51 protein-coding genes and 2 pseudogenes (1 of these 53 running past the window's edge) are annotated in these 56,495 nt (G+C 63.0%); 26 read left to right on the top strand and 27 right to left on the bottom strand.

Going from position 1 to position 56,495, the window contains the following annotated elements; translation table 11 throughout:
- Positions 1 to 206, top strand: partial view of a mannitol dehydrogenase family protein gene (locus AYK65_RS25200; RefSeq protein WP_081161757.1) — the final stretch only. 1,258 nt of this gene lie to the left of the window's left edge; the window shows 206 of its 1,464 coding nt (coding positions 1,259-1,464); the start codon falls outside the window, past its left edge; it ends in the stop codon at positions 204 to 206.
- A gap of 41 nt (positions 207 to 247) precedes the next feature.
- On the opposite strand, the gene AYK65_RS25195 is transcribed toward AYK65_RS25200, so the two are convergent.
- The 4 genes from AYK65_RS25195 to AYK65_RS25180 all read right to left on the bottom strand — a co-directional run bounded on the left by AYK65_RS25195 (position 248) and on the right by AYK65_RS25180 (position 5,574).
- A complete protein-coding gene (locus AYK65_RS25195) occupies positions 248 to 1,207 on the bottom strand; it encodes a S1C family serine protease (protein ID WP_081161756.1) in 960 nt (319 codons plus the stop codon).
- A 172-nt stretch (positions 1,208 to 1,379) separates the two neighbouring features.
- Entirely contained in the window at positions 1,380 to 2,165 is a 786-nt protein-coding gene (locus AYK65_RS25190; protein ID WP_046117239.1) for an ATP-binding cassette domain-containing protein, read from the bottom strand.
- A complete protein-coding gene (locus tag AYK65_RS25185) occupies positions 2,158 to 4,413 on the bottom strand; it encodes an ABC transporter permease (RefSeq protein ID WP_081161753.1) in 2,256 nt (751 codons plus the stop codon). Before AYK65_RS25185 ends, AYK65_RS25190 begins: the two co-directional genes overlap by 8 nt.
- A gap of 78 nt (positions 4,414 to 4,491) precedes the next feature.
- Complete coding sequence (locus AYK65_RS25180) at positions 4,492 to 5,574, bottom strand: substrate-binding domain-containing protein (protein ID WP_026616495.1); 1,083 nt, start codon at positions 5,572 to 5,574, stop codon at positions 4,492 to 4,494.
- A 408-nt stretch (positions 5,575 to 5,982) separates the two neighbouring features.
- Here AYK65_RS25180 and AYK65_RS25175 point away from each other — a divergent pair, with 408 nt between their 5' ends.
- Together AYK65_RS25175 and AYK65_RS25170 are read left to right on the top strand one after the other, a co-directional pair.
- A complete protein-coding gene (locus AYK65_RS25175) occupies positions 5,983 to 6,735 on the top strand; it encodes a carbonic anhydrase (protein WP_026616494.1) in 753 nt (250 codons plus the stop codon).
- Between the two features lie 409 nt (positions 6,736 to 7,144).
- Positions 7,145 to 7,894 (top strand): SDR family oxidoreductase, encoded by a 750-nt coding sequence (locus AYK65_RS25170; RefSeq protein ID WP_046117240.1) that lies wholly within the window; start codon positions 7,145 to 7,147, stop codon positions 7,892 to 7,894.
- 179 nt (positions 7,895 to 8,073) lie between these two features.
- Here AYK65_RS25170 and AYK65_RS32625 read toward each other — a convergent pair whose 3' ends face one another.
- The 5 genes from AYK65_RS32625 to AYK65_RS25145 form a co-directional block, all read right to left on the bottom strand.
- Positions 8,074 to 8,721, bottom strand: coding sequence for a hypothetical protein (locus AYK65_RS32625; protein WP_172402070.1), 648 nt, complete (start codon positions 8,719 to 8,721; stop codon positions 8,074 to 8,076).
- A 413-nt stretch (positions 8,722 to 9,134) separates the two neighbouring features.
- Positions 9,135 to 10,031: a 3-hydroxyisobutyrate dehydrogenase gene (mmsB, locus tag AYK65_RS25160; protein WP_081161751.1), complete on the bottom strand. Its 897-nt coding sequence runs from the start codon at positions 10,029 to 10,031 to the stop codon at positions 9,135 to 9,137.
- Positions 10,032 to 10,059: 28 nt separating this feature from the next.
- Positions 10,060 to 11,163, bottom strand: a complete 1,104-nt coding sequence (locus tag AYK65_RS25155; protein ID WP_081161749.1) for an enoyl-CoA hydratase/isomerase family protein — start codon at positions 11,161 to 11,163, stop codon at positions 10,060 to 10,062.
- A 12-nt stretch (positions 11,164 to 11,175) separates the two neighbouring features.
- Complete coding sequence (locus AYK65_RS25150) at positions 11,176 to 12,318, bottom strand: isobutyryl-CoA dehydrogenase (protein ID WP_081161747.1); 1,143 nt, start codon at positions 12,316 to 12,318, stop codon at positions 11,176 to 11,178.
- A gap of 126 nt (positions 12,319 to 12,444) precedes the next feature.
- Positions 12,445 to 13,863 (bottom strand): helix-turn-helix domain-containing protein, encoded by a 1,419-nt coding sequence (locus AYK65_RS25145; RefSeq protein ID WP_046117244.1) that lies wholly within the window; start codon positions 13,861 to 13,863, stop codon positions 12,445 to 12,447.
- Between the two features lie 140 nt (positions 13,864 to 14,003).
- Between AYK65_RS25145 and AYK65_RS25140 the strand changes: the two genes are divergently transcribed.
- The 6 genes from AYK65_RS25140 to AYK65_RS25115 all read left to right on the top strand — a co-directional run bounded on the left by AYK65_RS25140 (position 14,004) and on the right by AYK65_RS25115 (position 21,683).
- A complete protein-coding gene (locus tag AYK65_RS25140) occupies positions 14,004 to 15,536 on the top strand; it encodes an acyl-CoA carboxylase subunit beta (RefSeq protein ID WP_046117245.1) in 1,533 nt (510 codons plus the stop codon).
- A gap of 35 nt (positions 15,537 to 15,571) precedes the next feature.
- On the top strand, positions 15,572 to 15,838 hold the full coding sequence (locus tag AYK65_RS25135; RefSeq protein WP_046117246.1) for a hypothetical protein: 267 nt from the start codon (positions 15,572 to 15,574) through the stop codon (positions 15,836 to 15,838).
- A gap of 29 nt (positions 15,839 to 15,867) precedes the next feature.
- Complete coding sequence (locus AYK65_RS25130) at positions 15,868 to 17,871, top strand: acetyl-CoA carboxylase biotin carboxylase subunit (protein WP_046117247.1); 2,004 nt, start codon at positions 15,868 to 15,870, stop codon at positions 17,869 to 17,871.
- 180 nt (positions 17,872 to 18,051) lie between these two features.
- On the top strand, positions 18,052 to 20,190 hold the full coding sequence (gene scpA, locus AYK65_RS25125; protein ID WP_081161744.1) for a methylmalonyl-CoA mutase: 2,139 nt from the start codon (positions 18,052 to 18,054) through the stop codon (positions 20,188 to 20,190).
- Between the two features lie 136 nt (positions 20,191 to 20,326).
- Positions 20,327 to 20,917, top strand: a complete 591-nt coding sequence (locus tag AYK65_RS25120; RefSeq protein WP_081161742.1) for a VOC family protein — start codon at positions 20,327 to 20,329, stop codon at positions 20,915 to 20,917.
- 52 nt (positions 20,918 to 20,969) lie between these two features.
- A complete protein-coding gene (locus tag AYK65_RS25115) occupies positions 20,970 to 21,683 on the top strand; it encodes a glutathione S-transferase family protein (RefSeq protein ID WP_046117250.1) in 714 nt (237 codons plus the stop codon).
- Between the two features lie 10 nt (positions 21,684 to 21,693).
- On the opposite strand, the gene AYK65_RS25110 is transcribed toward AYK65_RS25115, so the two are convergent.
- Together AYK65_RS25110 and AYK65_RS25105 are read right to left on the bottom strand one after the other, a co-directional pair.
- Complete coding sequence (locus AYK65_RS25110) at positions 21,694 to 22,320, bottom strand: hypothetical protein (RefSeq protein WP_046117251.1); 627 nt, start codon at positions 22,318 to 22,320, stop codon at positions 21,694 to 21,696.
- A gap of 32 nt (positions 22,321 to 22,352) precedes the next feature.
- A complete protein-coding gene (locus tag AYK65_RS25105) occupies positions 22,353 to 23,747 on the bottom strand; it encodes a selenium-binding family protein (RefSeq protein ID WP_081161740.1) in 1,395 nt (464 codons plus the stop codon).
- Positions 23,748 to 23,961: 214 nt separating this feature from the next.
- On the opposite strand from AYK65_RS25105, the gene AYK65_RS33350 reads away from it, so the two are divergent.
- Entirely contained in the window at positions 23,962 to 24,165 is a 204-nt protein-coding gene (locus AYK65_RS33350) for a DUF1905 domain-containing protein (protein WP_338031510.1), read from the top strand.
- Between the two features lie 201 nt (positions 24,166 to 24,366).
- A complete protein-coding gene (locus tag AYK65_RS25095; protein ID WP_081161737.1) occupies positions 24,367 to 24,906 on the top strand; it encodes a hypothetical protein in 540 nt (179 codons plus the stop codon).
- 198 nt (positions 24,907 to 25,104) lie between these two features.
- Here the strand turns inward: AYK65_RS25095 and AYK65_RS25090 are convergent, their stop codons facing one another.
- Positions 25,105 to 26,070: a GlxA family transcriptional regulator gene (locus AYK65_RS25090; RefSeq protein ID WP_081161734.1), complete on the bottom strand. Its 966-nt coding sequence runs from the start codon at positions 26,068 to 26,070 to the stop codon at positions 25,105 to 25,107.
- A gap of 101 nt (positions 26,071 to 26,171) precedes the next feature.
- On the opposite strand from AYK65_RS25090, the gene AYK65_RS25085 reads away from it, so the two are divergent.
- From AYK65_RS25085 to AYK65_RS25075, 3 genes are all read left to right on the top strand, one after another.
- Positions 26,172 to 26,714 (top strand): cysteine hydrolase family protein, encoded by a 543-nt coding sequence (locus tag AYK65_RS25085; RefSeq protein ID WP_081161731.1) that lies wholly within the window; start codon positions 26,172 to 26,174, stop codon positions 26,712 to 26,714.
- A gap of 25 nt (positions 26,715 to 26,739) precedes the next feature.
- Complete coding sequence (locus AYK65_RS25080) at positions 26,740 to 27,612, top strand: MBL fold metallo-hydrolase (RefSeq protein ID WP_081161728.1); 873 nt, start codon at positions 26,740 to 26,742, stop codon at positions 27,610 to 27,612.
- Between the two features lie 517 nt (positions 27,613 to 28,129).
- Positions 28,130 to 28,687 carry a putative glycolipid-binding domain-containing protein gene (locus AYK65_RS25075; protein ID WP_026617024.1) on the top strand — a complete coding sequence of 186 codons (558 nt, stop codon included), beginning with the start codon at positions 28,130 to 28,132 and terminating at the stop codon, positions 28,685 to 28,687.
- A 135-nt stretch (positions 28,688 to 28,822) separates the two neighbouring features.
- Here AYK65_RS25075 and AYK65_RS25070 read toward each other — a convergent pair whose 3' ends face one another.
- Entirely contained in the window at positions 28,823 to 29,056 is a 234-nt protein-coding gene (locus AYK65_RS25070) for a hypothetical protein (RefSeq protein ID WP_081161725.1), read from the bottom strand.
- Positions 29,057 to 29,208: 152 nt separating this feature from the next.
- On the bottom strand, positions 29,209 to 29,769 hold the full coding sequence (locus AYK65_RS25065; RefSeq protein ID WP_139015831.1) for a hypothetical protein: 561 nt from the start codon (positions 29,767 to 29,769) through the stop codon (positions 29,209 to 29,211).
- A gap of 730 nt (positions 29,770 to 30,499) precedes the next feature.
- On the opposite strand from AYK65_RS25065, the gene AYK65_RS25060 reads away from it, so the two are divergent.
- Positions 30,500 to 30,805, top strand: coding sequence for a hypothetical protein (locus tag AYK65_RS25060; protein WP_081161719.1), 306 nt, complete (start codon positions 30,500 to 30,502; stop codon positions 30,803 to 30,805).
- 56 nt (positions 30,806 to 30,861) lie between these two features.
- Here AYK65_RS25060 and phnF read toward each other — a convergent pair whose 3' ends face one another.
- A complete protein-coding gene (gene phnF, locus AYK65_RS25055) occupies positions 30,862 to 31,599 on the bottom strand; it encodes a phosphonate metabolism transcriptional regulator PhnF (RefSeq protein ID WP_081161717.1) in 738 nt (245 codons plus the stop codon).
- A 96-nt stretch (positions 31,600 to 31,695) separates the two neighbouring features.
- Between phnF and phnG the strand changes: the two genes are divergently transcribed.
- The 7 genes from phnG (at position 31,696) to AYK65_RS25020 (ending at position 36,926) form a co-directional block, all read left to right on the top strand.
- Positions 31,696 to 32,166: a phosphonate C-P lyase system protein PhnG gene (gene phnG, locus AYK65_RS25050; RefSeq protein WP_081161715.1), complete on the top strand. Its 471-nt coding sequence runs from the start codon at positions 31,696 to 31,698 to the stop codon at positions 32,164 to 32,166.
- Complete coding sequence (gene phnH, locus AYK65_RS25045; RefSeq protein WP_046117259.1) at positions 32,166 to 32,771, top strand: phosphonate C-P lyase system protein PhnH; 606 nt, start codon at positions 32,166 to 32,168, stop codon at positions 32,769 to 32,771. Before phnG ends, phnH begins: the two co-directional genes overlap by 1 nt.
- Before the next feature lie 4 nt (positions 32,772 to 32,775).
- A complete protein-coding gene (locus tag AYK65_RS25040) occupies positions 32,776 to 33,879 on the top strand; it encodes a carbon-phosphorus lyase complex subunit (RefSeq protein WP_081161712.1) in 1,104 nt (367 codons plus the stop codon).
- Positions 33,876 to 34,769 (top strand): alpha-D-ribose 1-methylphosphonate 5-phosphate C-P-lyase PhnJ, encoded by an 894-nt coding sequence (locus AYK65_RS25035; protein ID WP_081161709.1) that lies wholly within the window; start codon positions 33,876 to 33,878, stop codon positions 34,767 to 34,769. The genes AYK65_RS25040 and AYK65_RS25035 overlap by 4 nt, the downstream gene beginning before the upstream one ends.
- The gene (gene phnK, locus AYK65_RS25030; protein ID WP_046117262.1) at positions 34,766 to 35,542 is read left to right on the top strand and encodes a phosphonate C-P lyase system protein PhnK; all 777 of its coding nucleotides are present in this window, start codon (positions 34,766 to 34,768) and stop codon (positions 35,540 to 35,542) included. Before AYK65_RS25035 ends, phnK begins: the two co-directional genes overlap by 4 nt.
- 65 nt (positions 35,543 to 35,607) lie before the next feature.
- Positions 35,608 to 36,315, top strand: coding sequence for a phosphonate C-P lyase system protein PhnL (phnL, locus tag AYK65_RS25025; RefSeq protein WP_046117263.1), 708 nt, complete (start codon positions 35,608 to 35,610; stop codon positions 36,313 to 36,315).
- On the top strand, positions 36,312 to 36,926 hold the full coding sequence (locus tag AYK65_RS25020) for a DapH/DapD/GlmU-related protein (RefSeq protein ID WP_081161706.1): 615 nt from the start codon (positions 36,312 to 36,314) through the stop codon (positions 36,924 to 36,926). The genes phnL and AYK65_RS25020 overlap by 4 nt, the downstream gene beginning before the upstream one ends.
- A 228-nt stretch (positions 36,927 to 37,154) precedes the next feature.
- Here the strand turns inward: AYK65_RS25020 and AYK65_RS25015 are convergent, their stop codons facing one another.
- The 6 genes from AYK65_RS25015 to AYK65_RS24990 all read right to left on the bottom strand — a co-directional run bounded on the left by AYK65_RS25015 (position 37,155) and on the right by AYK65_RS24990 (position 44,179).
- Entirely contained in the window at positions 37,155 to 38,873 is a 1,719-nt protein-coding gene (locus tag AYK65_RS25015; protein ID WP_081161703.1) for a dihydroxyacetone kinase family protein, read from the bottom strand.
- Positions 38,874 to 38,890: 17 nt separating this feature from the next.
- On the bottom strand, positions 38,891 to 39,784 hold the full coding sequence (locus AYK65_RS25010; protein WP_139793344.1) for a sugar phosphate isomerase/epimerase family protein: 894 nt from the start codon (positions 39,782 to 39,784) through the stop codon (positions 38,891 to 38,893).
- Positions 39,785 to 39,888: 104 nt separating this feature from the next.
- On the bottom strand, positions 39,889 to 41,427 hold the full coding sequence (locus tag AYK65_RS25005; protein ID WP_046117267.1) for a tripartite tricarboxylate transporter permease: 1,539 nt from the start codon (positions 41,425 to 41,427) through the stop codon (positions 39,889 to 39,891).
- Between the two features lie 34 nt (positions 41,428 to 41,461).
- Positions 41,462 to 41,962, bottom strand: a complete 501-nt coding sequence (locus tag AYK65_RS25000) for a tripartite tricarboxylate transporter TctB family protein (RefSeq protein WP_046117760.1) — start codon at positions 41,960 to 41,962, stop codon at positions 41,462 to 41,464.
- A 112-nt stretch (positions 41,963 to 42,074) separates the two neighbouring features.
- Positions 42,075 to 43,061, bottom strand: coding sequence for a tripartite tricarboxylate transporter substrate binding protein (locus AYK65_RS24995; protein WP_081161697.1), 987 nt, complete (start codon positions 43,059 to 43,061; stop codon positions 42,075 to 42,077).
- A 74-nt stretch (positions 43,062 to 43,135) separates the two neighbouring features.
- Complete coding sequence (locus AYK65_RS24990) at positions 43,136 to 44,179, bottom strand: 4-hydroxythreonine-4-phosphate dehydrogenase PdxA (protein ID WP_046117269.1); 1,044 nt, start codon at positions 44,177 to 44,179, stop codon at positions 43,136 to 43,138.
- A 200-nt stretch (positions 44,180 to 44,379) separates the two neighbouring features.
- Between AYK65_RS24990 and AYK65_RS24985 the strand changes: the two genes are divergently transcribed.
- Positions 44,380 to 45,063: a GntR family transcriptional regulator gene (locus AYK65_RS24985; RefSeq protein ID WP_046117270.1), complete on the top strand. Its 684-nt coding sequence runs from the start codon at positions 44,380 to 44,382 to the stop codon at positions 45,061 to 45,063.
- 68 nt (positions 45,064 to 45,131) lie between these two features.
- Here AYK65_RS24985 and AYK65_RS24980 read toward each other — a convergent pair whose 3' ends face one another.
- Positions 45,132 to 45,416, bottom strand: a complete 285-nt coding sequence (locus AYK65_RS24980; RefSeq protein ID WP_046117271.1) for a hypothetical protein — start codon at positions 45,414 to 45,416, stop codon at positions 45,132 to 45,134.
- Positions 45,417 to 45,547: 131 nt separating this feature from the next.
- Complete coding sequence (locus tag AYK65_RS24975) at positions 45,548 to 46,102, bottom strand: Pycsar system effector family protein (protein ID WP_081161694.1); 555 nt, start codon at positions 46,100 to 46,102, stop codon at positions 45,548 to 45,550.
- A 130-nt stretch (positions 46,103 to 46,232) separates the two neighbouring features.
- Between AYK65_RS24975 and AYK65_RS24970 the strand changes: the two genes are divergently transcribed.
- Positions 46,233 to 49,847, top strand: coding sequence for a FecR domain-containing protein (locus AYK65_RS24970; RefSeq protein WP_081161692.1), 3,615 nt, complete (start codon positions 46,233 to 46,235; stop codon positions 49,845 to 49,847).
- Positions 49,847 to 51,838, top strand: coding sequence for a CHASE2 domain-containing protein (locus AYK65_RS24965; protein ID WP_081161689.1), 1,992 nt, complete (start codon positions 49,847 to 49,849; stop codon positions 51,836 to 51,838). The genes AYK65_RS24970 and AYK65_RS24965 overlap by 1 nt, the downstream gene beginning before the upstream one ends.
- A gap of 69 nt (positions 51,839 to 51,907) precedes the next feature.
- Here AYK65_RS24965 and AYK65_RS24960 read toward each other — a convergent pair whose 3' ends face one another.
- Positions 51,908 to 52,120, bottom strand: a complete 213-nt coding sequence (locus AYK65_RS24960) for a hypothetical protein (RefSeq protein WP_046117275.1) — start codon at positions 52,118 to 52,120, stop codon at positions 51,908 to 51,910.
- 433 nt (positions 52,121 to 52,553) lie between these two features.
- On the opposite strand from AYK65_RS24960, the gene AYK65_RS24955 reads away from it, so the two are divergent.
- The gene (locus tag AYK65_RS24955) at positions 52,554 to 55,169 is read left to right on the top strand and encodes a malto-oligosyltrehalose synthase (RefSeq protein ID WP_081161686.1); all 2,616 of its coding nucleotides are present in this window, start codon (positions 52,554 to 52,556) and stop codon (positions 55,167 to 55,169) included.
- Between the two features lie 20 nt (positions 55,170 to 55,189).
- On the opposite strand, the gene AYK65_RS24950 is transcribed toward AYK65_RS24955, so the two are convergent.
- From AYK65_RS24950 to AYK65_RS33345, 3 genes and pseudogenes are all read right to left on the bottom strand, one after another.
- The gene (locus AYK65_RS24950; protein WP_046117277.1) at positions 55,190 to 56,245 is read right to left on the bottom strand and encodes a 3-carboxy-cis,cis-muconate cycloisomerase; all 1,056 of its coding nucleotides are present in this window, start codon (positions 56,243 to 56,245) and stop codon (positions 55,190 to 55,192) included.
- A gap of 85 nt (positions 56,246 to 56,330) precedes the next feature.
- Positions 56,331 to 56,426 (bottom strand): annotated as a pseudogene (locus tag AYK65_RS33760) (protocatechuate 3,4-dioxygenase subunit alpha); the annotation flags it as partial.
- Positions 56,417 to 56,495, bottom strand: a pseudogene (locus AYK65_RS33345) (4-carboxymuconolactone decarboxylase); the annotation flags it as partial. The pseudogenes AYK65_RS33760 and AYK65_RS33345, both read right to left, overlap by 10 nt.

Raw genomic sequence — 56,495 nt, 5'->3', positions numbered from 1 at the left:
ACGTACGGGATCCCCATGCCGCCCGCATCGCCGAGCTTACGCAGGGGATGGGCGCTCCGGAAGGAATCGTCGCGGCCTTTCTGACGATGACGGACGTCTTCGGCACGGATCTTTCAGAAAGTGCTCCGTTCCGGCTCACACTCATCAACGCTCTGACGAGGCTCTTCGAAAAGGGGTCAGCAGCGACTCTTCGCGACTACGTGTGACGGGCGAATCTCTCCAAGGAAGACGCCCCGAGATGAACCCGTCATGAGCTTCGCGCGACCGGCAGCACGGTCTTGCGTTCAACCTCGTTCGCCACCGAATAGATCAGAAACTCGGTCGCCCTTCCGATACGTTCGCCATCCAGCAGCCGGACCATATCGTCGACGCCGAGAACCGGGCTACCGTCGATGGCGAGCACGAAGTCGCCTTCGCGGAGACCGGCTTGATCGGCCGGGCCGCCAGCCTCCACCCGGCGCAGCCTGACCGAGGTTTCCGCGCTGACGCCGGCGCGTAGCGCCGCGCGCCGCGGCAAGGCGATCGTGTCGACGGCGACCCCGACGAAGGCCCGGCGCACGCGGCCAAACCGCAGGATTTCCGAGATCACGAAATTGGCGGTGTTCGCAGCGACGGCGAAGGCAATGCCCTGCGCGCCCTGGATCACAGCCGTGTTGACGCCGACGACCTCACCTGCCGAGGACACGAGGGGACCGCCGGAATTGCCGGGGTTGAGCGCCGCATCGGTCTGGATCACGTCGTCGAGCAGGCGTCCGGTTGCCGCCCGGACGGACCGACCGAGCGCCGAGACGACACCGGCCGTCACCGTCCACTCGAAGCCGAGAGGGTTGCCGATGGCAATCGCGATCTGCCCTCGCCTCAGATTCTTCGAATCGCCGAGCGGCGCCGAGGCGCTGAGGCTCGCATCGGCCCTGATCAGCGCCAGGTCCGTGTCCGGGTCGCGCCCGAGAATCCGCCCCTCGCCGACATAGCCGTCCGGCATCTTGAGGCGAATGCCGCGCGCGCCTTCGACGACGTGGTTGTTAGTGACGATCAGCCCGTCCGGCGAAATCGCGAAGCCGGACCCCTGGCCGCCGCGCCCGCCGATCCGTTCGATCCGGCTCACCGCCGGTCCCACACGATCGACGACATCCGTCACCGTCTGGGAATAGGCGTCGAGGAGGTCGGCATCGGATGCTGCGTGAATGTTCTTGTCAATGTAGCCCATGACCTATCCCTCCGAACTTGTGTGCATGGAAGGTGCAGCAGCGTGCGAAGGTGACGGTCACCGGCGTGCGCAGGCACTTTCATGATGGCCAGCCGGGTAGCTTAAGACCGGACCGGCATCACCGTCTTCCAGGAAGGAGATATGAACGCGCTGCCTGGCGTTCAAGCCACGCTCACGCCCGACTCTGCCTTGCCTCGTCGGCGGTCAGCGCCGTCTCGCGGGTGCCGGAAACGATGATCTCCAGCACCTCGTGTTCATCGGTGTTCCTGATGTAGCGGTCGCCGACATATTCGCCGCGTTTGAGCACCATCACACGATCACCCACGGCGAAGATGTCGACCAGCCGGTGCGAGATGATGATCTGGGCGACCCCCTGGCGCTTGAGTTCGAGCATGGTTTCGAGCAGCCGCTCCGTCGCCATGGCGGAAAGATTGGCGGTCGGCTCATCGAGGATCACGACACGCGGCTCGAAGGAAATGGCGCGGGCGATCGCAACGGATTGCTGGCGCCCGCCCGACAGGCTCTCGACCTTCTGATAGACGGAGTTCACGTCCACCTTCAGGCGCTTCAGCACGCGATCGGCCTCCTGATACATCGCCCGCCGATCGACGAAGGGACCTTTGAGCGGCCAGCGGCCGAGGAAGATGTTCTGGCCGACATCCATGTTCCCGCAGAGCGCGAAATCCTGGTAGATCATCTCGATGCCGGCGTCGCGGCTCTCATGCGGGCTCTTGAACTGCACCGGCGTGCCCGCGACGAGGATCTCGCCGGCATCACGCTGGTAGGCACCCGTCAAGATTTTCATCAGCGTCGATTTGCCAGCCGAATTGTCGCCGACAAGGCCGAGGATCTCGCCTGGATAAAGGATGAGATCGACGTTGCGCAGCGCCTGCACGGCGCCGAAAGCCTTCTCGATGCCTCGCATTTCGACGATCGGTTCGGATGTCGCCTCAGCCATACGTGCCTGCTCCCGTTGGTGCGCGTTTTGCGATCCGCGCTCTAAGCCTGCCGAGTATGTTTGCCTGGCGCACCCAGATGTCGATCAGCACCGCGACGATGAGGATGACGCCGATGAAGACGTTGATCCAGTGCTGCGGCATGCTGAAGCCCTGCACGTTCAACTGCAACAGCGCCCGCACAAGCGTGATGACGGCGGCGCCCGCAAGCGAACCGATCATGCTGCCGTGGCCGCCGAAGATAGAGCCGCCGCCGATGATCACCGAGGCGATCGCATCGAGTTCGCGGAACTGGCCGGCGACCGGGTTGAAGCTGCGGAAATAGGCGATGTTGATGATGCCGGCCATTGTCGCACAGAGCGCCGCCAGCATGAGCGATAGGAAGCGCACGCGGTTGGTGTCGATGCCGGCGTAGGCCGCGGCGCGCAAGTTTCCGCCAGTAGCGCAGACCTTGAGCCCGAAGGGCGTATAGGCGAGCACGATGCCGGCAACGACGGCGACGAGGAACATCCAAAGCGTTTGGACGCTGACGACCTCGGCGATCGCGCGGAGAAGTCCGGGCGACAGCGACATGCCGAAATAGAGGAGAACATCGTTCACCTTGCGGCCGATGAGATTGTACGTCTCGCTCCAGCCGGTCAGTTGCCGGCCGGCAACGAGCCAGGCGGCGAGACCGCGGGCGATGTAGAACATGCCGAGCGTAGCGATGAAGGAGGGCAGCTTGAAACCGATCGCGAGCGTGGCGTTGACAAGCCCGGCGATCATCCCCGCCGTAAGGCCCATCGCGATCGCCGTCATGGGATCGGCGCCCAGCACCTTCAGGAAATAGGCCGCCGTGCTACCGGCAAGCGCAAGCACGGCCCCGACCGACAGATCGATGTCGCCGGCTGCGATCACATAGGTCAGGCCGACCGCGATCAGCGCCAGCTCGGTATAGTTGAGCAGAATGGCGAAGGTGTTCGAGAGCGTCCACCAGTAGTCCGGACGAAGCGCAAGCCCCGTAAGCCAGAGCACGGCGGTCAGAATAATGGCAAGCGCATCGCGACGGGCGAGGAATGTGCCGAGCCCCTTGGCCGAAAACTCCATGTCGGCCGCCATCGCCCCCTTGGTCTGGACAGCTTCTAACGCCACTCCGCCCGTTTCGAGCGCCGCCGGCGGCGGGCGTCGACGCAGCCAAGCCCAGAAACGGCCGGCCCATTGCCGACGTATGAGGTAAGGTTCGATGAGGACGGCGAGTACGAGAAGGAGGCCGAGGAAAACCAGGACAGCGCCGGCGGGCAGGGTGTATCTGGCGCTGACCTCGATGACCTCACCTTCGATGACGACGCTGCGCGTGATTGGCCAACCTTCGCGCAGCACCTTGTCGATCAGCACGACCAGTGCGGCGCCGAGGCACGAGCCGATGACCTTCCCGCGGCCGCCAACGATTGACGCGCCGCCGATGATGACGGACGCGATGACGGTGAGCTCCCAGCTCACGCCGTAGAGGGGCGTCACGCCCTTATCCTGCGCCGCTGCCATCAGCGCGGCGAGGGTGGCCGAAAGAGACGAGATCAGATAGGCGCGCACGCGCACCCAGTTCGTCGGGATGCCGGCATAAACCGCCGCCTGCTCGTTACCCCCTGTCGCAAAGGTCTCGTAACCCCAGCGGGTCTTGGCGAGCACATAGGCGCCAATGATCGCGACGACGAAAAAGATCGCGATCTGGTTGTTGAAACCGAAGATATTTGTCTCGCCGAAGTGAAAGAAGAGCGGGTAATCCCTGGCCTTGCCGGAATAATAGATCGCCTGGCCGTGCGTCAGCGCCAGCACGAATCCGCGACCGATGAAGAGCATCGTCAGCGTCGCAATGAAAGCCGGCACTTTGAGGAGCGTGACGAGCACGCCGTTGAGGAGGCCGATCGCAGCCCCGAGAAGCAGGCAAAGGACGACGGTCGTGGCGATGCCGAGGTCAAGGAAGCTGGAGGCGAAGAGTCTCGCGAAGACGACCGCGATCAGCCCGTAGGTGGAACCGACCGAAAGATCGAGGTCCTTGTTGGCGATGACGAAGGTCATGCCGACCGCAATGATGCCGACCCTTGAGGTATCCCGCAGCAGCGCGTGAAGGGCCTCGGTCGACCCGAAGAAAGTCGGATTGACGACAGCTCCACCGAGGTAGATCAGCACGAGGAACAGGAGGAGCCCGATCTCCCAGCCGCCTGCCAGTTGCGGCGGCGGGCGTCCGAGCGAAGTCGTCTTGGCCGTGACCATGGTGTCTTCCGCTTGCTGCCCAATACCGGAGCGGTGAGCGCTGCCTTCGCTGTCCCCGCTCCGGAGTTTCGGGTCCGTTCAATTCTCGAAGCGCTTGCCGACCTTTCCGACCGTCTCCTTGGTCACCAGCTGAGCGCGCGTGTCGAGATTGGCGGCCGAGATGCCGCGGTCGATCTGCAGGTAAAGCTGCATCACCGGCCAGAAGCCCTGCAGGAAAGGCTGCTGTCCCAGGGAACCGGTGAGATTGCCGGCGGCAATGCCTTCCTGCTGCGCCGGCCCGAGATCGAAGCCGTAAGCGCAGAACTTGTTCGTCCAGCCCATCTGCTCCACCGCTTTGACGAGCGGCGGCGTGAAGACGTTGTTGGCCGTGAAAGCGCCGACCACGTCGCCGCGCGATTCGAAAAGCGAAACGAGCGCGTTGACCGGATCGTTGGGGTTGGTGTCGATGCCGACATTTTCCGGACCTGCATCGACCTTGAAGGCATCGAGCTTGCCGGCGTCCTTCAGCGTCTTGACTATGGCATTGAAGGCGGCGGTGACGCGATTGTTCACCTCGATGTTGCCCATGGCGGTCGACGAGGGCAGGACGATCGTGCCGCTGGTCTTGCCACTGTCGAGCACGCATTTGGCAAGCGCCTCGCCACCGATCGCGGCGGCCGAAGCATCCTGGCCGGTGTGGCTGATGCCGTTGCGGTTGAGGAGCGTGCCGTCATAGGAGTTCGTCGTGGCGATCGGAATGCCGGCCGCCTCCGCCGCCTTGACGATGTCGTTGTAGGCGCCGACCTGTGGCGTCGTCATGATGATGCCGTCGATGGTCGGATCTCGGACGATCTGGTTCAGAATTTCGATCTCGCGGGCCGGATCGTCCACCGGCGATTCCGAACCGAGCAGCAGGATCGTGGCGCCGATCATGTTTCCGGCCACCTTCGCCCCGACATAGACCGGATCGAAGAAGCCGTTGCCGGCCGTGTGCGTCACGATTGCAAAGGTCAGGTGACCGTCAGCCGAATGGAAATTCTTGGTTTCCGGAGCTTCCTTGGCCGCCTCGTCGAAGCTATAGCCCCCGACGGCTTTCTCGACGCTGCCCGATTGCGCCAGTGCAGATGAAACGCCGAGTGATAACGCCGCGGCCGAAACCGCGCAGAGCAGAATTCGCCTCATTGCTTTCCTCCCTCGGATCACCGTGACTCCGGCTGGAAAATCCGGAACCTCACGTGATCGCTTCCCATTGGATAGAGTGGGATCGGGGTGGAAACCGCGGACACATCGCCCCCTCCCGCTCTATTATTTAGCGGGCGAAAGGCGTTCGAGCGCTTTTGTCGAGAGGGCGCCGAACGCTTCCTCCCATGCGCTATTCTCTGCGCAGATCCGGCGCAAGTAAATGGCGAAAAGTGTTACAAATGAGGATGGCGCTCCTTCTCCGGCGAAGGACCCCTGCCGCGAGCGCTATCCATTTTGCGCAAGCTTTTTTGAAGCGCGTTCTTCTGACAGTTGTTCGACAGGTTCGGACGCACAACATCCCGCCCCCGCGGGCGCTTTCGGCTCGTGCTCATTCGAAAGGGAATATGAATGGAAAGACGTAATTTCCTCAGGAGTTTGGCTCTTCTTGCCGCGTGCCCGCTTTGCGTCAAGACGGCATTCGCCGCCGAAGGCGTGCACTGGAGCTACGAAGGCGAAGAGGGTCCCGAGCACTGGGGTTCCTTGGGCGAGGAGAACGGTGCCTGCTCGGCCGGCTCGCAGCAATCCCCCATCGACATCACTGGCGCCATCAAGGCCGATATCCCGGACCTCGCGACGGACTGGAAGAGCGGCGGCACGATCCTCAACAACGGCCACACAATCCAGGTAAAGGCTGCCCCCGGCGGCACGCTCAAGCGCGGCGACAAGACCTACGATCTGGTGCAATACCACTTCCACGCCCCGAGCGAACATCTGGTCGAGGGCAAGAGCTTCCCGATGGAGGTGCATTTCGTCCATAAGCACGCCGAAACGGGTGCGCTCGGCGTGCTCGGCGTCTTTCTGGCGCCCGGCGCGGCCAACGCGACCTTCGCGAGCCTTGCGGCGAAATTCCCGCAGAAGGCCGGCGAGGAAGCCGCGCTCGACTCCATCGATGCGAAAGGCCTCCTGCCCTCCTCGCTCAAATATTGGGCCTATGAAGGATCGCTCACCACCCCGCCCTGCAGCGAGATAGTGGACTGGATGGTGGCGATGGAACCGATCGAGGTCGATCCCGCCGACATCAAGAAGTTCACTGCGCTCTATTCGATGAATGCGCGTCCGGCGCTTTCCGCCAATCGGCGTTACGTTTTGAGCTCCAGCTGATCATTGGAGCAATCAGGCACCTCGGCGGCGCATCGCCGCCGGGGTGCTCCCTAGGCGCGCTTGCGAACGGCGCTTCGCCAACTCTTAGTCTCGAAGATCGGGATGGAGTGGTATTGCTGGTGACACCGCTTTTCGAGAGGCAGGCCGCATGACAGAACAACTCTTGCCTCTCCTCTCCCATTTCTGTTGAATGAACTTCGAGTTTGACAGTCTTGCTGAAGGGAAGTTGTTTTCTGCAAAAGCAACACACAACATTATCACTGTGTCCAGGCACGGTTTCTTGCCAGTCTCTCGAGGGATTTCCAGCGTCGTTCTGAGAATGTGAACCATGACGCCGTCCGCTGCAGAAGTCCAGTGCGAGAAACCGGCCCCATCCCGCGGTTCGATGATTGAAGCAGCGAGGACAACGATGTTCGACCTCAACGGAAAGACCGCGCTGGTGACCGGCGGCGGGCGCGGACTGGGCCTCGAAATGGCCAAGGCCCTGGCACGGGCCGGAGCCTGGACGGTGATCAACGGTCGCAACCGGCAAAGCCTCGAAGACGCACAGAAGCGACTCGCCCGCGAGGGCGTTGCGGTCGGGATCGCGGCGGGCGATATCACGCGGGACGTCGAGAGCATCATTGCCGACGCCACCGAGAAGACGGGCCAGCTCGACATCCTCATCCACGCGGTCGGCGAACGAGACCGCCGCGGCACCGAAGCGATGGGCCCGGATGCATTCGCGGCACTGCTGAATACCGATTTGACCGCCGCCTATGCTATCGCGAGAGCTGCGCTCTCCTATCTGCGGCGCTCGACGGCTGGGCGCCTGATCTTCGTAACGTCGATCGCGGCCTTCGCGGCGCGGGCGGGCGACCCCGCCTATACGGCGGCCAAAGGCGGGCTCTCGGCGCTGACGCGCTCGCTCGCCGTCGAGCTCGGCGCCGACAATCTGACGGTCAACGCGATCGCGCCCGGCTGGTTTGCGACCGAGACCAATGCGCATCTCGCAGCCGACCCGGCGCTTAAGGCCTTCGTCGACATCCGCATTCCGCTGAAGCGCTGGGGCCGGCCTGAGGAGATCGCCCCGGCCGCAGTTTTCCTCGCCTCGCCGGCGGCAAGCTTCGTCAACGGCATCACGCTCACCGTCGACGGCGGGATGACCGTGCAGATGTGAAGCCGGGCGCCGGCCCCAATCCGGAACCTTGCTCCGACCCTCCGCGCTTTTGAGAGAATGAATAAGCAAGTCGCGCCAGCCGGAGCTGACGCGACTGCGCGTGTTAGTTTGTCGCCAGGGTGACGGGTGTCCCCCTGCGGAGCAGGCCTGGACACCCGCGGATCACTCGGTGCAATAGCTTAGTCGTCGTCGCTACGGTCGTTGGCGCTGCCGCCGTTGTCGTCATGGTCGCCGCCGCCGTTGTCATCGTCGTCGTGGTCGCCGCCGCCGTTGTCATCGTCGTCATGGTCGCCGCCGCCATTGTCGTCGTCGTCATCGCCGCCGCCGTTATCGTCGTCGTCGTCACCGCCGCCGCCGTTGTCATCATCGTCGTCGCCGCCGCCGTTGTTGTCGTCGTCGTCACCGCCGCCGTTGTCGTCATCGTCGTCGCCGCCGCCGTTGTCGTCGTCGTCATCATCATCGCCGCCGCCGGGATTGCCGCCGGGGTTGCCGCCGGGATTGCCGCCGGGATTACCGCCGGGGTTGCCGCCCGTGTCATCGTCGTCGTTGCCGTCGCGGTCGTCGCCCCGTTCGTCGCTTAACACCGACTGGATCAGCGCGGTGGTCAGCGGTGGGCATTGCGCGATTTCTGCCGCCGAGAGGATGTCGGCCCGGTTCAGCGCCACGCAGCAGCGTTCATAGTTACCCTCTGTAAGGGGGCTGCACTGCGCAGCCGTCAGCACCGGCCGCTCGACCTCTTGGGCTTTCGCGGGGGCCGCCGACGCAAGCAAAGCGGCTGACATCAATGTCAGGCTGGAAGTCGTGAGAAGTGCCTCTAGAGTGCGCATTTTTGTTCTCCCTAAATTAGTACACTCTCAAATGCACAATCTCGCGCAATGTTCCCGGCATTAAGTTGCGTGGCGCAAAGAGACGGAGCGATCGCGTCCTCTGAATGCGCTGATTGCTTGGCTTGATGAGGTAACTTGAAGGACCAAAGACCGGATTATCGGCGGTAGCCGGTCACTGGAGCGGGACGAGGAAAGTCTATTCGGTTTTCCGCCCGCATCCCAACAACTCTTTAGAATCAATCACGTTCATGATCTCGGTGACCTGAATTCGTGATCAGGTGCGTGTTGCCGCCGCTTGGCTTGGCCAGTCGCTGCTCTGAGTGACAGTTACCTGCTCGAAGGAAGCGCGACCAACCTGGCTCTGCCTCGCCACAGCGAAGGAGCGCAATCGCCTTCCATCGATCCCGCAGGCGCTATCCTGCCTTCGCCTCTTCGTTGCCGCGCAGCATGCGGATCAGAGCGGAAAAGTCCTCGCCGCCATGGCCGAGCTTCTCGAACAGGCTGTAGAGCTGCGCCGCCTGCGCGCCCATTGGCGTCGCTGCGCCGCTCGCGCTGGCGGCCTGCTGCGACAGCTTCAGGTCTTTCAGCATCAGGCTCGCGGTGAAGCCGGGCTTGTAGTCGTTATTGGCGGGCGAAGTCGGCACCGGGCCGGGTACCGGGCAATAGCTCGTAAGAGACCAGCACTGGCCCGACGAAGTCGAGGCGACGTCGAAAAGCGCCTGATGCGAAAGACCGAGCCGTTCGGCGAGGACAAAGGCCTCGCATACGGCGGCCATGGAGACGCCGAGGATCATGTTGTTGCAAATTTTCGCGGCTTGCCCCGCACCGGCATCGCCGCAATGGACGATCTTCTTGCCCATGGCTTCGAGAATGTGCTTGCCGCGAGAAAAGGCCCCGTCGCTGCCGCCGACCATGAAGGTGAGCGTGCCCGCCGCCGCTCCCGCAGTGCCGCCGGAAACCGGCGCATCGAGCGAGGGGCAGCCCGCCTTGTCGGCGAATCCATGGACCTTGCGCGCGCTTTCGACATCGATAGTCGAGCTATCGATTAAAAGCGTTCCCGGGTCGACGAAGCCGAGCAGCTCATCCCAGACATAGAGAACATGCGAACTTGCCGGCAGCATGGTGACGACGCATTCGGTCTCGCGCACGACTTGAGCGATCGAGCCGGCTATCGAAACGCCCGTCTTCGCGGCAGCATTGCGCGAGGCTTCCGACAGGTCGAAGCCGGTAACCGCATGGCCCGCCTTCACCAGATTGGCGGCCATCGGTCCGCCCATATTGCCAAGCCCGATAAAGGCGATCTTCGTCATATGCCTCTCCTCCTCACCTCAAATCATGTCACAAACGCCCGTCAGCCGCATTACGCCTGGCCCTGCCCCCCCGGGCAAAAAGCGGCGCGCCGTCGTTCCTGCCGAACCGCGCGAGCTTCTCTGGCGTCACTTCCGACAGGCCGACCGACCATTTGGGATTGCGGTCCTTGTCGATCACGGCGGCGCGCACGCCCTCGTAGAAATCCGGGTTGGAGAGCATGCCAAGCGTCGCCGCATATTCCCGCTCGAGGCACTCATCGAGCGTCCGGCTCGCGCGCCCGGCTCTCAGCAACGAGAGCGTCAGTTTGAGGCTGATCGCGGAGCGGCTCCTCAAGAGCTCAAGCGTCTCGAGGGCGAAGTCCGAACCATCCTTCTCCAGCGCGCCGAGAATCTCCTCGACCGTGTCGAAGACGAAGCAGCGATCGATGAGCGCAACATGGTCAAGGAGCGGCGAAGCCGGCGCTTCGCTAGAGACGGCACGGATGGTCTCCGAGATATCCTCCGCTGTGGCCGAGGCGGAGAGCGAGCCAAGGGCCGCAATGAGTTCGCCCAACCTATGCGAGGGAACGAAACTGTCGGCGAGCCGAGCATGGATGGCCGCCGCAGCGCCGATATCGCGTCCGGTCAATCCGAGATAGGTACCGAATTCGCCGGGCGCATGCGGCAGGAGCCAGGTGGCGCCGATATCGGTGAAGTAACCGATCCCCGTCTCCGGCATGGCGAGCCGCGTCCTCTCCGTGACGATCCGGTGGCTGCCATGGGAGGAAACGCCGACCCCGCCGCCCATGACGATGCCGTCCATGATCGCAATATAGGGCTTGGCATAGCCGGAAATACGGCTGTTGACGATGAACTCCTCGCGCCAGAATTGCGCTCCCTCCTCGGGACGTTCGCGGCCGCTCTCATATATCATGCGGATATCGCCGCCGGCGCAGAGCCCACGCTCGCCCTCGCCGGTAATGAGCACTGCCGCGATCGTCGGGTCACGCTCGAATTCGGTGAGCGCCGCGGCAATTGCCCGGATCATCGCCAGGTTGAGACTGTTCAGCGCGCGCGGCCGGTTGAGCCGCAGCCTGCCGATCGCGCCTTGCTGCTCGACAATGATCTCGGGAAGCGTGGGCTGCATCTCCATCGAAAATCCTTCCTATTTCCGTCCCGTGATGGCGCGCGACACGATCAGCCGCATGATCTCGTTGGTGCCTTCGAGTATCTGGTGCACCCTCAGGTCCCTGACAATCTTTTCGATGCCGTAGTCCGCGAGATAGCCATAGCCGCCATGCAATTGCAGCGCGTCGTTGGCGACGGCGAAGCAGCGGTCGGTGACGAACCGTTTGGCCATCGCACAGAGCTTGGTCGCTTCCGGGTCTCCCGCATCGAGCGCGGCGGCCGCCCGCCAGAGGAAGGTGCGGGCGATTTCGAGGTCCGTCGCCATGTCGGCGAGACGGAACTGCAGCGCCTGGAATTCGCCGATAGCACGCCCAAAGGCACGCCGCTCCTGGACATAAGCGAGCGCCTTATCGAACGCGGCCTGCGCGCCGCCGAGCGAGGCTGCGGCGATATTGAGCCGGCCACCATCGAGTCCGGCCATGGCGATCTTGAAGCCTTCGCCCTCCGCTCCCAGCCGGTTCTCCGCCGGCACGCGGACATTGTCGAGCATCACTGCACGGGTCGGCTGGGCGTGCCAGCCCATCTTCTTCTCGTTGGCGCCGAAAGTGAGGCCCGGCACATCCTTCTCGACGACGAAGGCGGAAATGCCCTTTGACCCCTCCTCGCCGGTGCGCGCCATGACGATGTAGAGACCGGATTCGCCGGCGCCGGAAATGAACTGCTTCTGACCGGTCAGGAGATAGCCGTCACCATCCCTCACTGCCTTGGTCTTGAGCGCTCCCGCGTCCGAGCCGGAACCAGGCTCCGTCAGGCAGTAGCTCGCGAGCGTCTCCATCGTTAAGAGCGGCGGAAGAAGCTGCTGGCGCTGCTCCTCCGTGCCATGGCGATCGATCATGCCGGCGCACATATTGTGGATCGAAACAAAGGAAGCGATCGAGGGGCAGCCGGTTGCAAGCGCCTCGATGATCATCGCGGCATCGAGACGGGCCAAGCCCGTGCCGCCGATGTCGTCGCGGACGTAGATGCCGGCCATTCCGAGCGCCGCGGCGGCCCGCAAAGTCTCCACCGGAAAATGCTTCTGCTGATCCCAATCGATCGCGTGGGGCGCGAGCTCATCCCGCGCAAAATCGAACGCCATCGCGCGGATGGCTTGCTGCTCCTCCGACAGGCGAAAATCCATATGCTGTCCTCCCTGACCCGCATATTGATGCTGTGGCGCTGTAGTTACATCAAACATCGCACAGGCACAGACGCAAATTCTCACAGTATCTGTTCAAAAACGAACAGATCGAGAGAACGAGGCGGCTCACCTCTCGCTCAAACGATACGGCAGAGCGCCCCGCATGTCATGATCGACAATCAGCTTACGCTTGAGTGGCGGCACGGCGCGGCTTGCACATTTGGTGCGCTCGCAGATGCGACAGGAGATGCCGATCGGATCGAAGGCGGCGCGGTTGCCGAGGTCCATGTCATCAGCATAGACGAAGGCATCGGCATAGGAGATCTCGCAGCCAAGCGCGAGCGCGTAGCGTGGATGGGCGGCGCGGTAGCCGCCACCACCCTTGGTGATCTGGGTGGCGAGACAGAGGTAGCGCACCCCGTCCGGCGTTTCCGCGAGCTGGCGGATAATCCGGCCCGGCGTTTCGAACGCCTGATGCACGTTCCAGAGCGGGCAAGCGGCGCCGAAACGGGCGAATTGCAGCTTGGCGGCGCTGTGGCGCTTGGTGATGTTGCCCGCCCGGTCGATGCGCGCGAAGAAGATCGGTATGCCCTTCTGCCCCGGCCGCTGCAGCGTCGAAAGCCGGTGGCAGACCTGCTCCAGCGACGCGCCGAAACGGCCGGCAAGCAGCTCGATATCGTGGCGCAATTCGCGCGCGGCTTTCAGGAACGGTTGATAGGGCAGGATCAGCGCGCCGGCGAAATAGTTCTGCAGGCCGATGCGGCAGATCTCGTAGGCCTCTTCCGTGCGGAAACCGGCGCTTCCGGCCACCCGGTCGATCTCCTCGCGGGCGTGAAGCTGAGCGATCTGCAGCGCCAGCTGGAAGTCGCGCGTGGCCGCGGGTGCATAAGGGTTGATGGTCAGGATGCGGGCGCGCGGATCGAAGCGGCGGATCGCCTCGTCGCCGGCCGCTCCGCGCACGACGCGCACGCCATGCCGCTCCTCGAGATAGCTCGCAAGTGCCGCGTGGTTGTCGCCATCGCCAAGGCCCAGCTCGCCTGCAAGCGCTTCGGCCACGGTGTCGATCTCGTGGATATAGTTGTCGACGAAATGGAAGAAGTCGCGCACTTCCTCGTAAGGGGTCGTCTCGACGAAGGACGCGCCGCGGCCGATCGTGTCGTCGATGCTCGCGAGCTGTTCGCTGTTACGCCGATAGGCCTGATGGCAGGCAATCAGCGCATGCGCCAGCCCCGGCGCGTTCTGGGTGACGAGCTTCAGCTCCTGCAGGCTCGGCGAATAGGTCTCGAACAAGGGGTCGCTCAAGGCCTCCGAGAGCGCCGACAGCAACCGGTCGCTTTCACCGGACGAGAGCTCGGCAATGTCGATCTGAAACTTCTCAGCGAGCGCCAGCAGCACTGCCGCGGAGACCGGCCGCTGGTTGTTCTCGATCTGGTTCAGGTAGCTCGTCGAGATGCCAATCCGCTCGGCGAACTGCCCCTGCGTCATCCGCTTCGCTTCCCGGAGGTCTCTGACTTTGCGGCCGATATAGAGCTTGCCGATCGCCATGTTCGCAACTTCGCAATTTGCGTTTCACATTTTTATATGTTCCACATTTGCACATCATCGGCTGTTTTGCCATCCAGCCTTCGGCGCTATTGCGAAGGCCGAGAAGCCTCTGCACAATCAAATAAAACGGGAGGAGACCGATGCGCGCGATACTGGAACAGGTTGAGGCCCGCCGCGCCGAGGCGCGGGCCGGCGGCGGCGAGCGCCGCATCGCCGCACAGCACGGCAAGGGCAAGCTGACGGCCCGCGAGCGCATCGACGTGCTGCTCGACGAAGGCTCCTTCGAAGAATACGACATGTATGTGACGCACCGCTGCGTCGACTTCGGCATGGAGAACCAGAAGATCGCTGGCGACGGCGTCGTCACCGGCTGGGGCACGATCAACGGCCGGCAGGTCTATGTCTTTTCACAGGACTTTACAGTGCTCGGCGGCTCGCTCTCCGAGACGCATGCCCAGAAAATCTGCAAGATCATGGACATGGCGGCGCGAAACGGCGCGCCGGTGATCGGCCTCAACGATTCGGGCGGCGCCCGCATTCAAGAGGGCGTCGCATCGCTTGCCGGTTATGCCGAGGTCTTCCGCCGCAATGCCGAGGTCTCGGGCGTCATTCCGCAGATCTCTGTCATCATGGGACCCTGCGCCGGCGGTGCCGTCTATTCGCCGGCGATGACCGATTTCATCTTCATGGTGCGCGATTCGTCCTACATGTTCGTGACCGGCCCCGATGTCGTGAAGACGGTGACGAACGAGATCGTCACGGCGGAAGAGCTCGGCGGCGCCCGCACGCACACGACGAAATCCTCCGTCGCCGACGGCGCCTACGAGAACGACATCGAAGCGCTTGAGCACGTGCGGCTGCTCTTCGATTTCCTGCCCTTGAACAACCGCGAGAAGCCGCCGGTCCGGCCCTTCCACGACGATCCCGCGCGCATCGAAATGCGGCTCGACAGCCTAATCCCGGACAGTGCTGCCAAGCCCTACGACATGAAGGAATTGATCCTCGCTATTGCCGACGAGGGCGACTTCTTCGAGCTGCAGGCGAGCTTCGCCCGCAACATCATCGTCGGCTTCATCCGCATCGAGGGCCGGTCGGTCGGCGTCGTAGCCAACCAGCCGATGGTGCTCGCCGGCTGCCTCGACATCGATTCCTCGCGCAAGGCCGCGCGCTTCGTGCGCTTCTGCGACGCCTTCTCGATCCCGATCCTGACGCTCGTCGACGTTCCGGGTTTCCTTCCGGGCACCGCCCAGGAATATGGCGGCGTCATTAAACATGGCGCCAAGCTGCTCTTCGCCTATAGCCAGGCGACCGTGCCGATGGTGACGCTGATCACGCGAAAAGCTTATGGCGGTGCCTATGACGTCATGGCCTCGAAGCACATCGGTGCCGACGTCAACTATGCCTGGCCGACGGCCGAGATTGCCGTAATGGGCGCCAAGGGCGCGACCGAAATCCTTTACCGCTCCGAACTCGACGACCCCGACAAAATCGCCGCGCGGACAAAGGAATACGAGGAGCGCTTCGCCAACCCCTTCGTCGCCGCCGAGCGCGGCTTCATCGACGAGGTGATCATGCCGCACTCATCACGCCGCCGTATCGCCCGCGCCTTCGCTTCACTGCGCAACAAGCAGGTCGAGACCCGCTGGCGCAAACACGACACGATCCCGCTCTGACGGAGCGCGCCATGAGGCCGGAGCCGGAAACAGTAATGACGCCTGAAGCCGCCCGCCGCGATCATGGGCAGATGCTGCGCTACATGGCCCTCAACTGCCTCTACGGCGTGCTCGTCGGTGTGGCTACCGCTGGGGCTCTGATCTGGCTCGACATCGGCTCGGTCGGCACACTGATCACACGCTCCACCGATCCCCTGCTGGCTACAGCCATGGTGCTTGTCCCTTTCGCGCTTATTTTTGGCGGCGCGGCGGCAGCCTCATCGATTGCCTTGCTGCCCTACCGGCGGAAATTCAGGCGCTGACGCGACGGAAAGGACTCAAAGAGAAACGCATGTTCAAGAAAATCCTCATCGCCAATCGTGGCGAAATCGCCTGCCGCGTGATCCGCACCGCTAAGAAGCTTGGAATTCCGACCGTCGCCGTCTATTCCGATGCCGACCGCGACGCCATGCATGTGCGCATGGCGGACGAGGCCGTCCATATCGGCCCCTCGCCCTCCAGCCAGTCCTATATCGTCATCGACAAGATCCTCGACGCGGTGCGCAATACCGGCGCCGATGCCGTCCATCCCGGCTATGGCTTCCTTTCCGAAAACGCCGCCTTCGCCAAGGCGCTCGAGAAGGAGGGCGTCACCTTCATCGGCCCGCCGGTCAAGGCGATCGAGGCAATGGGCGACAAGATCACCTCGAAGAAGCTGGCAGCGAAAGCCGGCGTCTCGACCGTTCCCGGCCATATGGGACTGATCGAGGACGCCGACGAGGCGGTGCGGATTGCCTCCTCAATCGGCTTCCCCGTGATGATCAAGGCGTCGGCCGGCGGCGGTGGCAAGGGCATGCGGATTGCCTGGAACGAGCGCGAGGCGCGCGAGGGCTTTCAGTCGTCGAAGAACGAGGCGAAGAGCTCGTTTGGCGACGACCGCATCTTCATCGAAAAATTCGTCACCGAGCCGCGCCATATCGAGATCCAGGTGCTCGGCGACAAGCATGGCAACACCGTCTACCTCGGCGAGCGCGAATGCTCGATCCAGCGGCGGAACCAGAAGGTCATCGAGGAGGCGCCCTCGCCCTTCCTCGACGAGAAGACGCGCCGCGCCATGGGCGAGCAGGCGGTGGCACTTGCCAAGGCGGTCGGTTACCATTCGGCCGGCACGGTCGAATTCATCGTCGACGCGAAACGCAATTTCTATTTCCTCGAAATGAACACCCGCCTGCAGGTAGAGCACCCGGTGACGGAGCTCGTCACCGGCCTCGATCTCGTCGAGCAGATGATCCGCGTCGCGGCCAGCGAGAAGCTCTCTTTCGGCCAGAAGGACGTGAAGCTCGACGGCTGGGCGATCGAAAGCCGGCTCTACGCCGAAGACCCGTACCGCAATTTCCTGCCGTCGATCGGCCGGCTGACGCGCTACCGGCCGCCGGAGGAAGGGCGTCGACAGGATAGCACCGTCATCCGCAACGACACCGGCGTCTTCGAAGGCGGCGAGATCTCGATGTACTACGATCCGATGATCGCCAAACTCTGCACCTGGGGGCCGGACCGGACGACGGCGGTCGAGGCGATGGCGGATGCGCTCGACGCTTTCGAGGTCGAGGGCATCGGACACAACCTCCCCTTCCTTTCCGCCGTCATGCAGCAGGAGCGTTTCCGCGAGGGGCGGCTGACTACCGCCTATATCGCGGAGGAATTTGCCGACGGCTTCCGCGGCGTGGAACCGGATGAGGCATCGGCGAGAAAGCTCGCCGCAGTGGCGGTGACGATCAACCAGACGCTGCAGGAACGCGCCAGCCAGATTTCCGGCACGATCGGCAACCATCGCCGCATTGTCGGCCACCAATGGGTGGCGCGCCTCGGCGAACGCGCATTCGAGCTGACGGTCGAAGCCTCGGCCGATGGCACCTACATCCGTTTCGCGGGCGGCGGCACCATTTCGGCCGCTACCGATTGGGTGCCGGGCCGCACGCTCGCCACCTTCAACATCGACAATCATCAAATGGCCGTGAAGGTCGATCTCGTCGGAACCGGCATCCGGCTGCGCTGGCGCGGGATCGACGTCTTGGCGCGGGTGAGGAGCCCGCGCGTTGCCGAGCTTGCCCGGCTGATGCCGAAGAAATCGCCGCCGGACACCTCGAAGATGCTGCTCTGCCCGATGCCGGGCGTCGTGACCTCGATCGCGGTCAAGGCGGGCGACACCGTCGAGGCAGGACAGGCGATCGCCGTCGTCGAGGCAATGAAGATGGAAAACATCCTGAGGGCGGAGAGGCGCGCGACGGTGAAACGCGTGGCAATCGATGCCGGGGCAAGCCTGGCCGTGGACGAGCTGATCATGGAGTTCGAGTGATGCGCAAGCCAGGCCCGTCATCTTTGCGGCTTGCCCCTCACCCTAGCCCTCTCCCCGCGAGCAGGGAGAGGGGACTTGGGCGGCACGGCATGTCCCTTCTCCCCGCGCGCGGGGAGAAGGTGGCGGCAGCCGGATGAGGGGCTCAAGCTGCCGCGACTGGAATCTATTCGGAGTGGACCGATGACCGACAAAACCACCAAAGACTGGGAAGCCCTCGTCGAAAAGGAGCTGAAAGCCTCCCCCGAAAGCCTCGTCTGGCACACGCCGGAAGGCATCGACGTCAGGCCACTCTACACGCAGGACGACCTTGCCGGCATTGGCCATCTCGGCTCGCTACCCGGCTTCGAGCCCTTCGTGCGCGGCCCACGCGCAACCATGTATGCCGGGCGGCCCTGGACCATCCGGCAATATGCCGGCTTTTCGACGGCGGAAGCGTCCAACGCCTTCTACCGCCGAAACCTTGCCGCCGGACAGCAGGGTGTCTCCGTCGCCTTCGACCTCGCCACCCATCGCGGCTATGACAGCGACCATCCGCGCGTCGAGGGCGACGTCGGCAAGACGGGAGTGGCGATCGATTCGGTCGAGGACATGAAGATCCTCTTCGACGGCATCCCGCTCGAAAAAATCTCCGTCTCGATGACCATGAACGGTGCGGTGATCCCGATCCTCGCCTCTTTCATCGTCGCCGGCGAGGAACAGGGGGTCTCGCGCGAAAAACTCTCCGGGACCATTCAGAACGACATCCTGAAGGAGTTCATGGTCCGCAATACCTATATCTACCCGCCGGAGCCCTCGATGCGCATCGTCGCCGACATCATCGAATATACGGCGAAGGAGATGCCGAAGTTCAATTCGATCTCGATCTCCGGCTATCACATGCAGGAGGCCGGTGCGACGCTGGTACAGGAGCTTGCCTTCACCCTTGCCGACGGGCGCGAATATGTGCGCGCCGCGCTCGCCAAAGGCTTGAACGTCGACGATTTCGCCGGGCGGCTCTCCTTCTTCTTCGCGATCGGCATGAACTTCTTCATGGAAGCGGCGAAGCTGCGCGCCGCGCGGCTCCTCTGGACGCGGATCATGAAGGAGTTCAAACCCGAGAAGGCGTCCTCGCTGATGCTCCGGACCCATTGCCAGACCTCGGGTGTCTCGCTTGCCGAGCAGGATCCCTACAACAACATCATCCGCACCGCCTTCGAGGCGATGTCGGCGGTGCTCGGCGGCACGCAGTCGCTTCACACCAATTCCTTCGACGAGGCGATCGCGCTGCCGACGGATTTCTCCGCCCGCATCGCCCGCAATACGCAACTGATCCTGCAGCATGAGACCGGGGTGACGAAGGTCGTCGATCCGCTCGCCGGCTCCTATTACGTCGAAAGCCTGACGAACGAACTTGCCGAAAAGGCCTGGGCGCTGATCGAGGAAGTGGAAGCGCTCGGCGGCATGACCAAGGCGGTCAATGCCGGCCTGCCGAAGCGGCTGATCGAGGAGGCGGCGACGCGCCGCCAGGCGGCGGTAGACCGTGGCGAGGAGGTCATCGTCGGCGTCAACAAGTACCGGCTCGAAGATGAGCAGCCGATCGACATTCTCCAGATCGACAATGCCGCAGTCCGAACGGCACAGATCAAGCGCATCGAGGAGACCAAACGTCGCCGCGACTCGCAGAAGGCCAAGGAGACACTGAGGGCACTCACAGAAGTGGCAAAAAGCGGCAAGGGGAATCTGCTCGCTGCGGCGATCGAGGCGGCGCGGGCGCGTGCGACCGTCGGCGAAATCTCCGATGCGATGCGTGAGGCCTTCGGCGACTACACCGCCGTCCCGGAAGTCGTCACCGACATTTACGGCAAGGCCTATGAAGGCGACCCGGAGATTGGAGTGCTTTCCGGTCGACTGCACGACGTAGCTAAGCGGCTCGGCCAGAAGCCAAAGGTCATGGTGGCGAAGCTCGGCCAGGACGGCCACGACCGCGGCGCCAAGGTGATCGCCTCGGCTTTCAGCGATATCGGCTTCGACGTCGTCGCCGGGCCTCTGTTCCAGACGCCGGAAGAGGCGGCCGACCTGGCGCTCGCCGAAGAGGTGACCGTCGTCGGCGTCTCTTCGCTCGCCGCCGGCCACAAGACGCTGATGCCGCAACTGGCGCAAGCGCTGAAGAAGCGCGGCGGCGAGGACATCATCGTCGTCTGCGGCGGCGTCATTCCGCGGCAAGATTATCAGTATCTGATGGATAACGGCGTCTCCGCTGTCTTCGGTCCCGGCACCCATGTGCTCGATGCCGCCCGCGCGGTGCTCGACCTCATCGAAGGCAAGCGGCGGAACGTCTGAACCCCGCATTGATGCTTGCCTTCTCTCCAGTACAGGAGAGAATCGATCGAGCGGCATACGCGCGAACGGACCGACAGCAAGGCCGCGCGCGGCGGCGACGGATCCTGCTTGGGGGATCAAATCCGGGAGGACGGCAATGCGGAAGCTTCAGTCGCAAGGGGTCCATCACATCACCTTGGTGGGCGCGGACCGCCAGACATCGATCGACTTCTGGGAAGGCATCCTCGGCATGCCCTTCGTCTTCGAGCAGCCGAATCTCGACAGGGCGTCGGAAAGCCATCTCTATTTCGATCCGGGCGACGGCCGCCTCATCACCGTCTTCACCGACGAGAACCGCAAACCCGACCCGAAACGCACGCCGACGGATATCGGCTGCGTGCATCACATCGCCTTCGCCGTCTCGCGCGCCACGTTCCAACAGGCGGTCGAGCGTTTGACCGAGCGGGAGATCAAGCATGGCGGCGTCAAGGATCGCGGCTTCATGGATTCGATCTATTTCGAAGACCCGCTCGGCTTGTTGATCGAGCTCGCCTCCTATCGCTTCGAACCGCCGGCCGGCCACAGTCATGCCGAGGTGCTGATGGAGGCACACAAGATCCGCGTCGCCCGCGGCGACTACGCAATCGCCGAAGTGCATCTCGCCGATGCGATCGAAACGCTGATCGAGCGCTCGCGACCGACGCTGTCGGCCGATCGGTCGCCGAAGGACCCATATGGATCGCCATGAGTCCAGTTCGTTCGGTTTCATGGCGATTGCAACGGAAGAAGGGAGAGCAGAAATGGCCCCGATAAAACTCAACGTGATCAAGCCGAGCGTCAACAATATGACCGTTCGCGTGTTCTTGCGGGCGGCAAATCTCGATTTCATCGAGCACGATGTCTACGGCCAGACACGCTCGGCCGAATATCTGGCGCGTTGCCCCTCGCATCTGACGCCGATGATCGAAATGAGCGATCTGCCCAGGGGCGCGCTGTGGGAGAGCTGCGCGATCATGCAGTATCTCTGCAACAAGCACGGGATCGATGACTTCTATCCGAAGGATCCCGAAAAACGCGCGATGATCGACAGCGCCATGTTCTACTTGATCGGGACTTTCTATCCGCACCTGGCGCGCGCCACCTACCCCATCCTTAGGTTCCCGCAATATCCAGGCGAAGTCGGCTACAGCGAGGCCGACCACGACGCCAAGGAGCAGGCGCGCAAGGCGGCCGCAGACGCGCTCGCCGAACCGCTCGAGGTATTCCACACGTTCTATATGTCCGGAAAACCGTTCATCGGCGGCGACAAGCCGTCGATCGCCGACATCAGACTTGCCGCCACCCTCGAGTTTCTCGAGGCGATCGACTATCCGCTGCCCGCCTGGGCGACCACCTATATCGAGACGATGGAGAGATCCCTGGGCACCGCCTATTCCGAACCCGCCGCCGACGTGCGCGGCTATGTCGACTATGTAAAGGCTCAGAGGCAGGAGGAGCTGACGGGCACCGCGTGAGCAAGGCGGGTTACGAAGCTAGCAGAATGAGGCCGGTCGCGCCGAGCGCCAGCGTCCAGAGGCGATCGAAATTGATCCATGTGGAGCGCAACACGGCAAGACCGAGCCAAGCGTAGATGACGAGCGCAATCGCCGAGATCACGGCGAGCATCGCGGCGGTATGGACGGCCACTGCGGCAAGCGATACCGAAAGGGAGCTGGTCATTCCGGCGACAGCGCTCTGATCGGCGAGGCAGAGGCTCAGGACCGCCGGCACGAGCATCAGCCCCGCCCCGTGGCTCGTCGCCATCAGAAAGGACCAGAGCGCGAGTCCCGCCATCCCGGTTCGCATGCCGACAATCACGCGATGGCGGTGTCCGCAAAGCCCGTAGTAGCCGGCAAGCGCCAGAATGAACACGGCAGCCGCGAGTTGCAGGCTACGCAAATCCATGACCGTTCCGAACACAACGACCGCGGCCAAGACAAGCGTAATGGAAGCCGCGTGGCCGGCGGCGATCGGCACGAGGGACAGCCAGACGACCCGCGCGCTTTGCCCGTGAAGCCCGAGCGCCACCGCGAAGAGCCAGCCCATCGCCGGGTTGGCACCATGGAACGCGCCGAGGCCGGCGAGCGAGAGCCAGGGCCAGATGCTGGTCATCCGTTTCCTTGCGTCCGCACGGACCCGCTCCCTTAAGGATAGCAATAGGAATCGGACGAGCAGTCGCCGCCTTCGAGCCGCACCTGATGCGGGCGGTGACCCTTCGGCCAATCGACGAAAAAGTTCTCGTCGAAGGCAATTCCGCCATCGTCGCCGACGTCGAGCTTCACCATCCAGCCGTCGATACCCTCCGGATAAAATTGCGGGTCGATCGCGCCGTAAAGCGAATTGGTGAAATAGACCCGTTTGCCGTCGCGGCTGATTTCCACCATCTGCGGCCCGCCATTGAGCGCGCCGTTCGCTGCCTTCGGATGGCTCGCACGCGAGACGATCCCGCCGATCCGCACGCGACCCGCCTCCCTTGGCGCCAAGGGATCGGAGACGTCGTACTGGATCATGTCGCCGGTCCCCCAGCAGGAGACGTAGAGAAAGCGATCGTCCATCGAGAGATCGATATCGGTCACCAGCGGGGGAACGGCCTTGAAGCCCTTGAGCACCGGCGGCAGGAGGTCCGGGTCGGCGGGCTCCGCCGGGATCTCGACTACCTTCTTGACCGCCCACCTGTCGCCTTCGCGATGCCAGGTCCAGATCGATGCCGAGAGATCCTTGAGGCTGATGACGCAGCCGACGAAACCATAGGCCTTGGTGGGATCATGGGCCGGGCGCAATTCGAAGACGAGCTGATGCTCCTCGCCGAAATCGATCTCCTGTACGTGCTTGCGCCTGGTGAGATCCCAGAAGTGCAGCCTGCGGCCATAATTGGAACCGAGGAGCACTTCCGGGACGAGGCCGTTTTCGAACGTATCCGGCGTACCCCATTCGCTGGTGATCATCGTGTCGTGACCGAGATGCCACCAGAAATCATAGGCGAGCTTCTGCGGGCCGCGGTCCATCTCCCATTGGCCGAGCACGTCGAAGCTGTCGTGGTCCAGCAGGAAGATGCCGCCGGGCGCCTTGCCGTCACGATCAGCAAGGGCGTTGACGTAAATCCCCTCGGGCCCGCAATGAGTCGTGTGCAGCCGCGAATAGTTCGCCTTTTCGGCAACCTCCTCGGGTTCAATGACACGGACGATCTGCGGTTTCCTCGGGTCGGGCTTCGTGTCGATGATGTGCAGCCGCGACGATCTGAGCCCCGGCACCATGAGATAGCGGCGCTCGACATGCGGATGCGGCGCATTCGGACACAGGCATGACGAGCAGGCGTTCCAGCCGAAGTGATGCAGCTCATCGCCGACATTCGGCATGTCCACCTGCCCGACGATTTGCGAATAGGTCGACGATGCGGGATCGACATCGACGACGGCGATCGCGTCGGGCTTCGTCCGGTCCGGGTCGAAGGCGGCGACATAGGCAAGCGTCTCTTTCGGTGCCTTTGCAGCCATGCGCGGAGATGGATAGAAGGACGGATCGGGTCGCCACGTCGCCATTTCTATACCCCCTTCGGGAGACAATGCGTGGATCCTGATGCAGGATTTAACAGATGCGGCAAAAAGTCGTCGGAAATGGGGCGTTTTTGCCTTATTCCAAAGGTCGCAAAGCGAGGACCAGGTGACGGGATTCGAGTTCGATGCAGAGCTGTGGCTCTATCCGGGAAAGGGCGGCTGGCACTTTGTCACCCTGCCCCAGGATATCGCCCGGTAAATCAGGGTCACGGCCGAACCGAAAACGCGCGGCTGGGGGAGCGAGCCGGTCATCGCACGCACCGGCAAGACCCAATGGACAACCTCGATCTTCCCGGACAGGGCCTCGGGCTCGTTTCTCCTCCCGGTAAAGGCGGAGGTTCGGCGACTGGAGAAACTTGCAGCCGGTGAAACCATCCGCATTCATCTGATCCTGGGCGGTTAATGCTGAGTGGTGAAATTTGAAGCGCTTTTCGCCTCGTGGCGAAAGTTGGTATCGGAGCCGAAGCACCGGTTTCGACTCGTTGCGGAAGTTCGTCTGATCCGGCCAAACTCTCACTTTCGGCCCGAAGCGGTCATTCCCTACCGGCCGCGCCAGCGAACTGCTAATAAGGACTCTGAAGATTAGACACAACGGGTTGATCGCATGTCCGTACTTTGCCGTGAGTTGTTTCTGCCGACACGTCTGGGACTAGTGCGCTTCCATGCGAGGGTGACGGCGTATGGTCTGACCGATAGCGATCTGACGCTGCGGCTAGTGTCCTTCGACCCTAAACTTCCTCCTGGAATGAGTGTCCTCAACTGCACAGCAACCCTTCTGACGCTTGAAAGCGAAGGAGCGGTGCAATCGATCTGCCTCGAAGCACGGATCGACACCTCGAACGAGGCCAGTCCCTGCACCGGGGAATATCTCGATGCTCAAGAGTGGAGCGATGGCGACAATCTTGTCGTTATAGGCACAGAAGACGGCGCGGCATTGGATAAGCGGTACCCTGGGTACGGGTTCGATAGGATCGCGGTAGTAGAGTTCACGAGAACATCCATAACCCTGCGGCTGCATCCCGAGCGGGAGCTAAAAAGCCCATCCTTCCACTTCATCGTTGCAGAGAACCCAGACCCGGAACCTGAGAGCGCATCCGCATGGTTTGCAGTTGATCAACCGCACGACGTCCTGCTGGAATTGTGAACCTGAACGTCAGCTTCGTCGGCTTCAGCGACATGGCGGCAGTCGGCCCAAACCGGTCATTGGCCGTCGCAAAAATCCGCCGCGAAACTCCAACTTTTGCGACAGAGTTTTGCGGCGAGAATCCTCGAACGCTTTCAGGAAAGACCGGAGTGTCGCAAACGTAGGATATATGCGGCACCCGACGGCTGGGAGGCAGGGTCAGGCTCGAAACCGCTGGCGGTATTCTCCCGGTGACAGTCCAACGACCCGAAAGAAGATTTTGCGAAACGAGCCCGGATCGGAATAGCCGACCTCCCAGGCGATCCGTTCGACCGGAGAATGGCCGAACTGCAATAGCTCTTGAGCCTTGGCGACCCGAAGGCGTTGAGCGTAGTCGGTCGCGGTCATGCCCGTGGCTTTCTGGAAGCGACGTAGGAAGGTGCGTTCTTCTAGTCCTGCCTGTTCGGCCAGGATGGCAAGCCGAGCCTCTTTGCCGCTATTCGCCTGAAGAAAATGCTGCGCCTTGACGATGGCTGCGTCCCCATGGGTCAGCCGTGGGAAGAACCCGCTATAATAGCGTTGCTCGCGCCCCGGCGGATCAATCAGCAGCATGCGTGCGGTCTGAGCCATCGCCACAGGACCGAGAAAACGCTCCACCAGCTTCAATCCGAGATCGGTCCACGCCATCAGCCCGCCCACCGAGATGATATCGCCGCCGTCGATAATCAGCCGATCGGTATCGAGCGCCACATCAGGGAAGCGGTTGCGGAAGGCATCGGCAGCGCCCCAGTGAGTCGTGACCGCCCGGCCGGCGAGAAGCCCGGTTTCCGCCAACAGGAAGGCCCCGGCGCAGACGGAGGCCAGTACCGAACCCTCGCCATGGCGTGCGCGCAGCCAGCGCGCAAGTGGCGTGGCGGCATCGGCCGATATTGGCGGCTCCAGCGAAGGCGGCAGGATGAGCACGTCGCAAGGCCCTGAGTCTTCCCCGCTTGCATCGGGATCGCTGTCGACAACAACGGGCTCCGATTCACCCTCGACTCGCAGATGCCGCACCAGTAGGCGCGGCGAAGCATGTTCGGCGCCATCAGCCATCCGGCCGGCGACCTTGAACAGGTCGGTGAGGCCCATGGCGGCAGAAAGCTGCACACCCGGATAAAGTACGATGCCGAGTCTGACGTCCGCCATGTGGCGATATTGCCTCTGATTCTGTCGATTACGCCAATGGCGAGACCATCGCGCGAAACGATACTGGATGCAAGCAACCCGAAACCACGAAAGGAAAGTTCATGTCCAACCGTGCCGTTCTCGTCGTCGACCTACAGAACGAATATTGGCCATCAGGCAATTTCTCGCTGCATGGGATCGAGGCCGCCGCCGCCAATGCCGCCCGCGTCATGGATGACGCCCGCGCGAAAGGTGATCTGGTCGTCAACATCCGTCATGAAATCCCTGGCGGTCCGATCTTCGTTCCCGGCAGCGCAGGGGCCGAGATCAACGACGCCGTGCGCCCTGCGACCGGCGAGCCGGTCATCACCAAGAATTTCCCGAACTCCTTCCGCGATACCGGGTTGAGCGATCTGCTCAAGGAAAAGGGCGTTGAGGAAGTCGTGGTCGTCGGCGCGATGAGCCATATGTGCGTCGATGCGACGGTGCGTGCGGCCAATGATCTGGGCTACAAAACCACGACCATCCACGATGCCTGCGCCACGCGTGATCTGGACTTCGACGGAATCACCACCCCGGCGGCGCAGGTGCACGCGGCGCTGATGGCGTCGCTGGCCTCCGCCTATGGCGAGGTAATCTCCACCGACGCGTTCCTCGCTCGCTGACACCCTGCTCGGGAGAAGAAAACTCATGACCACACGCAGGGAACTGTTCGCCCTTTCGGGCGCAGCGCTTGTCGCCAGCGCCTTTCCGGCAAGCGCGCAGGATACAGCCGCGCCCCAGGGCAGCGTAAGAATCACCCAGATACGCAACGCAACGCTCCATGTCGTTTATGGCGGCGTTCGCTTCCTTATCGATCCGATGCTTTCGGACCGTCACGCCTGGCCGGGCTTTGAAGGCTCGGTGAACAGCGAGGAGCGCAATCCCCTCGTGCATCTTCCGATGACGAAGGAAGAAATCATCGACGCGGACGCGGTGATCGTCACGCATCTGCACGAAGACCATTGGGATGAGGAAGCGCGCAAGGTCCTGCCGAAGACGCTGCCCGTTTTTGCGCAGAACGACGCGGATGCCCAAACCATCCGGGGACAGGGTTTCTCCGACGTGCGCGTGCTGTCGGCTACGTCCAGTTTCAAGGGTGTACAGCTCATCAAGACGGACGGACGCCACGGGACCGAGGCCCACTACGCCAAGATCGGCAAAATTCTCGGCCAGGTGTGCGGCGTAGTGTTCAAGCAAGCCGGCGCAAAGACCGTCTACCTCGCCGGCGACACGATCTGGCAAGAGGATGTTGCGGCCGCATTGGATGCTTACCGACCGGACGTGGCGATTCTGAACACCGGCTATGCGCTGGTCGTCGGAATCGAGGGCGGCATCATCATGGGAACGCAGGATGTGCTTTCGGTACATCGGGCCGCCCCTGAAGCCCTCCTGATCGGCAGCCATATGGAAGCGGTGAACCACTGCACCGTTAGCCGGGCTGACCTTCGAGCTTTCGCCCGTGCCAACGGTTTCGCCGACAAGCTACGCACTCCTGGCGATGGGGAAACCCTTATCGTCTGAGGTAGCGCCTATTGTCCTTGGACCGCCACGGAGACCGCGATCGCGCAAGGATCCTCGCCCGCTTTGGCGGCCGCCTTCCGGCAGGCCGCCACTTCGGCCCTGTTCGTCACTACGAGAGGGTTCGTGATGTTATTCATGGATCCGCAACGGTCTTGCGATGCCGGCAATGTCTGCTGTTGGCGCGTGGCCGTCATTCGCGCTGGTCGCAGCGGGCTACTGCTCAACACCCTCTGCAGCCAGTCAAGCGCGCTCCGCTCCCTCGTGCCTCCTCCACCGTGCGTTTAGCGGTATCCCACGCGCTTGCACTGCAGCCTTCCTCCCCTCGAGGTGAGAGTTTCCTTCACTGCGCGAATGGCATTGACGAAGGCGCCTTTGGCCATAGTTTGTTTGCTAAAGCCGTGGGCGGGGTGCAACGCGGGTTTTGGGTCCAACTCCCGTCGGCACCAACGCGATTGTCTCCATCGCCTTCCCAGGTGCTCTGGGGAAGGCAAGACGTACTCCCTGCGGAAGAGGCGAGATGACCAAAGTCGCGCTCTGGAGAACCCTCTACACCCCAGGCCATGATGCCGCTCGGCTGTTTCAGGCAGAGTCGGGGTGGCGGCTCGAAGGGACAGCCGTTTATTTAAGGGACGGAGAGCCGTCCTGTGTTCGCTACGCCCTCGAGCTCGGGCCTGACTGGTCCACGCGGAGTGGATCAATCGAAGGTTTCATTGGAGCCAGAGCCGTTACCAGCCGAATTCAACGCGATGCACAGGGCTGGACTCTCAACGGGGCTAGGCAAAGCCGTGTTGAGGACCTCGTAGACCTCGACTTCGGATTCACGCCGGCGACGAACCACCCGCAGTTGCGCCGCATGGCGCTGCGGAGGGGACAATCTGAGCGTATTACCGTCGCATGGATGGATGCGGATTCCGAGAAGCTGGAGCCGTTGCCGCAGGTCTACCGCCGCGTTTCTGAGCATGCCTACGACTATGAATCGCCACAAGGTCCCTACCGTGCGACGCTTCAGATCGCCCCGACCGGCTTTGTCAGCCTCTATCCGGAGCTTTGGGAGATGGAACTGAATGCTGTTTAGGCCCGCTCCTCACCGGCAACTGTCGCCTCCGGAGCAAGTATGATCAAAAAGGGCGGAGACGCCATCGGCCAACACTCGGTGGCTGACGACGACCCGGCGTGCTCACCGGCACCTGTAGACACGCAGGATCTAAAATCAGATGATTAGCTGCACGATATGCGCGAACGGCGTCATTGCCCATTTGCCGCCAGCATCTTTTGCCGTTCTATAGATGATGAAATCACTGCCCACTGTGAACGTTCCATGCATGGTGATCTCGTTACCAGTTGAGAGTACGGCTCGGAGCTCGGTTGCATGACGCTCCTCGATCTGCTGACTGATCAACTCGGAGAGGGTTAGATGAAGCCTTTCAGGTTTTGAGTCGTTCATTGTTCTGCCCGCCCGACGCCCAGGGTTTCGGCAATCGCCGATATAGTGGAGCCTTGCCCCACACGAAAGGAATGGACCGCCCCAGCGACCGACAAAGCCGGCGTTGCGTTCTGAGCTCGCGCCCGCCGCATCGACGCCTCGAGCGAAATTGGTCACTCCATGTTACAGGCGCCGTTGCGACGCTGATAGGGGCGATTGCACTCCCAGGCGTTACCGGAAGAGTCCAGATGCGCGTTCTCAGGAAGCTTGATTTCTGAACATGTCGCTCCCTTCACTTCAAAGCCGCGATCGCATTTCCACTTCTCACCATAGGATGTATCCACGAGGAACCCGTTTTTCGGGACCTTGACGGCGACGCAGGCTTCGTCCTTCTGTTCAAAACCACGATCGCATCTCCATTCGTTCCCGCTTGTCGTCAGATAAGCATGGTCGGGAACAGTCAACTTAACGCATTCGCGTCCGACAACCATGTACCCTCGTTCACATTCCCATCCCTCGTTGTAGGTCGAATCCGTCAGGTACGCATGATCCGGCACCTTGATCGGGTCGCATCCGATATCGCTTTTGCGATATCCGCGCATGCACCGCCAGCGATCACCGAAGAATGGATCAACATACGCGCCCGCCGGCACCTCAACACTGATGCATCGGTTGCCCTTCTCAACGAAACCGTGGTGACATTCCCAACCCTTACCGTAGGGCTCATTCGTCAAGAATGCGTCCGCGGGAGGCGCCACCCCGAGGCAGGATTCGCCCTGTCTCCGAAATCCCAGATCGCAATCCCAACCTGACCCATAGGGGCTTTCTTTCGCATTGGCAGGCACTGGCGGTTTCGCCTGGCCGAATGCGCTCGGGCTGAACAATAGCGCCGCCCATAGCATGGTCACGGCTAGAGCCAAGAGCAAACGCTGAGGCCGAATTGGCCCGCTTTCGGGACATACGAAGATCATTTGAAGAAGGATAGTGTGTGAGGAGCGGTATGACATCGCGTCCTCCTCTTGTCGGGGCTAGGGCTCGCGTATGTCCCTCAGGCGGCAGCGCCCTTGCAAGTTGCGGCCGACACGGCACCATGAACTTCATCGTACTACTTAGCAAGAACACTCTGGACCTCTCGGCAAATGGCTCCAAGTTGTACAGGTTTGCACCTCCAGCGTAGACGAGCTTCCCGGCTCGGCTGGTTGCCGCCATCGCACAATTTAATTGAGGCTCCGGGAGCCGTGAATAGGCAGAGAGGAGCGTTTTGCTTTGCGGTTTCTCGAAGCATGCCTGTTTCGCTTCCACGATGCTGGTGGAGCAAGCCATCTGCTAAGCCGCCTCACAGATGAAACCCCGAGGCTATTGCTATTTGGTGGACAAAAGTGCAGCGTTCAGCCTTCAGTAGCAGATGTCACGGGCGCTACTGCTTAAGGGCTAGCTGCCCTGGCCCCAAGAAGGAGGACTCCCATGTCTTCCACCGTAGACAACATCTCACCTGCCAATCTGGAAATGATTCGGTCAGTCCTAGAGGATGCCGGCTACGACGCTTGTCTCCTTCTCGAGGACCAGCGATTGTTCAACACGGCCTCATTGCTTGTGACTAAGCTGTTCCTAGCGGGTGTGGACTCCCGATCGGGACTAGCGGCAAAACTGGAATTTCAACTGGGGAAAGCCGGCAAGCACAGACAACTCGGCACTTCATCGCTGTCGCGCTACGCAATTCAAGGACTTCCACTTGAGCTACAGTCCCAAGGCCGCGAAAACGCGGGCTAGGGGCGCCATCCGTTGCGGAAGCCAACCGCGGCGACCAGCGTCAGGAATCTTCATGTCTAAGTCTCGATCCTCAGCTTCATCCGGTCAGCGGCGAAGCGCGTGCGCGAATATTCAACCGGCCGACCGTCGAGATCGGCATTGACCGATTGCGCCTCCATGACGATTGCGCCGGGCGAAAGCTTGAGGAGGGCGAGTTCCTCCGCATCGGCGTGCCGGGCGACGATCTCCGTCCAGGCGCGAACGTAATCGTCGAGCCCTTGCGCGGCAAAAGCTTTGGTCACGGAACCGAGACGCGCATAATGCTCCGCCATCTTCGGAAAGCGCTCGGACGGAAAATAACTCAAGGATGCCGAAAGCGGCCGGCCGTCGCCGCTGCTGACGGTGCGCAACTCGACGAGCGGGGAGCCTGGCGCAAGGCCGAGCGCCGCGGCGACTTCGCCGCTCGCCGGCACCTGACGGTGCCCCAGCAGCTTGGTTCCGATTTCTTTCACCTGCCGGGCAAGTCCTTGTGAGAAACGAGTACGGCGGGAAATCGGGTAGCTCACCCGCTCCTTCCGCTCGATCATCGTGCCACGCCCCTGCACCGCGCGCACCAACCCTTCCTCGGCGAGGGCAGCGAGCGCGCTGCGCACCGTGTGGCGGTTCACGCCGAATTCGGCCGCCAAAGCCGTCTCCGGCGGCACCATGCCGGTGGCGTCATAGTCTCCATTGCTGATCGCCAGCCGTATGCGATCGGCGATCTGCCGCCAGAGCGCCACGCCGGTCTGTCGCTCGATCGCCCTCCTCGCCGCCATTTTCCCCATCGATGTCACAAGCCTGTCATTTGCCAACGCTAAGGAAAGACATAAGATGTATGCTTGTCTAGATCAATAGACAATTAGAGGTGAATGATGGACGCAACCCCAGAACAAGCGCCCCCGGCGCCCGCCGCCGAACGCAGAGAGGGCATGCGGCTTCTCGCCCGCGCCACCCTCGCCGAGCTTTCTGCCGCCTGGGAGGCGATCGCCGGCAAGCCGGAGGTCGCGCCGGTACGCGGCCCGGAAACCGGACTTGTCATGGTGCGCGGCCGCATCGGCGGTGGCGGCGACCCCTTCAATCTCGGCGAGGCTACGGTGTCGCGCGCTACGGTTCGGCTCTCGACCGGTGAAATCGGCCACGGGCAGTTGCTCGGCACCGACAAAGAGCGCGCGCGCCTTGCGGCGGTCTTAGACGCGCTTTTCCAGAACGATGCCCACCGTCCGGCGGTCGAAGCGCTGCACCGGCGGGTAGCAGGACGCCTCGAGGCGGAAGATCGGCGCAAAGCCGAGGAGACCGCCGCAACGCGCGTGGATTTCTTCACCATGGTCCGGGGAGAGGATTGATGGCCGTCCAATCGCAGATCTATGCCGGCGCCTTCGCCGATCCGGTTTTCGAGGCGCAATCCGTCTTCCGCACTCTGATGGACTGCTTTGCCCGTCCGGGCACCATCGGCCGCCTCGCCAGCGCAGCCTCTCCGCCCTCCCCTCTCGGCAGAGCGAGCGGCGCCGTCGCATTGACCCTCTGCGACCATGACACGCCCGTCTGGCTTTCGCCGGCGCTTTCCAAATCCGCCGTGCCGCAATGGATCGCCTTCCATACCGGCGCCGGCATGGCGGAAGCAAAGGACGAGGCCCGCTTCGGCTTCGTCGAGACGGGCGGTACTGTGCCGGGTTTCGACCAGTTCGCCCTCGGCACGCAGGAATATCCGGACCGTTCGACCACGCTGGTGATCGAAGTCGAAGCGCTCAAGGGCGGTCAGCCGCTTGTCGCCCGAGGACCGGGGATTAAGAACGAGATCGTCGTCGCTCCCAAGGGCTTGCCCGATGTGTTTCTCGACTTCTGGACGGCCAACCGGGCGATCTTCCCGCGCGGCGTCGATCTCATACTGACGGCGCGGGATGCGGTGCTCTGCCTGCCGCGCACGACAAGACTGGCGATCGAGGAGTGAGCGCATGTATGTAGCCGTAAAGGGCGGGGAAGCCGCCATCGCCAATGCCCACCGCCTGCTTGCCGATCGCCGCCGCGGCGAGCGGTCGCTTCCGTCGATCACCATCGAGCAGGTCGTCGAGCAACTCGGCCTCGCCGTCGATCGGGTGATGGCCGAGGCCTCTCTCTACGACCGCGCGCTTGCGGCCCTTGCCGTGCGCCAGGCGCGCGGCGACATGATCGAGGCGATCTTCATCCTGCGCGCCTACCGCACCACGCTGCCGCGCTTCGGCTATGCCGAGCCGATCGACACGGCGAACATGAAGATCGAGCGGCGCGTTTCGGCGACCTACAAGGATCTGCCAGGCGGCCAACTGCTCGGCCCCACTTTCGACTATACGCACCGGCTGCTCGACCCGTCGCTCCTCGGCGACGAGCCGGTCGAGGAGGTGGCTTTGAAGGAGCCCAGCGAACCCGTCATGCGCGTTTCCGACATCCTGGACGGCGAGGGCCTGATCGAGGGCGACGGCGAGATGCCGGAGGGCCATGTGGCGGGCGACCTCACGCGCGAGCCGATGGAGTTCCCCATGGCGCGCGACCTCCGCCTGCAGGCGCTTGCCCGCGGCGACGAAGGTTTCCTGCTGGCGCTCGCCTATTCCACCCAGCGCGGCTATGGCCGCACCCATCCCTTCGTCGGCGAAATCCGGATCGGCGAGGTCGAGGTCGAACTGGAGTTGCCGGAGCTCGGCTTTGCCGTTTCGCTTGGGGTCATTCGCGTCACCGAGTGCCAGATGGTCAGCCAGTTCAAGGGGTCCGCAAAACAGCCGCCGCAGTTCACTCGCGGCTACGGCCTCGTCTTCGGCCAGAGCGAGCGCAAGGCCATGTCCATGTCGCTCGTCGATCGGGCGCTCAGGACCGACGAGTTCAGCGAGGACATCGTCGCCCCCGCCCAGGACCAGGAATTCGTCATCTCGCATGCCGATAATGTCCAGGCGACCGGCTTCGTCGAACACCTGAAGCTGCCCCACTACGTCGACTTCCAGGCCGAGCTCGACCTGGTACGCCGGATGCGCCGCGAGTATGAGACCGCGCACGGCGGCGAGGACGGCATGAAGGAGGCCGCCGAATGAACGACCTTGCCGCCTACAACTTCGCCTATCTCGACGAGCAGACGAAGCGGATGATCCGTCGCGCGATCCTGAAGGCGATCGCCATTCCCGGCTACCAGGTGCCGTTTGCCTCGCGCGAAATGCCGATGCCCTATGGCTGGGGCACTGGCGGCGTACAGGTCACCGCCTCGATCCTCGGCCCAGACGACGTGCTCAAGGTCATCGACCAGGGCGCCGACGACACGACCAATGCGGTCTCGATCCGCGCCTTCTTCCAGAAGGTCGCCAATGTCGCCGTCACTACGAAGACGAAGGAAGCGACGATCATCCAGACGCGCCACCGCATTCCCGAGGAGCCGCTCAGGGAGGGCCAGACGCTCGTCTATCAGGTGCCAATCCCGGAGCCCTTGCGTTTCCTCGAGCCGCGCGAGACCGAGACGCGCAAGATGCATGCGCTCGAGGAATACGGTCTCATGCACGTGAAGCTATACGAGGACATCGCCCGCAACGGCCATATCGCCACGACCTATGCCTATCCGGTAAAGGTTGAAGACCGCTATGTCATGGACCCGTCGCCGACCCCGAAATTCGACAATCCGAAAATGCACATGTCGGAGGCGCTGCAGCTCTTCGGCGCCGGCCGCGAGAAGCGCATCTACGCCGTGCCGCCTTACACGCAAGTCGTCAGTCTCGATTTCGAGGATCACCCCTTCGAGGTCCAGAAGTTCGACAAGCCCTGCGCGCTCTGCGGCGCCGAGAACGTCTATCTCGACGAGGTGGTGCTCGACGACAAGGGCGGACGCATGTTCGTCTGCTCCGACACCGACCATTGCGAAGACCGGCGGGCGCATGGCCATGCCGGCGCCTTGCTCGCCCGCCCCACACAGGAAAGTCAGGAGGCCGCCGAATGAGCGCCATCCCGCTTCTGAAAGTCAATGACGTCTCAAAGTTCTACGGAAGCCGCATCGGCTGCCGCAATGTCTCCTTCGAACTCTATCCGGGCGAAGTGCTTGCCGTCGTCGGCGAATCCGGCTCCGGCAAGACCACGCTGCTCTCCTGCCTCTCGACGCGGCTGATGCCCACCTCCGGCATCGTCGAATACCACATGCGCGACGGGCAGTATCGAGATCTCGCGCGCATGAGCGAGGCCGAGCGCCGCTTCCTGATGCGGACCGACTGGGGCTTCGTCCACCAGAACCCGGCCGACGGGCTCCGGATGACGGTTTCGGCCGGGGCCAATGTCGGCGAGCGGCTGATGGCGGTGGGCGATCGGCACTACGGCAATATCCGCGCGAGCGCAAGCGACTGGCTGAGGCGCGTCGAAATCGAAGAGGACCGGATCGACGACCAGCCGCGCGCCTTCTCCGGTGGCATGCGACAGCGCCTGCAGATCGCCCGCAACCTCGTGACCTCACCCCGCCTCGTCTTCATGGACGAGCCGACCGGCGGCCTCGACGTCTCGGTGCAGGCGCGCCTGCTCGATCTCCTGCGCGGGCTCGTCCATGACCTTGGCCTTGCGGCGATCATCGTCACCCACGACCTCGCCGTGGCGCGCCTTCTGTCTCATCGCATGATGGTAATGAAGGACGGCGCGGTCATCGAGCAGGGGCTTACCGATCGCGTGCTCGACGACCCGCGCGAGCCTTATACGCAGCTTCTCGTTTCCTCCATTCTGCAGGTGTGACGCATGATCCCGAAAAGTGGAGTTCGGTTTTCGGACAAGATCATGCGCAAACGAAAGTAAGACCCATGGCTACACCCCTTGTCGTTTCAGAAGTCGCCAAGAGCTTCACCATGCACCTTCGCGACGGCGTGCGCCTGCCGGTCGTCGCCAACGTCTCGTTCTCGGTGAAGGCCGGCGAATGCGTCGTGCTCGGCGGTCCCTCCGGCGTCGGCAAGAGCTCGATCCTCAAGATGCTCTACGGCAATTACGGCGTCGACGAGGGCCAGATCCTGATGGAGCATGACGGCCGGCTCGTGAATCTCGCCGATGCCGAGCCGCGCATCGTGCTCGAAGTGCGCCGCACCACCCTCGGCTATGTCAGCCAATTCCTGCGCGTCGTGCCGCGCGTCTCCGCCCTCGACATCGTCGCCGAACCCTTGCAGGCCCGCGGCGTGACGGCCGCAGAAGCGCGCGACCGCGCGGCGGAACTGCTCGCGAGACTTAACCTGCCGAAGGAGCTCTGGGCCTTGCCGCCGGCGACCTTCTCCGGCGGCGAGCAGCAGCGCGTCAATATCGCCCGCGGCTTCATCACCGACCACAAGATCCTGCTTCTCGACGAGCCGACCGCCTCGCTCGACGCCAAGAACCGCACCGTGGTGGTCGAGATGATCGCGGAGAAGAAGGAGACCGGCACGGCGCTGATCGGCATTTTCCACGACGAGGAGGTGCGCGAGGCGGTCGCCGACCGCATCATTGACGTCTCCGAGTTCTCGCCGAGGAAGCATGCCGCATGAGCCAGAAGCTCGGTCTGGAACCCTTCATCCATCCAACAGCGAGCGTCGTGAAGTCGACACTTGGCCGCTACACAGAAGTCCAGGAGCGCTCGCGCCTCGACGAGGTTGAGTTCGGCGACTATTCCTACATCATGCAGGACGGCTCGATCTGGTGCGCGACAATCGGCAAATTCGTCAACATCGCCGCGGCCGTGCGCATCAACGCCACCAACCACCCGACCTGGCGGGCGACGCTCCATCACTTCACCTATCGCGCACCCATGTACTGGGAAGATGCGGAGCCCGACCACGATCTCTTCGCCTGGCGCCGGCAAAACCGCGTGACGATCGGCCATGACGTCTGGATCGGCCACGGCGCGACGATCCTGCCGGGCGTGAAGGTCGGCAACGGTGCAGTGATCGGCGCCGGCGCCGTCGTCTCGAAGGACGTGGCGCCCTATACCATCGTCGGCGGCGTGCCCGCCAGGCTCATCCGCTTGCGCTTCACGGCGGCGATCGGCGAAGCCATGGATCGGCTCGCCTGGTGGGACTGGGAGCATGCCAAGCTGCGCCGCGCACTCGACGATTTCCGGGAGCTGACGGCGGAGGAGTTTCTGGTGCGGTACGGCTAGCTTCCGGTTCAGGAAGGCCCCTCATCCGGCCTGCCGACCACCTTCCCCCCGCAGGCGGGGCGAAGGGGACCCGCGGCGCCGCCTTAGTCCCCTCTCCCCCGCGGGGAGAGGGCTAGTCCTCGGATTAAACCAAGGGGAGGGGCGAAGGCGCGCAAAGGAATGTCCAAGTCGGCGCAACATGGCCCTTTCCAGCGCTCAGGTTGGGAGCGACCAAGAGCCGAGCGCCCATTAAACGTCGGCGGTCTCCTTCAAAAACTCAACCGCAACCCTCGCCGTCAGCGCCAGCGAGATCGCCCCCGCGTCCGGATGGCCGATGCTCTTTTCCGCAAGCGGCCGCGCGCGACCGAGTTTCGGCGTCAGACTGGACGTTGCGTTGGCCGCCTGCTGCGCCGCCTTGGCCGCCGCATTCCATGCTTCGGCAAACGACTTGCCTGCGGCGGTTTCCCGCTCCAACGTCTCGACGAAAGGCACAAGCGCGTCGACCATCGTCTTATCGCCCACTCGGGCGCGGCCGAGGCGAGTGACGCCTTCGAGCGCCAGGCGCGCACCTTTGACGATCGCCGCATCGCTCACCTTTTCCTCGTCGCTGAAGGCGTTGCTCCAGGAGCGGAGCGCCAGGCCCCAGATCGCGCCCGAGGTGCCGCCGGCGCGGTCCGCCCAGGCATCGCCCGCGGCAGCGAGTACGCTCGCCGCGCCCGCACCCGCGACAACCGCGGCCTTTGCCGCATCGAGCGCGGCAGCCGAGCCGCGGCGCATGCCCTGCCCATGATCGCCATCGCCGGCAACGGCGTCGATGCGGCCGAGTTCTTCCTCCGCCTCCTTCAGCGCATCGGCGATCTTCCCGATGAGCTGGGCGATGCATTTGCCGCTCTCCTTCGAAGCTTCCGAGGCCGGTCCGAAGGATTGCGGACCTTCGGCATCGACGATTTCGTCTGTCGCGGGTTCGGCAGGGATGATCGTGCCCTTGCGCATAACCGGCGCATCCGAAGGCGCCCGCCAGAGCTCTTCCAGCTCTTCATCGAGCCAGAGAAGTGTGAGCGAGCAGCCCTGCATGTCGAGGCTGGTGACGAATTCGCCGCATTCCGGATCGACAATTTCGAGCCCCGCCCCGGCCAATTCCTTGGCCACCGCCGTCCAGAGCACGAACAGTTCTTCGTACTTGGTGGAGCCCAGACCGTTCAGCACGGCTGCAACCTTCTTCGTACCCGCCGGGCGCTCGGCCAGGAGCTTGCCGGTGAGAAGCTTCGCAAGGTCGCTCGCAGTCGCGATTCTTTCCTCGCTGACGCCGGGTTCGCCATGGATGCCGAGGCCGAGCGCCATCTGGCCCTTCGGCACGGTGAAGAGCGGACCGGCCGCCCCCGGCAAAGTGCAGCCGCCGAAGGCGACGCCGAACGATGCGGTGCGGTCGTTGGCAAGGCGGGCGAGCCGCTCCACCTCATCGAGCGACTTGCCCGCCTCGGCGGCGGCGCCGGCGATCTTGAAGACGACGAGATCACCGGCGATGCCGCGGCGCTTGGCCGGCGTCTCGGCTGGGGCGCTCGCCACGTCGTCGGTGACTGGCAGCACACGCACATCTATGCCTTCGGCACGAAGCCGCTCGGCCGCGAGCCCGAAGTTGAGGACGTCGCCGGCATAATTGCCGAAGCCGAGCAGCACGCCGCCCCCCTGCTCCGCATGGCGGCAGACACGGGCGACTGCGGCCGTCGAGGGAGAGGCGAAGACGTCTCCGGCAACGGCTGCATCTGCGAGCCCCGGCCCGACATAGCCGGCGAAGGCAGGATAATGCCCGGAACCGCCGCCGATGACGACAGCGACCTTGCCCTTCGGCACCTTGGTCGAGCGCACCACGCCGCCCTTCACGAGGCGGACGTTGCGGGAATAGATCGCTGCGAAGCCGGCGAGCGCGGTGGTGGCGAAGTCTTCCGGAGCGTCAAAGATCGTGGTCATCGCTTCAATGTCCCTCTTCAATGTCCTTCTTGGCGAGGCAGGATGCGCCTCAGATAATCGCGGTTGGCAGCGCTGACGGAAAGACCGTCGCCGCCGTAATGCTCGCAGAGGAACGGGCTTTCGAAGCCGTATGCTAGAGCCATGCGGATCGCCGCCCGATAGTTGATGACGCCGAATTCGAGCGGGGCCGGATGGGTGACGATCACTCCCGATGCCGCATCCTCCGTGCGATTGTAGTTCTTGACGTGCCAGTATTTGGCAAAAGGCGCAACCTTCGCCATCATTTCCTGCCAATGTTCGACCGGCCGATGCAGCCGGATGAGGTTGCCGAGATCGGCATTGATGCCGACATTGGCGAGACCCACCTCCTCGACGAAACGGACCGAACCCTCCGCCGTGCCGAGATAAGTGTCCTCGTACATTTCGAGGGCGACCTCGATGCCGAGCTCTTCCGCATGGCGGCCGAGCTCGCGAACCCGCGAGACCGCCGTCTGCCAGGTTCCCTCATCGTCCGGGTTCTTCAGCCCCTCGACGGTCCAGAACCACAGTACTTGTCTCTGCGCCTCCGTCAGCGGCCCGAAGAAGCCGAAGGATACCGAAGTTGCGCCCACGGCCGCGGCAGTCTCGATCAGGCGGTGACCATAGGCGAGATATTCCTCGCCGTGTTCCGGATCGATGAGACTGCGCCGGGAGGTGGAGATCGCCGGGATCGTCAGGCCGAGCGAGCGGGTCAGGCCTACGAATTCCTCCAGACGAGCCCGCGACAGATCGGCAAGCCGTATCCAGCTATCGGTCGGGTCGAGCTCGGTAAAGCCTACGTCCACGACGTCGGCGAGCGTCGCCGCCCACTCCTCCACGGACTGATCCTGCACCGACCGGCCGTCCGGCAAAACATTCGGGTACTGGATCATCGCGGCGGCGATCGGCCAATTATCACGGTTCCATTTGCATAGAGCGCCGTGGCGGACTCCTCGGGATTGGAGAAATTGGTTCAGGGGGATCTGCGGCGACCTAATTAGACCGCCGCATTGCCGTCGCCGTGCGGAGCGGCGGCGTCATGCTTGCGCCCGCGCAAGCTGCCGACAATCCAGAAGACGAGCGGGGAGAGAAGGAGCGCCAGACCCAGCGCCATCAGGGTGGAGACCAGGCCGTTCGACCAGAAGATATTGAGGCTGCCGCCGGACATCAGCATCGACTGGCGGAAGGCGTCCTCCGCCTTATCGCCGAGCACCATTGCGAGAACCAGCGGCGCCAACGGATAGTCGAGCTTCTTGAAGACATAGCCGATGAGACCGAAGCCGATCACCAGGAAGATGTCCGAGACGGAGTTGGCCACCTGGTAGGCGCCCGAGAAGATCACCGCGACGATGATCGGCCCGATGATCGAGAAGGGCACGCGCAGGATCGAGGCATAGAGCGGTACCGTCGCAATCACCAGGAAGACGGCGACGACATTGCCGAGATACATTGACGCGATGAGGCCCCAGACGAAATCCGGCCGATCGGTGAAGAGCATCGGGCCGGGGGTCAAGCCCCATATCATCAAGCCGCCCATCATCACCGCGGCGGTCGCCGAACCCGGCACACCGAGGGCGAGCATGGGCAAGAGCGCCGAGGTGCCGGCGGAATGGTCGGCCGTTTCCGGCGCGACGACGCCGCGCGGATCGCCCTTGCCGAATTTCGATTTGTCACGAGCCGAGCGGCGAGCAACGCCATAGCTCATGAACGAAGCCGCGGTCGGGCCGGCGGGCGTGATACCCATCCAGATGCCGATGATCGTCGAACGGGCGATCGTCAGCCAGTAACGCGGGATCTCGATCAGCGTGCGGGCGATCTCTGCAAGCTTGACGCGCGCCTTGATGCCCTCGAAGCGCAGGCCTTCTTCGGTCGTGAGCAGGAGCTCGCCGATGCCGAAGAGGCCCATGACCGCAATCAGGAAGCTCACGCCTTTGATCAGTTCGGGAATGTCGAAGGTCAGCCGGAGGTTACCGGAGATCGTATCCATGCCGATCGAAGCGAGCGCAAAGCCCAGCATCATCGAAACGAGCGTCTTGAAGGGCGACTGCGCGCCCATGGAGATGAAGCTCGCGAAGGCGAGGAAATAGACGGCGAAATATTCGGGCGAGGAGAATTTGAGGGCGAAATTCGCGACCCACCCCGAAAGCAGCGTGATCATGACGACGCCGGCAAGCGCCCCGAGGCCAGCGGAAACGAAGGCGAGCGTCAGCGCCCGGCTCGCCTGACCGGCCTTGGCCATCGGATAACCGTCGAAGGTGGTTGCGACAGACGAGGGTTCGCCGGGAATGTTGAAAAGGATCGACGTCGTCGAGCCGCCGAAGAGCGCACCCCAGTACATGCAGGACAAGAGGATGATCGCCGAGATCGGATCCATCGAGAAGGTGAGCGGAAGAAGCAGCGACACGCCATTCGGCGCGCCGAGCCCCGGCAGGACGCCGACGAGGATGCCGAGCGTCACGCCGACCATCATCAAGAGGAAATGGTTCCAGCTGAGGATGTGGCCGAAGCCATCGATCAGGAGATCGATATTTTCCATGTCATTCCTCCCGCAAGCGGCGCATCCGCCCGCGTCAGTAGATCCTGAACCAGGCTTCGACCGGTCCCTTCAGCAGCGGAACCTGGAAGCCGATCTCGAAAACGATGAAGAAGAAGAGCGAGACGCCCAAGCCCGCGGGTAGCGCGATCCACCATTTGTAGCGCCCCTGGAGGAGCATGGTCGCGGCGATATAGAGCGCCGTTCCGACATAGAGCCCGAGCCAGGCAGAGACGGCAGCGAAGGCTACGAGCGGCAACAGGAAGGAGGCGACCACCTTGGCGCGCCCACTATCCAGGAACACCTCCCCCGTGCCACGGTGTTTGACGAACGCTTGCCCGATATTGACGAGGCTGCCGAAGACTATGAGAAGGCCGATATAGAAGGGGAAATAGCCCGCATCCGGCCCCATGTCCGTCCAGCCGGCGCCGATGTCGAGGGAGCCGTAACAGACGGCGACGCCGAAGGCGCCGGTCAGCGCGGCAACGCCAAGCTCGACTACAAAGCGGGAGACCCCATTCGCACTGTTCTCACTCATGATCGTGACCTTTCGGGAGCGGAAGATCGGCACTTGAAGCAGAGGAAGGAGACGTGGAGCGCGTTCCGTTCGCATCCCTCGCTCGCGCTTCAAGCGCCCGCTTGTCGCCGGCTCAGTTGGCGAGCCAGCCTTCGCGCTTCAGCACTTCGCTGACCGCAGCGCCGTCCATCTCGATCGCCGCCTTGAAATCATCGCCGCTGAGATAGGCAGGAGACTGCGAGGTATCCGCCAGATACTTCGCCCATTCCGGCGTCTCGGAGACCTTGCGCAGGACGTCTGCATAGAACTGGACGACATCCGGTTCGACGCCGGCCGGCAGCCAGACGGTGCGCGGCATGGAATAGTTGTCGATCGGGATGCCCGCTTCCTTGCAGGTCGGGATGTCGCTCCAGCCCTTGTCGCCGACGACCTTCGCCTCGCTCGTAAGCTTCACGCTCTTGAAGACGCAGAGCGGCTTGACCATGCCGGCCTGCCATTGACCGGCATTCTCGCTCGGATTGTTGACGTTGGCGTCGATATGCTCGCCGGCGAGCTGAACGGCCGCCTCGCCGCCGCTCTTGAACGGGATGTAATTGATCTTGGCGCCGGTGGCGTCGTTGACCATCGAGGTCAGGATCTGGTCGACGTCCTTCGATTGACTGCCGCCGATCTTCAAACCTCCCTCCTTCGCCTTGGCGACGAAATCGGCAGCGGTCGCGTAGTCCGCCTTGCCGTTGACCCAGAGCACGAATTCGTCGGAAGCAAGCGCTGCGATCGGCGTCAGGTCCTCGGCCTTATAGGGGACCTTGGCGCGAACCGGCAGCAGATAGGCATTGTTGGTGCCGAAGGCGAGCTTGTGGGCGTCGCCCTTATAGCCCGCCGTGTAGACGAAGCCCTCGGCGCCGCCGGCACTGCCCTTGTTGGTGACGACGACGGGCGCCTTCATCAGCTCATACTTGGCGATGATCGCCTGGATCGTGCGGGCGAAAATGTCGGTGCCGCCGCCCGGACCGGCGGTGACGACGAATTCGACCGGACGGTTCGGCTCGAAGGCTGCGGCCGGTGCGGCAAGGCCGAAAGCGGCCACCATGATGCAGGCGATTGAGACGGATTTCTTCATATCTGGTCCTCCCGTTGAGCTGGATCCGGCGCAAGACCTCCCCCGACGCCGGTATTCTTGGAAAGCGTGCGAATTCAGGCAGCGGCTGAAAGCGCCCTCTTTTTCTTCGCCATGCGGGCCGCGAGCAGGATCGCCTCGCGGCTGGCGCCGACGTCGGCGATACCCTTGCCGGCGATGTCGTAAGCCGTGCCGTGCGCGGGCGTGCAGAGCGGGAACGGCAGGCCGCCCATCATCGTCACCCCCTTGTCGAAGCCCATGAGCTTCATCGCGATCTGGCCCTGGTCGTGATACATGGTGAGCACCGCGTTGAAGCCTTCCCTCAGCGCCCGCACGAACACCGTGTCGGCCGGGAACGGCCCTTCGACGTTGAAGCCGAGTGCCTTGGCCTGTTCGACGGCCGGCTCGATGATGTCGATCTCCTCCGTGCCGAAGCTGCCGCCGTCGCCGGCATGCGGATTGAGCCCCGCAACCGCGATCCTGGCTTCCTCATGGCCGGCTTCCTTGAGGCAGGCTCGCGTTAGTTCGAGCTCGGCGAGGAGCGATTCAACGGAGAGGCTCGAAGCCACATCCTTCAACGGGATGTGCGAGGTCACCCGCGCGTTCCACACCTTCTCGAGCACATTGAACTCGCGAACCTTGCCGGTGAAGGAGAGCACGTCGGCGACGAAGCGGATCTCGTCGTCATAGCCCGGATAGGCAAAGCGCATCGCCTTCTTGTTGAAGGGGGTGAAGCAGACGGCATCCGCCTTGCCGGCATGGGCGAGCTTGAGTGCCGTGCGGAAGTTGCGGGTCGCGAAGGCTCCGCCAGCAAGCGTCGCCTCGCCGCGCACCACATCGGCCGGGTCGAGATGGCCGAGATCGACGAAGACATGGCGCGACGTCCCGGCCTTGTCGAGCGCTTCGAGGGATGCGCGCTCCAGATCGAGCATTACGCCGGCAACCTTCGCGCCCTCGTCGAGAATGCGGCGGTCGCCGATGGCGATGATGTGCGCGGCCTCCCGAATATCGGCGAGCGAGAGCAGCCGCGCCGTCAGCTCAGGGCTGATCCCCGCGGGATCGCCGATGGCGAGCGCTATGACAGGACGCTGTTCCTTCGTTCCGGCCGCACCATTGGTCATATTGAGATGTCCTCCGCTTCATGCTGCCTCCGTCATACGTTATTCAAAATTCTGCATCAAGTCTTTTGTATTCTGTATGCAGCATTTTCTGTTGACGCAGTCGTAGCCTGCCTCCATGCTTGAATGAGATAGCGCTGATTCAATCGCGCGGAGTAAGAGAAAGAGGGCCGCGTGGCGGTCACGAGCGCAGAACGAGAAAAATGAACGAAATCACATCATTGGAACGGCGGGAGGGCGGCCCGGGACCGATCCGGCGCACGGCGTTGCACGACACGCTGGTGAGCCACCTGCGCGACATGATCATCGAAGGCGACCTGCCGCCCGGAACCCGCCTGCATGAAGGACAGCTCGGCGAGCAGCTCGGCGTGTCGCGCACGCCGCTGCGCGAGGCAATCAAATATCTGGCAAGCGAAGGTCTGGTGGAACTCGTGCCAAGCCGCGGCGCCGTCGTGAAGCGCTTCAGCGCCAAGGACGTCAGGGACATGCTGACCGTGCTGCAGTCACTCGAAGAGCTCGCCGGCCGGCTCGCCTGCGAAGCTGCGAGCGATGCCGGAATTGCGGAAGTGCGGGCGCTGCACGATGAGATGGTGCGCCGCTACAAGGCGGGCGACCGGCTGCAATATTACAAGCTCAACCAGCAGATCCACACGGCGATCGCCCAGCTTTCCGGCAACGCCGCACTCGCCGACATGCATGCCATGCTGCAGACGCGGCTCAAGCGCATCCGCTTCATCGGCCATGAGGGCCCGGAAAAATGGGCCGCGGCCGTCGCCGAGCACGAGGAGATGATCGCGGCGCTCGAAGCGCGGGACAAGGAGAGGCTATCGGAAGTGCTGGGGCGGCATTTGATGAATGCCTGGGAACGGGTGCGCGACGCGGTGTAGGATCGCAGTCGGTATACTTCTCCAGCAAAGGAACTGAGAGCCCCGCGTGGCGGGGCTCGCTTGATCTGTCAGAACTGCGAGTAAGCTTTTGCGACGGTCTTGGCACTCCCCGCGCTCGTCTGCTTCTGCAAAGCAAGAAGTGCATCGCGTAGTGCGGGATTTTCCGCGAGGGTCTTGGACAGTAATTGCTGAGCCAACCCGCCAACCAGCGGATTGTTTGACAGATTGTTCAGCGCCGTCTTGGAAACCAGATTGCTGGACAAACTCTTCGTCGACAGAGCGACTAGATCCGGCTTAACTGCAATTCGCGCTATCGATCCGGTTATTTTTCCGATGTTTTTGATTCCAAACATAATTCTTCCTCGTAAACAGTCTACTCCTGCCGTCGGATGATCAACCGCGATGCAACCACGGCATGCACAACCATTACAAGAGAAGATGTTTCTAATTTCGCTTTATCGGAATTAGAATTTTATGCGAGTTGCTATGTCGCCGGCGCTGCCGCCAAGAGCATCACGTAAGAAAGTACCGTCACCAAAAGGCCGCGGAATGCAAGGATGACGAATCGGTATTTGCTGCAGGCGATCGACGAGAGCACGTCGGCATTATCTATGTACTGGCGAAACAGATAGGACGAATCATCCCGGCCTGCCGCCTCGAGGAATTCGTCACGATGGGCGCGCCACGCGCCCCAGAAGAGCGTTGTGGACGTAGCACCTTTCCTCGGCAGAACCACGAGGATTGCGCAGAGCAGTGAGAATATTGAGGCCATCGCCATGATGGCCGAAAGTATCATTGGCAGCATGCTTCCTTCCATATAGCGCTGCCAAGTAAATACCCCCCGCCCCTCTTCAGACGAGACCAGGAAGGCAAACATGAAGGTGAAGATGTAGGCTGCCTTCTGGTCGGACATCTTTATCTGATCAGAAAAGACCTCATTGATCTTCTGGACATGGTCGAAATAAGCGCTCGACGCGACTTCCCGCGCGCGTTCTTCACTTGAAGTTTCGAGCTTGTACAAGCTTCCCGCTGAATCCATGCGCCGCCCCTCCTGCTTGTCTCCTCTTATTACACTGGAGCGGCAACGATATATGCCCAAAACTGGGCGCTTGACTTTTTACCCGTGAAAATCCACTGGATTCGGGCGTAACGAGGGGCAAATAGCGCGAATGTGGCGAAGTAATACGGGGGCATTGCTGATTGCAATGGCGGTTCTTGCGCCGTGGCCGGCGCTTGGCGAGCCAGTGCCGCGACATCAGCCGGCAGCAGGGTCCGTCATCGCCCGCAAGTCTGGCGAGGAGGTGCGATTCGTCGACGTCTCCAACTGGCGCTTTGTTGACCTTGCCCAGGATCTGCTTCCAGGCGACGTCCTGCGCACCAACGCCACCGGTGCGCTCGCCGTTCTCTTCCGAGACCACACGCAGATCCGGCTTGGGCGCAACACGGCGCTTCGCGTGAAGCAGATCGGCGGAGGCGACACGAACCTCGAACTGCAATCGGGCACGATCTGGGCCCGCGCCGCGCGCGGCGGCGAGGGCCTGGTCATCGACACGCCGGCCGCCGCCGCCGCCATCCGCGGCACCGACTGGACGATGACTGTCGGCGGCGACGGCAAGACCTCGCTCACCGTCCTTGAAGGCGTCGTCGAGCTCAAAAACGCCTATGGCAGCGTCACGGTGAGGCAGGGCGAGGGTGCGGTGGCCGCAATCGGCAGCGCGCCCACCAAGATCATCATTGTCACGCCGAAGGACCGGGAGCAGATGCTCTTCCACCTGCCGCTGCGTGACGCCTTCAATTTGATGCCGCCGACTCCGCTCAAGGCCCGCGACATGCGCCGTGAGCGCGCGCGGATTGAGGCACAACCGGAAGCCTCGCGCTCTGCGGAAGACTGGCTGACGCTTGCGGAAATCTATCTTCCGCTCGAGGGACGGCAGAGGGCGCAAGGGGCGCTTGAACGGGCCCGGCGGTTGGGCCTTAATCGATCACAAGACGCGCGCGCATACCTCATTGAAGCGCTTATCGCCGGTTCCGAGAATCGCTACAGCGATGCCGCGCGGCTCTTCGCCGAGGCAGTGCCGCGGCTCGACGCCAAGCGCCGCTCGGTCGCCGCCTATGGCGGCTATTTTGCCCGTGCGCTGGCCGATCCGAACCTTGTCGAAGACCCCCCATCTCAGACAACCGGAGCATATGGAGCCTTTGCCGAGGCTTGGACGGCAGGCTTCCGCACCGACATCCGTGCGGCGATTGAAACAATCAAGAAAGCCGAGCGGCAATATCCTGACGACCCGTTCCTTCCGGCCATCCGCGCACAGGCTGCCATGCTGCTCGATGACCGGGATGAGACGCGCAGCGGCATCGAAAGGGCGCTGGCGATCGACCCCGATGATGCAACGGCACTCGAGTCTCGGGCCAAGTATCGTTTGCTCATCGAAAATGATCAGGAAGGTGCGCTAGCCGACCTTGAGCGTGCCGTAAGCATCGCGCCGGGCGACGCATCCCTCTGGAACTGGATCGCCTTGGTACAAAGCAACCGTGGTAATGATCGTGGCGCCGAGAGGGCCCTCAGGAAAGCAATCGAGCTCGATCCCGCAGACCCACTCTACCACGCCAACCTAGCCTACCAGTATATGGACGAATTGCGGTTCGCCGAAGCGAAACGCGAGATTGACGCCGCGCTCGCCGCCGATCCCGCTTTCGATCTCATCCTCCTGGCGCGCGGCCGTTATCACCTGCAGAACGGCGAAGTAGACAAAGCGGTGGAAGACCTGCTCGCCGCCTCGACGGCCAATCCGGCCTATTCCAATGCGCAACTCCTGCTCGCTGCCGCGCTCTATGAAAAAGGTGATCGCATCCCGGCGGCTCAGGCAATCGACAATGCCGACAGGCTCGACCCGAACGATCCGGTCATAGCAACCGCGAGAACCGCTGTTGCGATCGATGCCTATGACGCCGATGCGGCAATCCGCAACGCCCAGGAAGCGATGCGCCGCACCCGTGCCAAGGGCGGCGACACGGCGGCGCTCGGCGCCAACCAGGAGCAAGGCTCGACGCTCAACGACGCCTTCCGCCTGCAGGGCCTGGACGCCTGGGGGCAATATTACGGCGATGCCGTGTTCGACCCCTTCACCGGAGCGAGCTATGTCGACCAGGCGGTGCGCGGCAGCGTCAACCCCTTCTTCAACAGTTACGATTTCGCCACGAACACTATCACGAACGCGATCAATCCCGGCAGTTTCTCCGCTCTTATCCAAGGGCTTCTGATCGAACCGCACATGCTCGCGAGCCGCGAGCGAACCGTCAATTTGCTGCACGCGCCTTTCTTTGAAACGGAGCTCGGCGGCGGGTTCATCGCCAACGAAGATCACACCGGGTGGGTGGGAGAAGCGGCGGTTCGTGGATTTACGGTGTCTCCGTTCCCGATCAGCGTCTACGGCACGTTCCAATGGGAAGAGCCGAGGGACACGGTGGAATCGGGAGGCTTGCGCCTGGAACGCGAGCTGCGGATTGTCGGCGGCAACGGGTACATCACGGCCAGCCCGACGCCCGACGACCATGTCGTAGCCTTCGCGAACTACGCGGACGCCGACGAGCTTCAGCAACTTCTGCCTGTCCCCGGGGACGTCGACGTCGGGGACGAATCTTCCGCAATAATTTCCGGCCTCGCCTGGAGCCATACATTTGGCTACCGGAATGTCGGCAACGCCGCTCTGTTTTTCAAAGAGCGCCGGAGCGGTGATAGCCTGAGAGCGCTGGATGCCACAGGCATCGGAACGATTACGGATCTGGAGACAAAAGAACGAACCTACATTGCCGCCTTGAGCCACATGTATGGGGATGGAGACCTGACATGGCGTTATGGCGTGGAAGGCGGAAAGGTCCGATCGGACAGCAGGACAGAAGCCAGTGTGTTCATTCCGGCACCTCTACCACTCCCGCCTGTATTCGACTCGTCAACGCAGGCTGTGGCAAAGGCCTATGTCGACGGCCTGTACGAGATTACCCCTGACCTCAAGATCGAAGGCGCGCTGTTCGCCCGCTATATCGAGGACGTCAGAGACAACGATATCCGCCTCGAACCGAAGCTCGGTGTCGCGTGGGCGCCGGTCGAGGGTCATTGGCTGCGTGCCGCCGTCCAGCGCGAAGGCTACAATTTCGGTGCGGCCACCCTCGCCCCGGTCGGCATAGTTGGGCTGCAGCCCAATCAGTTCCTGATCGGCACGGATGGCTATGCAGACACACTGGCGCTACGCTGGGACGCCGAATGGAACGACTGGTTCTTCACCGCCGTGGACTATCAGCATCAGGAAATCCGCAACGGAGCGATTGCGCTTCCGCTTACCAGTCCCTTCGTGGCGGCGAGAACGGAGTTCGACTTCGACAAGGGCAGGGTCGACCGGGTGGCATTCACCGGTAATATGGCACTCGGTCATGGGTTTGGTCTGTCGGCGACCATGGCACACACAGAGAGCGACAACCTCTCGACAGGCGCCGGCGGCGATCTCCCGTTCTTGCCTGAATATTCCGGCCAGGTGGCGTTGACCTGGGTCAGCACCGCAAATGTCAAAACGACGGTTGCCGCAAACTATGTGGGCGATCGCTCGGAAGGCTCTATAGAGCACGACGACTTCTGGACGCTCGACGCCGCGCTGCAATGGGAGCCATTCGACAAGCGGATGGAGGTCGAACTCGCTGGCTTCAACCTGCTTGACGAGGAGTTCGAGGTCCGAAGCGGCCTTCCCGGCTGGGGGCCCACCGTCAAGGGCACGGTCAAAGTGCGGTTCTGATGAACGGCCCGCATCCGCCGCTCTCCCGTCAGAGCCTTGCCGCGGTAGTCCGTCGAATCCGCTCTTTTCCGCGGCGAGTGAAGCTTGCGGCCCTGACGGCCGTCGTCGCCGTTTTCGTTTCGCTTGTATCGCTGACCGGCTCCTGGTCGCTCGCCGACCTGCGCGCCTATGACTATCTCTCGATCGTGGGCCGCCCGGAGCTCCCGGAGGACGGCCCCATCATCGTCGCCATCGACGAACCGTCGATGGCCGAAATCGGCAGCCAGTGGCCATGGCCGCGCGCGCTCCACGCACGCCTCATTGAAGCGCTCAGAACGGCTGGTGCGCGGGCGATCGGCTTCGACGTCATCTTCGCCGAGCCGGCGGGCGACCCGATGAACGACGCGGCACTCGCCGCAGCAAGCGGGCCGGATATCGTCTTGGCTGGCGACCAGACGGTGATCGAGACGCCGCAGGCGCAACAATTCGTCCGCACGGAGCCGTTGCCCGCCTTCACCGCCAAGGGCGCGGCGGTCGGCATCGCGTCTGTCGATCTAAGCGAAGACGGCACCTTGCGGCAGGTCCCCTCCCTTGCCGACGGTTTTGCCGTGACGCTCGCGAGAATCGCCGGTGCGAACCCTGCCACACCGCCGCGCAATTCCTTGCTGCAGACCTTCGGCCCGGCGCGCACCTATCCGACGGTCTCCTACTACCAGGCGCTCGATCCCGAGAACTTCCTGCCGGACGGCACCTTCCGCGACCGTGTCGTGATCGTGGGCTTGAGCCTGCAGAACGCTCCCTCGATCGACGCAGGCGGAGTGGATGCGTTCGCCACCTCCGACACCGTCTATTCGCGCGGCCTCGTCGCCGGTGCCGAGATCCAAGCGACCATTTACGACAATGTCGTGCACGGGCTATTCATCAGGAGAGCAGGGCCCGCCGCCGTCATACCGGCCATAATCCTCGCTGCCTTCGCGGCGGCTTTTGCCGTTCTCAGATCCACGAGCTGGAGGACGCTCGGCTACGGCGCCCTCGCCCTCGCCCTCATCCTTCTTGCCAGCTATGGCCTGATGCGCCTCGGCCTTCTCTTCGTCTCGCCGCTCGGCCCGGCGCTTGCTTTCTTGGGCGTCGCGGTCGGACAGGCGGGCCTCGACTATGCCGAGGAGCGACGGCAACGCCGCGAGATCACGCGTGCCTTCTCGCAATATCTCTCCCCGGCACTGGTCGAGCGGCTGGCGCAGGACCCCTCGCAGCTGAAGCTCGGCGGCGAGCGGCGAACGCTGACGATCCTCTTCTGCGATATTCGCGGCTTCACGACGATCGCGGAAGACATGAAGGACGACCCTGAGGGCCTGACGACGCTGGTCAACCGGCTGCTGACGCCGCTGTCGGAGGCGGTTTTGAACGAGGGCGGCACGATCGATAAATATATTGGCGACTGCCTGATGGCCTTCTGGAACGCGCCCCTCGACGATCCCGACCATGCCATTCACGCCGTCGGGGCGGCGCGCGCCATGCTGACGGAGCTCGTCCGCCTCAACCAGGAACTGGCAGCGGAAGCCAAGGCGGCAGGCCGCCCGCCGAAGTCGTTGCGTATCGGCATCGGCATCAACACCGGCGAATGCATCGTCGGCAACATGGGCTCGGCCCGCCGCTTCGACTATTCGGCGCTCGGCGATGCGGTCAACCTCGCCTCCCGGTTGGAGGGTGCATCGAAGGACTACGGCGTCCCGCTGCTTCTCGGCGAACGGACGGCAGCGCTTGCCGCCGCAAAATTTCCGATCGCCGAGCTCGACCGGATCACCGTCAAGGGCCGGAGCACGGTCTCGCCCGTCTTCACCGTTGCCGAGGGGGCCTCGGAGGCCGCGCTCGCCCGGCACCGCGCCTATATCGAGGCGAAATATCATGGCGCCATCACTGTCGACGACGGCCTCTTCGATGAGCTTAAAAAGGAACTGGCAACACTCGAGCACTACTACGAACGCGACCGCGAACGGCTGACGGCTGACTGAGGGATCGAGACAAGAAGTGAGGCGTCTTTCATCTGGCCTGCATCCGGCGTCGGCGCCCCTCTATCGCGATCAGTCGCGGGAGGCTTTCTTCTGCAGCAGTCTCGCCTTGTGGTGCGGGCAGTATTTCCCATTTGTCTTGGCTGCGCAGAAAAGGTAAGGGCCGCCGCTGTTGATGGGCCAGATGCACTCGCCCGGCAGGAGATCCTCCAAGCGCTTGGCGAACGGCAGCCGCTTGGCGTCGTACTGCGTTGCCGGGGTGAACTCTCTTTCCAACTCGTTCATGGGCGACGACTTGCGCGCTGCTCCTACTCAGTACCGTTCTGCCCGGCCGCGAATATTCTGTCGCTGCCATCGCGGTCTCAGCCGGGAAGCAGCGTCATGATCATTATTGCCGACACCACAGCGAGTGCCGCGATGAGGGCAATAAGTTCGATCATCAAGTAGCGTTGCATATCGCGACGCACGGTGACGTCCTCCAAGTCATTGCGAGGATGAAAGAAAACGTTTCATCGCTGCAAATGTTCATCCCGGGCGGTTCGCATTGCAAAGCGGGCCGAGTCGACCCACTCGATTCCGCACTGCGGGACGCACCGTTTCGCCCTCGGCGCCGGCATGGACCGGCTCCTTACCTGAGGGCAGATCGGCCGCTTCCCACACGGAACAAAGCGCGGCCAATGGTGTTGGGCCGGATCGAGAATGTCAAACCAAACCCGCCATGCACCTGCCCACCGCAACCTACCGGCTACAGTTCCGAAACGGGATGGACTTCGAAAGAGCGATCGAATTGATCCCGCATCTCATCGAGCTCGGCATATCCCATCTCTACGCCTCTCCGATCTTCACGGCGGTGCGTGGCTCGACGCATGGCTACGATGTCACCGACTGCAACGAAATCGACCCGGTCCTGGGGGGGCGGGAGGGCTACCAGAGTCTGGTGCGCGCGCTGAAGGCCCGGGGCCTCGGGATCATCCTCGACATCGTTCCGAACCATATGGCGGCCCACCTCGAGAACGACTGGTGGCACAGCGTCGTCGAGTGGGGCCGCTCCAGCGAATTTGCTCATCATTTCGACATCGACTGGCGAGAACCCCTCACCCTGCCCTTCCTCGGCCGGCCGTTCGAGGAAGAGGTCGCCGCCGGCAATGTGTTCCTCGCATTCGACCGCAACCGCAATTGCCTCGCGCTCAACTGCTGCCACGCGTTCTATCCGCTCGCTCCGGCTTCCTATTCGGCAATTCTCAAAGAACCTCATCCCGCTCTCGAGCGGATTGCCGCCATTGCCGGCGCGGTCGACTCCAAGGGCGCCGAACGTCTCCACTCCGAGATCGCCGCGGCCATCGCGACACCCTCGGTCTTGTCCGAGCTCGACGACTATCTGCGGCGGCTCTCCGCCGACAGGCAGCACCTCTGCAGGCTGCACGAGATGCAGCCCTGGCGGCTCAAGGACTCGAGGACCGCGCGGGACCATCTCAGCTACCGACGGTTCTTCGAGATCACCGGCCTCGTCGGCATGCGCGTCGAAGACCCCGCCGTCTTCGCCGATACCCACCGGCTTCTGCTCGACCTCGTCAAGGAGGGCCTGGTCGACGGATTGCGGATCGACCACATCGATGGTCTTGCAGATCCTGAAGCCTATCTCCGCCGTCTGCGGCACGAGACCGGCAACCGGACCTATATCGTCGCCGAGAAGATAGTGCAGCCGAATGAAGCGCTGCCGGATTGGCCTGTCGACGGAACCACAGGCTACGAGTTCATTTCGGCCCTGGCGGAGCTGCTGACCGAGGAGGCACCCTCGTCCGGGCTTTGGAACGAGGCGCAGCGATGCGCCGCGGAAAAAGCGGTCGCCGAATGCAAATTGCTGGTGCTCGGCCATAACCTCAACGCGGAAGTGGGGCGGCTCGCCGAACTTGCCTCTCGCCTCGGGAGGAAAGAGGATCGCCACCGCATGGCCGAGGCCATTCGCCATCTCATCGCGGCGCTGCCTGTCTATCGAACCTATGTGAGCGACCGTGGTGCAGGCCCGCACGATAGTCGTATCCTCGAAGAGATCGCAGCGAAAGCATCGGCTGCCGCGCCTGCTGTCAGCACCGAGATAGCGCTCGTGACCGCCGCGCTGAATTCGAAGCCCGGTTTGGCGGACCGGCAACTGCAGTCCGAGTTCCGCACACGTTTCCAGCAATTGAGCGGCGTCGCCATGGCCAAAGGGGTCGAGGATACATTCTTCTATCGAAGAGGCGACTATCTCGCGGCAAACGAAGTCGGTGCAGATCCGTGCTGGCGACCGGGCGGCATCGACCGCTTCCATGAGATGATGCGGCATCGTGCGGAAGAAATGCCGAACGGCCTGTCAGCGACGTCAACGCATGATACCAAGCGCGGCGAGGATGCTCGCGCCCGGCTCTACGTCATCAGCGAGGCACCGGACATCTGGGCGGCCGCGGTCGCACGCTGGCACGAGATGAACGCGGAGCGAATCCGCCGGCTCCCGGGCGGCGATGCGCCGGAGACGTCCGTCGAACAATTCCTCTACCAGAGCCTCCTCGGCACCTGGCCCGTCGAGCCGCTTCGTAGCGAGGAGGAACTGTCTTCCCTGCGTGAGCGCATGGTGGGTTTTGCCGTGAAGGCACTCCGGGAGGCAAAACTGAGGACGAGCTGGAATGATCCGGACGAGCGATATGAAGCGGCGGTCACGGTGTTTCTCGGCGATCTCCTCGTTGGGCGGAACAACGTATTTCTCGACGACTTCGAGCGGGCGGTCCGTCCCTTCGTCCGGGCGGGCCTCGTCAACAGCCTGTCGCAAACGCTGGTGAAGCTGACCGCGCCCGGCATTCCGGACATCTATCAGGGCAGCGAGCGTCTCGATCTTTCCTTGGTCGACCCCGACAACCGGCGCGGATTTTCCCCAGGCTCCGTGCCTCTCCAATTGCCGAAAGCGCCGTTGACCGGCGACTTCGAGGTCTGCAAGCAGGCGCTGATCGGGATATGCCTGACCTATCGAAGGGAACGGGGCGCGGACCTTTTTGCGAGGGGCGAGTATCGGCCCTGGTCCGTGGAAGGCCCCGGCTCCCGCCACGCAGCCGCTTTCATGCGCCGCAGCAAGGACGCGTGTTCGGTCACGGTGGCTCCGCGGCTCGTGTTTGGGCAGACGGATGGCGACAGACTCTCCGTCCGACCCGAACTTTGGCGGAATACATTTCTGGTATGGCCCGAGAACTGCGATCTCAAGCCGCTGCGAAATCTCGTGACGGACGAAATCATCGAGTCTCGCCCCCTCGTCGCCGTTGCGGACATCCTTCGCGACTTCCCCGTCGCCTTTCTCGTCGAGGCGTGACCTCGGGTCCTCCGCCGACGTCAAACCAGCCCGAGCCGCCGGACGTTGCCGGCAAGCTCGCCCGCAAGCCTCAATGCCGCTGCCGTCGCGCCGACCATCTGCGGCAGGATCAGCCATTCCAGCGTCCAGGCGGAGCCCGAGCGTTCCTGCTCATGAACGAGCGCCTGGTGGATTGCGGAAATCTGCGTGGCGTTGAACCGAGCGAGCGTGACGAGCACCTCCGCCGCCACGGGATTTTGCTTGTGCGGCATAGCCGAGGAGGAGCCGCCGCCGGCAAGAACGATCTCCTCGCCCACCTGCGCCATCAAAGCCACGTCCTGGCCGAATTTGCCGAGACTCCCGGTGATCAATGACAGCAGATGGGCGAAATCGGCTATGGCGGAGCGTTGGCTGTGCCATTGCGGCCAATCGATAAGCGCCAGTTCCTCCGCCAACGTTTCGCGCACGGCGTCCGCCTTGTCGCCGAGCTTGTCCAGCGTACCGGCCGCCCCGCCGAACTGCACCGCGAAAAGATCGGCGTCCATGGCGTCGAGCCGGTCCTGGTGGTCGAGCAAGGGCTCGATCCAGCTACGCAGACGATCGCCAACGGTGATCGGGATTGCCGCCTGCATGCGCGTATGTCCGGTAAGCGGCCGCTCGCCCCATTGCCGGTCGCAGTCCTCGAGCGCCGCGACCAGCGCCCCAAGGCGACCGGAGAACAGCTCGGCGATCGCCTTCAGCCGCAGCATGAGGCTGGTGTCAACGACATCCTGGCTGGTAGCACCGAAATGCACATACTCCGCCGCTTCCTCGCCGGCGGCGGCGCGCAATTGCCGGACGAGCTCCGGCACGACGACACCGTCGGCCGCGGTGGCGCGGCGCAAGGCCGCGACATCAGGGGAAAAGGCACGGCAAGCCGCAGTGATACGGTCGGCCGCCGCGTCCGGAATGACGCCATGACGCGCTTCGGCGCGCGCAAGCGCGGCTTCGAAAGCGAGCATGGTGCGGATATCGGCGGCGACGGAGAACTCCGCCGCCACCGCCTCGTCGCCGAGAAGGCCGGAAAGATAGGGGTGATCAAAGGCCGAATAGGTCATGCCGCATCTCCAGCGTCTCGCTTCCCTAGGATCGGGAAACTCTCACAAGCACGCGGCAACGCGGGGATCGGCTGCCGAACGAACAGATGTCCAGGAAGACCGTTTTCTTCTCGCCCTGGAGATGAATGTCGAAAACATAATTAGGCGGCTCGCCGCCCGGGACAAGCACCTCGACGCGGTGACATGCGCGCGGTCGACGTGATTGTCGCCGAGAACGGCACGGCGCGCCGCCATGCCCTGGCGGTAGCGG

It is taken from the genome of Ensifer aridi (assembly GCF_002078505.1).
Taxonomy (GTDB): domain Bacteria; phylum Pseudomonadota; class Alphaproteobacteria; order Rhizobiales; family Rhizobiaceae; genus Sinorhizobium; species Sinorhizobium aridi.
This window is presented reverse-complemented; position numbering and strand designations above follow the sequence as displayed.

Bases quoted from the DNA above. Each gene is read 5' to 3' on its own strand.
- AYK65_RS25195 (WP_081161756.1), bottom strand. From the start codon at position 1,207: ATGGGCTACATTGACAAGAACATTCACGCAGCATCCGATGCCGACCTC.
- AYK65_RS25190 (WP_046117239.1), bottom strand. From the start codon at position 2,165: ATGGCTGAGGCGACATCCGAACCGATCGTCGAAATGCGAGGCATCGAG.
- AYK65_RS25185 (WP_081161753.1), bottom strand. From the start codon at position 4,413: ATGGTCACGGCCAAGACGACTTCGCTCGGACGCCCGCCGCCGCAACTG.
- AYK65_RS25180 (WP_026616495.1), bottom strand. From the start codon at position 5,574: ATGAGGCGAATTCTGCTCTGCGCGGTTTCGGCCGCGGCGTTATCACTC.
- AYK65_RS25175 (WP_026616494.1), top strand. From the start codon at position 5,983: ATGGAAAGACGTAATTTCCTCAGGAGTTTGGCTCTTCTTGCCGCGTGC.
- AYK65_RS25170 (WP_046117240.1), top strand. From the start codon at position 7,145: ATGTTCGACCTCAACGGAAAGACCGCGCTGGTGACCGGCGGCGGGCGC.
- AYK65_RS32625 (WP_172402070.1), bottom strand. From the start codon at position 8,721: ATGCGCACTCTAGAGGCACTTCTCACGACTTCCAGCCTGACATTGATG.
- mmsB (WP_081161751.1), bottom strand. From the start codon at position 10,031: ATGACGAAGATCGCCTTTATCGGGCTTGGCAATATGGGCGGACCGATG.
- AYK65_RS25155 (WP_081161749.1), bottom strand. From the start codon at position 11,163: ATGGAGATGCAGCCCACGCTTCCCGAGATCATTGTCGAGCAGCAAGGC.
- AYK65_RS25150 (WP_081161747.1), bottom strand. From the start codon at position 12,318: ATGGATTTTCGCCTGTCGGAGGAGCAGCAAGCCATCCGCGCGATGGCG.
- AYK65_RS25145 (WP_046117244.1), bottom strand. From the start codon at position 13,863: ATGGCGATCGGCAAGCTCTATATCGGCCGCAAAGTCAGAGACCTCCGG.
- AYK65_RS25140 (WP_046117245.1), top strand. From the start codon at position 14,004: ATGCGCGCGATACTGGAACAGGTTGAGGCCCGCCGCGCCGAGGCGCGG.
- AYK65_RS25135 (WP_046117246.1), top strand. From the start codon at position 15,572: ATGACGCCTGAAGCCGCCCGCCGCGATCATGGGCAGATGCTGCGCTAC.
- AYK65_RS25130 (WP_046117247.1), top strand. From the start codon at position 15,868: ATGTTCAAGAAAATCCTCATCGCCAATCGTGGCGAAATCGCCTGCCGC.
- scpA (WP_081161744.1), top strand. From the start codon at position 18,052: ATGACCGACAAAACCACCAAAGACTGGGAAGCCCTCGTCGAAAAGGAG.
- AYK65_RS25120 (WP_081161742.1), top strand. From the start codon at position 20,327: ATGCGGAAGCTTCAGTCGCAAGGGGTCCATCACATCACCTTGGTGGGC.
- AYK65_RS25115 (WP_046117250.1), top strand. From the start codon at position 20,970: ATGGCCCCGATAAAACTCAACGTGATCAAGCCGAGCGTCAACAATATG.
- AYK65_RS25110 (WP_046117251.1), bottom strand. From the start codon at position 22,320: ATGACCAGCATCTGGCCCTGGCTCTCGCTCGCCGGCCTCGGCGCGTTC.
- AYK65_RS25105 (WP_081161740.1), bottom strand. From the start codon at position 23,747: ATGGCGACGTGGCGACCCGATCCGTCCTTCTATCCATCTCCGCGCATG.
- AYK65_RS25095 (WP_081161737.1), top strand. From the start codon at position 24,367: ATGTCCGTACTTTGCCGTGAGTTGTTTCTGCCGACACGTCTGGGACTA.
- AYK65_RS25090 (WP_081161734.1), bottom strand. From the start codon at position 26,070: ATGGCGGACGTCAGACTCGGCATCGTACTTTATCCGGGTGTGCAGCTT.
- AYK65_RS25085 (WP_081161731.1), top strand. From the start codon at position 26,172: ATGTCCAACCGTGCCGTTCTCGTCGTCGACCTACAGAACGAATATTGG.
- AYK65_RS25080 (WP_081161728.1), top strand. From the start codon at position 26,740: ATGACCACACGCAGGGAACTGTTCGCCCTTTCGGGCGCAGCGCTTGTC.
- AYK65_RS25075 (WP_026617024.1), top strand. From the start codon at position 28,130: ATGACCAAAGTCGCGCTCTGGAGAACCCTCTACACCCCAGGCCATGAT.
- AYK65_RS25070 (WP_081161725.1), bottom strand. From the start codon at position 29,056: ATGAACGACTCAAAACCTGAAAGGCTTCATCTAACCCTCTCCGAGTTG.
- AYK65_RS25060 (WP_081161719.1), top strand. From the start codon at position 30,500: ATGTCTTCCACCGTAGACAACATCTCACCTGCCAATCTGGAAATGATT.
- phnF (WP_081161717.1), bottom strand. From the start codon at position 31,599: ATGGCGGCGAGGAGGGCGATCGAGCGACAGACCGGCGTGGCGCTCTGG.
- phnG (WP_081161715.1), top strand. From the start codon at position 31,696: ATGGACGCAACCCCAGAACAAGCGCCCCCGGCGCCCGCCGCCGAACGC.
- phnH (WP_046117259.1), top strand. From the start codon at position 32,166: ATGGCCGTCCAATCGCAGATCTATGCCGGCGCCTTCGCCGATCCGGTT.
- AYK65_RS25040 (WP_081161712.1), top strand. From the start codon at position 32,776: ATGTATGTAGCCGTAAAGGGCGGGGAAGCCGCCATCGCCAATGCCCAC.
- AYK65_RS25035 (WP_081161709.1), top strand. From the start codon at position 33,876: ATGAACGACCTTGCCGCCTACAACTTCGCCTATCTCGACGAGCAGACG.
- phnK (WP_046117262.1), top strand. From the start codon at position 34,766: ATGAGCGCCATCCCGCTTCTGAAAGTCAATGACGTCTCAAAGTTCTAC.
- phnL (WP_046117263.1), top strand. From the start codon at position 35,608: ATGGCTACACCCCTTGTCGTTTCAGAAGTCGCCAAGAGCTTCACCATG.
- AYK65_RS25020 (WP_081161706.1), top strand. From the start codon at position 36,312: ATGAGCCAGAAGCTCGGTCTGGAACCCTTCATCCATCCAACAGCGAGC.
- AYK65_RS25015 (WP_081161703.1), bottom strand. From the start codon at position 38,873: ATGACCACGATCTTTGACGCTCCGGAAGACTTCGCCACCACCGCGCTC.
- AYK65_RS25010 (WP_139793344.1), bottom strand. From the start codon at position 39,784: ATGATCCAGTACCCGAATGTTTTGCCGGACGGCCGGTCGGTGCAGGAT.
- AYK65_RS25005 (WP_046117267.1), bottom strand. From the start codon at position 41,427: ATGGAAAATATCGATCTCCTGATCGATGGCTTCGGCCACATCCTCAGC.
- AYK65_RS25000 (WP_046117760.1), bottom strand. From the start codon at position 41,962: ATGAGTGAGAACAGTGCGAATGGGGTCTCCCGCTTTGTAGTCGAGCTT.
- AYK65_RS24995 (WP_081161697.1), bottom strand. From the start codon at position 43,061: ATGAAGAAATCCGTCTCAATCGCCTGCATCATGGTGGCCGCTTTCGGC.
- AYK65_RS24990 (WP_046117269.1), bottom strand. From the start codon at position 44,179: ATGACCAATGGTGCGGCCGGAACGAAGGAACAGCGTCCTGTCATAGCG.
- AYK65_RS24985 (WP_046117270.1), top strand. From the start codon at position 44,380: ATGAACGAAATCACATCATTGGAACGGCGGGAGGGCGGCCCGGGACCG.
- AYK65_RS24980 (WP_046117271.1), bottom strand. From the start codon at position 45,416: ATGTTTGGAATCAAAAACATCGGAAAAATAACCGGATCGATAGCGCGA.
- AYK65_RS24975 (WP_081161694.1), bottom strand. From the start codon at position 46,102: ATGGATTCAGCGGGAAGCTTGTACAAGCTCGAAACTTCAAGTGAAGAA.
- AYK65_RS24970 (WP_081161692.1), top strand. From the start codon at position 46,233: ATGTGGCGAAGTAATACGGGGGCATTGCTGATTGCAATGGCGGTTCTT.
- AYK65_RS24965 (WP_081161689.1), top strand. From the start codon at position 49,847: ATGAACGGCCCGCATCCGCCGCTCTCCCGTCAGAGCCTTGCCGCGGTA.
- AYK65_RS24960 (WP_046117275.1), bottom strand. From the start codon at position 52,120: ATGAACGAGTTGGAAAGAGAGTTCACCCCGGCAACGCAGTACGACGCC.
- AYK65_RS24955 (WP_081161686.1), top strand. From the start codon at position 52,554: ATGCACCTGCCCACCGCAACCTACCGGCTACAGTTCCGAAACGGGATG.
- AYK65_RS24950 (WP_046117277.1), bottom strand. From the start codon at position 56,245: ATGACCTATTCGGCCTTTGATCACCCCTATCTTTCCGGCCTTCTCGGC.